Raw genomic sequence first — 56,027 nt, 5'->3', positions numbered from 1 at the left:
AGTAGGCGCTTGGAGCAAAGCTGACAGATTGCATTTCATTGTGCAGGGGTCTCATAGTAACTCTGTGTCAGGAGGCCGGGGATAATCTCCCGGCCGGCTCACTTGCAACATCACCATAGATGTGCTATTATATGGATGAGAGCTTCCCTGCAGCGTACGTGGGTTCTAAGGTGATTTGAGCCAACACCCGAACATTGGGAGCGGAACTCTCGCATACGTGTGAATGCCAGGCTTCGGCCAGGAATCCTGATATGCGAGGTCAGAGGGGTTCCCACCTGCGAAAGCAGGTTCAATGATCAAGGATCTACGGCTCTTGCGGGGAAGTTTTCTATTATACCTCTTCTTCCGGTCACAGAAGAGGAGACTCAAAGGAGCAGATCATGACCGCATCTCCCTTTGAAGTGGCAGTATGCACTGCCGCAGCACTGGTATTTTTCATAGTCATGTGCCTTATTCTCGCCTCGGTAAAGAAATTAAAGATAGTCGCCTTCATGCTGATCCTCCTTGCTCTCGTCGTTGAGTATTTTACCGTGATCTTCCTCTTCAACACGGAGCAGTGCGTGAACAACGAGAGGGTGCTGAGAATAGCGCTGGTGAAATATCACGAGGAAAAGGATGCCTTCCCTCCTCGCCTCGAAAGCCTCGTCCCGCGCTATATCAAAGCAATCCCCACATGCTCCGTCTCCGGAAAGAACGGTTACTCACCATCGTACAAGGTGCTTGAGAAGGGCAAGGAATGCACCTTCTGCTGCCCCGGGGACACCCATGCCTACCGGATAAGCCTGGGTAAAACCAAGAGCATCGTGCTCTATGAGAAAAAAGATTTCCCCTCCTTCGACTCCAGGAGAGATTACAAGGATCGCGTGAAATAGGTCACTGATGCACTTCCCCGCCAGCGATATCACCGTCTCTCCCTGGGGGCCTTTCCTCTACTCCTTCGCCATCTCCTTTTTCTCCTCTCTGGGAGGCCTGTCAGGCGCCCTCCTGCTGGTCCCCTACCAGCTTTCAGTGCTGGGCATCACGGGCTCTTCAGTGAGCGCCACCAACACAGTGCTCTCCCTCATTATTGCCTGGCTCTCCTTTTCCTACCTTCTTGCCATCTTCCGCGAGAGGAAAGTGAGAGCAAAATGTCTAAAACGTGATTATGATTCATCATGAGCAGTTCCTCACCCTTTCCATGGGGAGGGTCCGTTACAAAGAGTCGGGCACAGGTTTTCCCGTGATACTCCTCCACGGCAACGGGGGAGACCTTGAAAGCTGGGCCTCGACCATCGGCCCCATGGCGAGAAAATTCCGCGTCATTGCCCCTGACCTGCCCGGGTACGGCCGCTCCGAGAAGCCGTCATCTTTTTCAATAGAGATGCTGGTCGCCTCTGTGGCGGAGATCGCCAGGCACTTCTCCCTCACCAGGGTCCACCTGGTTGGCAACTCCCTCGGCGGCGTCGTAGCCATTGAGTGCGCCACCAGATTTCCTGAACTTGTGGAGAGGATAGTGCTTGTGGGGACTCCCTCGGTAGATAAAAATGAGCTGGAAAAGACTCTCAGCACGCTCACCACCTGGATCAAGGCCGATGGAACACCCCGTGTTTCCGTGGAAGATGCCCGCCTTGTCTTTCCGGGAGCTGATACGAAAATAACAGCCCTTATGAATGAAAGCCTCGCCCAGGCCGGCATTACATTCAGCACGGCCAATGAGGCACTCAGGAGCTATGACATGAAGGGCGCCCTTGCATCATTCAGCAAGCCCGCTCTCATTATCTGGGGCGACCAGGACCGTATCACCTCGATCAACCACGCCTGGATCCTCTCGCGGCTTATGGGCGGAGCCCCCGTATGGCTCATAAAGGGCGGCGGCCATTCTCCGCAGGTTGATAAACCTGGAGAATTCAACAGGATGCTTGGGGAATTTCTCTCGGGCCCGGGCAGGCCTGATGAGAAAACAAGAAAAATAAGGGGCAATGCAGGTAAATAACCCCGGCAGAGTAAATATAGCATATGAGCGGCATGCTTGGTGGCTTCGCTGAGGAGGTTCGGCATGGAACAGGCAATGATTGATGAAGGCCTTAAGAAGCTTTACGAGACCCATCCGGAATTGGACATGGAGCTTGCAGGCTACTTTGAAAAGGATTCATCAACTCTTGTCATTGAATGTTATGCCAATGACTCCCGGAAGATGCTGGATTCCCACCTGGATCTCTTCCATGACGTGCTTTACTACATCCCCGTCAAGACAAATGGAAACAGATATCGCTTTCTTCTCTTCACTTTTCAAGACAGGAATGATACCCAGGAAGATCCTGAGCACACCGTCGCCATTGAGACCTCACTTGAGCTTCTGCCGGACACGGGGGGTGTCACCGAGGCAGGATGGAATGCTTACACAGGCCAGCTTCTCTATACCATCGACGGCACTCCATGCCAGATGCCTTCACCTTCCGGCTTTCTTGATGAATAATACCGCATTGGGACAGAGCTGAATGGTGTACTATGGAGATTAAGTTTACCCGGATCGCGCTGCTGAACGGCAGCTACGAGAGTGCCAATGTCACCCTTGACTACGGGGAATTTTCATTCCGCTGGATAGACATCACCCATGCCTTTGCCGTGAAGGTGAAGACCTTCAGCAGGGAAGAGCCCCCCCTGCTTATTCTGAAGGTAAGGGGGATGGAGGGCTTCTACCATATTGACGGCACAAAGATCAATCCCCGCCTCTTCACCTTCACGGCAAAGGAGAGCCATGACAGCACTTCCAGGAAGAACTATGTCACTCCAAGGACTGTTGATATTTTCGAAAAGAGCTTCAAATGGATCGCCGAGGAGATCTGCTCGAGACTGGAGAGAGCTTATATTGACAGGCCTCTTGTCGAGTGCATACAAAGCAGCATAATCTTTCTCCCCGTCTTTTCCACGATCCAGGACGCGGGGGCTTACTGCGCCCAGATTGTCGAGGCAATGCCCGAAGGGAGCGCCAAAAAAGCGCCCTCAATCGAGGCGATCACCGAGGATCTCAGAAAGGTGCAAAAGCCCTCCACAGAGGAGGAGAAGTGGAAAGAGGGCGCCATAATAGAGGGAAAATACACCGTCCAGCAGATCATGAAAGGCGGGATGGGAATCGTCTATGTGGTCTTTGATCCCGAGGAGGTGGCCTTTTTCGCCCTCAAGACCTACCAGCAGCGTTACCTCTGGAATGAGCGGGTCATCAATCAGTTCATCAAGGAGGCGGCGATCTGGATCAACCTGGAACGCCATCCCCATATCGTGCAGGCAAAGCTGGTAAGGATCGTACAGGGGAAGCCCTGCATATTCCTTGAGTATGTGCAGGGCTCCAACCTTGAGGATGAGCTGAAAAAGGGCCCTCTCATCCTCAAGCAGGCCCTGAGCTTCGCCATGCAGTTCTGTGACGGAATGCATTACGCATTCCGTAAGCTGGGCCTTATCCACAGGGACATCAAGCCTTCAAACTGCCTCATAACCAGGGATGGGATTCTCAAGATCTCAGATTTCGGCCTGGGAAAAATATTTGATGACAATCCCGTAGAAGGCGAGCCGCTTGTCATCTCCCTCAAGGATGGTGGCAAGAAGGTAACAAGCTCTTCTACCTCGATGGCAGGGACTCTGCCTTTCATGGCGCCGGAGCTTTTCACTGATCTCAAGTCCTCGAGCGTAAAGACCGATATCTATGCCTTTGGCATAGTGCTCTACATGATGCTGACAGGCTTCAATCCCTTCTTCAACGAGGATCCCTCGGAGGTGGTGCAGAACCACCTCTTCAAGGAGCCTGAATCACCGGATTATTACAATACCGAGATCCCCCATTCCCTCGGCGAGATCCTGCTCACCTGCGTGAAAAAGAACCCCGAGGAGCGCTTTGACAGCTTTTTCACCATCAAGGAAAGGCTTGAAAAAGTGTATGAAGAGACTTTTGGCACCCCTTACGCGCTCGAGGAGACCGAGGACATTTTCTCCGAGGATGACTGGATCAATAAGGGTATTTCCCTCGCCTCACTTGGAAGGCACCGTGAGGCGGTGATCACCTTTGATCAGGCTATCATCATCAATGAGGAGTCAATAAAGGCCCTCATCATGAAAGGCCGCTCCCTCCTGGAGCTCAAGAAGTTTGAGGAAGCTCTCCAGTGCTTCAACGACGCCATGCAGAAAGATCCCGAAAACTGGGAGTCCTGGTATTACAAGGGCGAGGCCCTTCTTGCCCTTGAAGCCGTCGAGGAGGCATTTAACTGCTTTGACTTCGCCCTAGAGCTGAACCCTACAAGGGCAGAGGTTTTCACCAGCAAGGGAAAGGTCCTGGCCCGCATGGGCCACAGGAAAAGAGCCCTCGAGTGCTTCAACAGGGCCCTCGCGCTTTTCCCCGAGAATGAAGAGCTCCTTACGGAGAAAGGCAATGTCCTGCTGGAGTACCAGATGGTTCAGGAAGCCGATGAGTGCTTCTCCAAAGCCATCGAAATCAATCCCCGCTTTGTCAATGCGTGGATCGCAAGGGGAGAAGCCCTGTACCGTCTTGGATTTTACCAGGAGTCGATAAACCATTACCAGAAAGCCCTCACCCTCTCTCCCCAGGATCCTGAAACCAATGTGAAGATAGGGAACAACTACCGTGAGCTCAAGAATTATGACAAGGCCCGCGCCAGCTATTACAAGGCTCTCCAGCTCGACAGGAAATTCAGCGGCGGTTATCTCGGCAATGCGAGGCTCCTTGCCGAGATGACCCTCCGCGAGCGTGCACTTCAATGCCTGAAGCAGGCACTGAGCGAAGGCCTCAGCGATATCCCCATAATGCTGGAAATGGCAAGGATCCACCTGAGTATGGGGTATTTTAAAAAAGCGCTCTCGGTATGCTCCCAGATCCTTTCGCAGGATATTTCCAACAGGGATGCGGGCCTCATATCGGACTCAGCTTCCTACTGGAACGGGGAAAAGGAAAAAATCATCCAGGCAATCACAAGATACCGCCCCATTGAGGAAAAAAAGCTTTACGGCGATCCTCACACCCTGCTCGCTACTTTCTGCGATATCGATGACGCCATCACCCACCTCAAGGACAAGATAGCCATCAAGGCTGATGCAGATCTGTGGTATCTTCTCGCCCGCATCCAAAAAATGGCGGAAGCTTATGACGACACCTGCTTTTCCTGCGAGCAGGCCCTTCTCCTCAGGGATGACTTCCAGGAGGCCCGCAACTTCCTGGACGTGACGCAGAAAGAGAACGAGGCTGCAAAAAAAGCCCGCGAGGACAAAAAGGGGTTCCTGGGAGGGCTCTTCAAGAAAGAGGCGAAACCGCCGTCAACGGCCGGCGACTGGTTTGTGCGGGGCCTCAGAAAAATGAGGAGGGGCGATGAAAACCAGGCACTTGAGTCCTTTCAGCAGGCCCTCAAGTTTGACCCCTCCATGGCCTGCTGCTGGTTATGCATGGGAAAGCTGCTGAAAACCATGGGAAAGAATGAGAAAGCCGAGCAGTGCTTCAGCACCTTTGCCACCATGTCTCCCTATTCACCGGGCTACTATAAGTACAGGATTCTCAGCGCGCCTCAGGATATTGATCCGGGGACTCTTGAAGACTACTATCACCGGTGGATAGGCCTCCTTCCCCAGAACCCCTATTCATGGCTTGCATATTTCAGCTACCTTATAGAGAACCAGAAGGAGGAGGAGCTTTACCTGCTTACCATCGAACTCCTGGAGAATTTCATCAACAGGTGGACCCTCTCAAAAAAGAGCGCCCTTTACTGGAACCTCAGGGGGATCCTGGCCGTGTATCTGAAAAGGCACGAGAGGGCATCTAAATTTTTTGCAAGGAGCCTTCACTACAGCGCTTCAAACCCTTTTGCGGTGCTGGGGACGGCAAAATGTGACGAGCTCTCGGGAAAGACGCAGGAAGCCCTGCGCATTTACAAGAAGCTCTCGGAGATGGACAACGCCGCCGTAATCGGCCTTTACCTCTCGGCGAACCTTCAGATAGAGGCAAAAAATGAAAAGGAATCCACGAGGCTTATCGAGGAAGCCATCAAGCTCAAGCCGGCATCGTCCCTGCTCACCATCAAGAAGGCCCAGATTTTCGTGGAGTTCGGAAATTTCGGGAAATTCATCGGCTTTTATTCAAGCCTCTACCACCTCACTCACTACTCCGTGCTGCTCCACCAGCTGAGGGCACGATCGCTCGCAAGCTCTGGAAAGCTCCATGAGGCCCTTACCGTGATGAAGGACGGCCTTGCCTCTAAGGCCGACAACATCCACCTGCAGAAAGGCGCCGGCGCCCTTCACCTCACGGCACACCTTCCCGAAAAGGCCCTTGAATATTTTGAGAACATACTCTCCCTTGATCCCCTCAACGGTCCAGGCCTGATAGGGAAAGGAATATCCTGCTACATGATGCACCGTTACAACGAGGCCCTCTCCCAGTTCGAGAAGTTTCTTGTCCATTACCCCCTTGATCCCCAGATATGGCTCCTCCTCGGCGCCACATGCTTCCAGGTGAACGATTACGAAACCTCGGAGAGCTACTTCAGAAAAGCCCTCGATATCCAGAACCGCTTCACCAAGGGCTGGTCCAACCTGGGAATATTCTGCCTCAAGCGGGGGAAATTTGCCGAGGCCCTCCACTATGCAGAGAGGGCCCTGAGGATCGACACTGAAAACGGTTATGCCTGGATGTGCCGCGGCGCCGCGTACCGGAAGCGGGGAAACCTTGACGAGGCATACCGGAGCATCGTGAAGGCCCTTTATTACGTGCCCTTCGATTTCTATGGGTGGACCCAGCGGGGCCTCATAGAGTTTGAGCAGAAAAAGATCGCCGAGAGCTTCGAGAGCCTGTCCAAGGCCGGCGAGACCGGTGAGAAGAAGGGGTGGGCCTGGTATAACCTGGGAGTGCTGTCCCTTCACCTCAAAAAGGTCATGGGCACAGAAAGATATTTCAACAAGGCCCTCTCGCTTCAACCTGACCTGACCGACGCCATTATAGGAAGGGCGGTGCTCTTCAAGCTGCAGGGCGACAGGAACGCGTCGGAAAAAGCCCTTCAGGCACTCGAGGGAAAGAGCGGCGATATTTACCAGAAATGGAAGGACTGCCTCGAGGAGGAGACCGTTTCCCTTGCAGGACTCCCGCTTATGGACGAAAGCGAGATTCCATTTGATCTGCCCCTGAATTTCGGGCTTGAATTCACTGAGCCCCTCCATGTGCTCCACTACCAGAGGCTTGACGATAATTTTTAGCGGGTTATCTGATCTGGATCGTGAAGGTCTTCTGCTTTGCAGGAGGCTTATTCTTCTCCCAGGGCCTCACGTATTTAAGGGAAATTGACACCAGGCCTTTCCGCTGCGCCCTGAAGGTCCATGCCTCTGAGCCTCCTGCCCCCGGTTTGGGATCCCGGGGCTCAAGATACTCTGATTTCACGAAGGTAACCAGCTTTTCATCCAGCGGGCCGTCAAGCTCCCACTTGTAACCTGTCGTCTCGTTGGAAGGAACCGTGATGGTGAACTCTTTCCCGGCCTCGGCCTGGAGCGGCTTTTCGGAAGCCTCCACAAAGACCACGAAGGTGGCGGTGGAATCTTCCCCTGGTGTGTCCTGCCGGGCACGAACGTATTTTAAATGAATGGAGGTCTCTCCCCTGCCCACGGCGCGGAAAGTCCATATTTCCCGCCCTCCGGCTCCCTTCTCAGGGTGCGAGCTGACGAGCTTCACTATCTTCTCATTGAGAGGGCTCCACAGGAACCAGCGGAACCCCGCGGCTTCCTTCGATTCCAGTGTAATGCTGAACTCTTTTCCCTCTTCCACTGCAAGAGGCTTCCCCATGGGCTTTCCCCCCTCTCCTTCTGCTGCGGCAGGAAGGGCCTGCATCAGGACAAGAATGACTGCAGCCAGGAATGCCAGATAAAAGGCCCTGACCATAAAACCTCCTAGGTGATATAATGCTTCTCTTTGAAAACTTTCCATTCAAGGAGGTTTTCCACGTCGTTCACCCCTGCGGAATAGACATTCTCGGCATAATGGACCGTTACGAATCCCCTGCCCTTGTAAGTCTTTTCAAAGTACTGCTCGGCCTCGTCAAGGTCTTTTTCCCACCCTTCCTGACCTTCCTTCACCATCACGGGGTACCATGCAGTACCGTCTTTCATGCCGAGCCTTATTACATAAACCCATCCCTTTTGTGGTTTCACGCCAGGTTCACTCATATTCTCCCCTTTTATCTATAATAACACTATTCCCACTGAAGTTCATAGAGAGCTCGGGAGTTTCTGGAACCCCGATGGACTTGCCGCTCAATGGTTTCTGGCCAGGCGCTCTCTGCGTCAGGTGGAGCAGATCTGCCTGTGCTCCTCTGCAGCGACGGCCCTCTGCATCCCGCTCAGGGAGTCCAGCACGGATCTGGGAAGATCGGGATGGAGGTTCTTGTAGCCCGTGTTATGCCAGAGATCGGCCGCCAGGCTCGCTTTCAATGTCGTGAGCTGCACCTCGCAGGGTACGCCGTCCACGGTCACCGTGTAGGTGAGAACCCGGTAAGGGCTGTATTTCTTCTTGGGATTTGAATAGAAGCTGTCTTTCTCATGGATGTTCTCCTTGCCGAAACGCTCTTCAAGGCGCACCATGACCTGCTCGAGTTGCTGGGGGGTCCTCACGGTGATCCTCCCGCCCACGGCATCGGGCATATCGGCGAGGCAGTAATCCGGCCGCGGGGCCTTCCCGTCATTTCCCTCCCTCATGCGGTGGATCTTGTCCACTATGCCGTCCGCTCTCTTGGCCCTCGCGTTTATGTCGGGATAGCCTTGCTCCCTGGGCATTCCCTCAACGACAGCGTTGAGCTCCCTGACAAGGGCCGGCATGATATCCTTCCTCAGTCTGCCGGCATGCTCATCGAGAGCGCTGAACTGCTCAGGTGAAGGCTTGTCGCCCGTGGAGTAAAGGAGGCTGTCCCTGGCAAGAAGCTTCTCTTTGAGGAGCTCCGATTTCTTCTGGCCGCTTGCGGTGTCAATATTAAACTCGGCATCATTCGAGCGCATGAGGGGCCTTGAAGGATCAAAGTGCCTGTCCACTTCGGTCCTGAGCTCCTCGCTTGAGAGAGGCTTCTTGGATGCCATGTCCTTAAGCTCGGCGATGACCGCTTCTCTTCTCTCCGGATCCCGGAGTGATGCCACGATATTCATCGGGTGTGATGAATCGCCAAGATACTTCTCAATCGTGAGAGCAAGACCTGGCTGTGCGGCCAGTTCCTGGCTCAGCCTTGCAACGAGGGGCGCATCCTTGCTGCTCACATCGGAGAACTCGTCAAAAAGCGCTATCGAGGTGGGGTTGGCTGCACTTCCCGCTACCACCGCATTCTGCGTTGCAGGCAGGGAGAGCGATGAAAGGACTTCGTACGGAGAAGGGACAGGGGCACGGGGAGCCTCGGCCTTTACCTCCTTCGCGGCAGGTTTTTCCCGCTTCTCAGTCTTTTCCGCCTTTGCCGACGGAAGCTTGATATCGACGGAATCGCCGGGCGCCTGCGAAGTCTCCTCGTGGAGCGGCTCTATTGCAGGCAGTGTTTTCTGGGGTGAGATGCCCTGAAGAGGCGGGGCCCCCTGCAAAGGAGTAAAACCACTTATTATCGGCTTGCTGTCCATATAAGCATATCCTCCCTGGAACACCTTGGTCTGGAGATTCCCTCTCTATGATATATCATTGCGCCGGGGAAGTATATGTGCCCTGTGTTAAAAAAATGTTAATTTTCAGCAGACTTTTCATGGTCTGGCGCCGTATAGAGCGCTGTATAGCCTTCATTGTGCCAGGCCATCATGCCGCCTTCCAGCTTCCTCACCTTGTGGAACCCCGCTAGGGCAAGCATCTGCGCCGCCGTGTGGGCTCTTCCTCCCGAATGGCATATCGTCAGAATCTCCCTCTCTTTCGCATGGTCAAGCTCGCCGAGGCGCCTGGCCAGCGATCCTATGGGGATATGCACTATGCCGGTGAGGTGTCCCGTTCCGCCTGTAAGCTCCCGGGCTTCACGGACATCTAGAAGAAAGGGGGTCTCCCCTCTCTCAAGCTTCTCCTTGAGATCAGCGGCAGACAGGGTGAGCACTTCCTGCTCGTTGACATTTTTCTCCAGCGTGCCTTTCACCTCGCACGAGGGGAGATCGGCAGGAATCCATACCTTGCCGGGATCACGGGCGCATGTGGCGTTGGCGGCGAGAACCTCCTTCATCCAGTCGGCCGGGCCAAGCTTCAGGTCCTCGACAAAACTGATAAACTCCTCCCTTGTTCTTCTTTTGAAATGGGGATTGCGCTCCTTCTGCTCGTTGAGGGTCGAGGGCTTCCTGTTCCTGTATTCGTGGGCAGGATATACCACCAGGTGGCCCGGGAGAGCCCTGATTTTCTCCAGGCTGTCCCAGTGCCCCCCGGCGTCACCGCCGGGAAGGTCATCCCTTCCTGCGCCGCCGTCATCAAGGAAGAGCGTGTCGCCGGTAAAAATCCTGTCAGGAAAGACCAGGCAGATGGAATCCCTGGTATGACCCGGTGTATGGATCACCCTGGCGGTGAGGGCCCCCACCTTGAATTCAGAGCCGTCATGAAGGCGCATGGTTGCACAGGGTGCGGGCGACCTGCTGTGCATGAGGTACAGACAGCCTGTCCTGTCGGCAAGGACTGCGGCGCCGGAGATATGATCGGCATGGGTATGGGTGTCAATAACATGACTGAGGGCGAGCCCTTCTTTCTCAAGGAAGGCAAGGTATGAGTCAACACCATCCAGAACCGGGTCGATGAGTATAGCCTTCCTTGAGCCCTCTTCACCGACAAGGTAGGTCTGGCAGTAATGGCTGTTCAACTGGAGTGTTTTCATTGCGGTACACCTCTCACAAATTCTGGCTCCCGGACTCCCTGTCAATAGCTTCCCGCACCGTTGCAGTAAAAGCATTTCCCGTTTCCGTCGCAACCGTTGCAGACACCGTCATTGATGCTCTTGCCTGACCCCGCGGGGTAGCAGGACTGGCACTTGCCGGAACCGCCGCAGCGCGAGCATTTCGTGTCACCTCGGAGCTTCTCCTTTGCCAGGGATTTCTGCACATTGACGGTCCCTTTCTCCTTGTTATAGTCAAGGGTGACAGTCCATGTGCTCTTCCCCTCCTCGAGGGGAAAGTTGAGGGGAAGGAAAAGGGAGCCCCCTGACTCAACGGGAACAATGGCGGAAGCCGCGCTGTTGATAAAGACCGCGGGGGATTTTCCCTTCGCGGCAGCACCATTGAGAGAGAAGATCAGAGCCCCTGCAAGGACTGCGAGAAGAATCAGAATCAGGCCATACCTGTGGAACAATTTCACCATGACAATCACCTCCTCATTTCACCTATTCTCCCTTTCACCGCCTCTCCCTCCCTCCTCTTCAGCGCCAGTCGCCCAACAGGATGAAACCTGCCCAGTAAAAGGGGGAGGCCGTGTCTTTTTTGCCCATCAGTGATATCTTCGCCCTCCTGAGGGCCTCTGACCTGCCAAGGCCTTCCTTGAGGCCCGAATAGAACTCCCTGAACAGGAGAGCCGTTCCCTTGTCCTCTACCCGCCAGAGAGAAGCGATTACCGAGGGGCTTCCCGCGATGGCGAAGGCCGATGCAAGGCTTGCATATTCCCTCCCCGGGTTCTCATCCCCCAGGGCGCTCTCGCACGAACTGAGGACCACTATTGACGCCCCGGGAACCTGGAGCCCATATATGTCTCCGAGGTAGAGCTTTCCCTCGCCTCCTGAGAACTGGATATATGACTTATTGATATCATCTCTGTTGAGGCTGCTGTGAGTGGCAAGGTGTATAATCGAAGCCGAGGGTGCCTCCCTTGTGAAGCGCTCCTTTGTTGCCTCGCTGCCATGGTAGATCCTGGAAGAGCTGAAAATCTTTCCGATATCCTGCACCTCCTGGAGTGACGAGGGCACATCAGATCCAGCGGGAGCCCCAAAGGCGAGGAGGCTTGAAGGTGAAACAGATGCTCCTTTTGATGCGCCAAAAAGCTTTGTTATATCTGAAGAATAGAGGTATCCTACCGAAATTTCCTCGATGAGACTCGGTTTTCCCTCATCGCCAAGCACTTCAAAGGGAATGTACCATAGGAGGCCGCCGGGGATCACTTCAAGCTGTTTCTTCTTTGCTATCTCATCCTTCACAGGCGCAAGGAGATAACGGTAAAGGTGAGCACGGCTCTTCCCCGGGAAGGCACCGTGACGGCGCGAGAAGAGTTCCTCCCTGAACTGCCTCACGAGTGAATAAAGCTGCTCACGGGGCACTTCCACTTTTCTTATGGAAAAGCGGGCCCTGTCCACGAGGAAAATATAGAGGGCCTCCCTGGCCGGGTAATACTGGAGAAGGAGTGTATCCTGGGGAATGATGGGCTGCAGCGCCGCGAGATCGGCTCCCTGCATGGAGAGAAACTGCTCATAGTCAGGGTTTTTCTCCCTGATCTCGTTGATCACGGCAAAGAACTCCTGGCGGGTCTTCGCGAGAATTCCCGAGAGAAAATCAGTCCGTTTCTTATCATCTACATTTTCAAGATCACTCTGGATGGTCTTCATCGCGGAGCCCAGCGATTGCATCCTTTCCAGCAGTTTCTTGAGTTTTTCATCATTTTTAGAGAACTTCACAAGGTCAATATTACCGGCAACGTCAAAAGTTGCCGAGAGGTTAAAACAGCTTAATGCTTCATCATATTTGCCGTTCTTTATCAGAATCGCGAGAGTCCTCTCAAAAAGCTCCTTTACCTGGGCATCTCCCCTGCCTGCCTTCTGCCCTGTCAGGTCACGCCGGGTCATGTCAGAGAGTTCTTTTATCATCTCCCGGTAAAGGGCAAGCGCTTCACTCGCGCTCCCCTTTTTTTCGAGGAGACCGCCGAGCTTCAGCACCGTATCTCTCTCGTCGTAAATGCTCCCGATCGCTCTGAAGCCATCCATTGCCCGCCGGTAAAAGGCAATGGCCTCTTCATCCCTGCCAAGCGCCTCGGCATCTCTCCCCAGGTAAAAGCTGGCAAGCGCGGCAATCATCCTGCTCCCCGATTCTTTCAGCAAAGAGAGCGCTTCATTACTGCACCTGCTCGATTCCTGGTAATTCCCCATCTCGTGGTATTTATTGCTCATCCCCACCAGGATATGGGGGACAAGCCTTGGATTCTGCTGTTTCTTCGCCTCGTCGAGGGCTTCACGGTAATAATGGAGGGCTTTCTCCGGCCCCTCGATGTCCCGCGCCAGCGCGGCCATTGTGCAAAGAAAACTCATTTTCATGTCAGGCTGCAGGCCTGGTCCCTTGGAGCTTACCGCCTCTTTCAGGAGCCTCAGGGCTTCTCTCTTCTTCCCTTCTTCCATGTAGAGCTGGGACATGTAAATATAGCCCATCTGCTCCCACATGGGGGCGCCTCCCTGCATGAAGAGCTCCCTGGCTTTTCCATAATAGGTGATGGCTTCATCATTCCTCCCCCCTGAAAAATAGAAAAAACCGAGGAAAAGGTGGGCCATCCCTTCATCCAGCTTGCTTTTCTTCTCGTGGGCATAGGCAATCCAGTCCCTGTAGCCGCTGAGCACCTGCTCGCGAAGAAGAGGATCGGAAAAGATCTTTTTCATGAGCTCCCCGCTCACCGATTCCTTCATCGAGGTGAAGCGGGAATAACCTTTTATCCCCTGGGAGCTTCTGGACATGGACAGAGCGGTTGAGATGAGATAATATGAGACAGCTCTCTGGGGGGGCTTTGTGAGAGTCTTGATCTCACTGAGTGATGTCCTGATATCTTTCTCTGCCCGCTCCAGATCATAGGTGGCGATAGACACGATAATGGCGCCGAAACGGTTCTGAATCCTGTCAAAGGTATGGGTATCGCCTTCGTTGAAGGCAATGGCTTTGTCATAATACTCCAGGGCGTCCCGGTACATTGACTGCATGAGAAGGGTGTCACCTATCTTCGCACTTATCGCACCGGGGCTCTGGAAATGGAAAAACTCCCTGTCATCGCCCTCCGGCAGGGGAGGAAGCGATGTAGAAAGAGCAAGCGCCTCCCGGTAAAGCTTTATCGCTTGATTGTAACGTGCAAGGAAACTCAGGACGCCTGCCTCTGCCATGAGGCTCTTGAGAAGGCCTCTTTTATCGCCGCATGCCCTGTAGAGATCAACGCTCTCCTTATAAAGGGAGAGTGATGCAATTCTGTCATTCTTGAGGTAGGCAGTGAAATTCCCCTCGAGCTGCTTTTCCCAGGCCCTGTCCCGGGGATCTGTGCACCTGGCGGAGGCCTCTCTCATCTGAGCAAGCAGGGGCTCTAAACCGGATTTATCCTCCGTCGTGTAAATCTGTGAGATAAGAGCATAGCATGAGATGAGCGTGCCATAGTAATCGTGGGATGACTGGTAAAGCGAGAGGGCCTTTCTGCCGTAAAGTGTAGCCTTATCCCACCTGCTGAGGCCCTGGAAGAGATCGGCAAGCTGGAGGTTTACCTGGGCTGCCTTGCCTTTATTCCCGAGATTCTCAAACATGACCGCAGCAGAGAAGAAATCTACCATGGCCTCGTCGGTGCGGTTTTCCGCCCGGCTCACCTCGGCCTGTGCCTGGAGAAGCAGCGCCGCAAGATACGGCCTCCCTGACTCTCTGGCATCGTCCATTGCTGTGGTGCAGGCCTGATGAGCCTTTTCAAATTTTTTTTCAGCAGAGGCAAGCCGCGCGGCTCCCAATGCCGCCAGCAGAGAGCGCTCCCTGTCGCCGCAGGCCGCGGCTCGCTTCGACGCCTCTTCAAAGTTCTTCCCCGCCATGTCGTAAGCCTCGCGCGCGATTAAAAGCCTTCCTCTCAGGAGATAATAATCCGCCGCATTCTCAGGCGAGCTGTCTTTCAGCCCGGAGACCTCCTCAAGGACTTTCCAGGCCTCTGCGCGCCTGTCTTTTGAAAGATAATACCATGCGGTGAGGATACGGCCGGAAGCAATTCCCTCGCTGTTTCCCATGGCGGTGAAGATCCGCTCTGCGTCGGAGGCATCCCGGAAGAGGCTGTCATAAAGGCAGAGCTCGAAGGAAAGGCGGGCACGCCAGAGAAGCGCTTTCGCCTCTGCCGCTCTGTCCTTTTTTCCCCTGGCGATCCTGATCGCCCCATCAAGCTCTCTCCGGCATTCGGCGTACTGGCTCTTTTTAAGGCAGAGAATGCCCTTCTCAAGGCCCCCTGCCGGCTCTCCTGCCTGCAGAGGAGCCATTCCCGCCAAGATGAGAAAGAGAATTATTCCCTCAAGAAAGACTCTTTTCACCATTCTCACCTATCGTCTTCTCTCGAGCCTGCCAGGTGGCTGCTCTTCCCTTATTCTCAGTATTTCCCCTCACCGTTGCAGTAAAAGCATTTCCCCGTGCCGTCGCAGATGTAACATGGATTGCCAACGGCATTCTTCCCCGATCCCGCGGGGTAGCATGCCTGGCACTTCCCCGTGCCGTCACAGCGCTGGCATTTCGTATCGCCGCGGAGCTTCTCCTTGTAGAGGGTCTTCTGGATATTGAGGGTCCCCTTGGCCTTGTCATATTCCATGGTGACAGTCCATGTGCTCTTTCCCTCTTCAATGGGAAAACTGAGGGGCACGAGAAGAGTGCCGCCGCTCTCAAGGGGCGTTATCTCTGAAGGGGCATTGTTCACCGTTATCTTGAGCCCTCCCTCCTTCGCCCACATCGCCCCGAGGGAAAAAAGCAGAATTGCCGCCAGGCAAAACACTGCCGCCCTTGCGCCCCATGTCATGGTCTTTTTCATTGTGACACCGCCTTGTTTTTCTTGACTCTTCTCTATGAATATTCTTCCCCCCGGGGAAATGGACCTTTTCCCCATATCTTGACAGTTTTACAGTAATTTGCTATAATACTGTCAAGATGAACCTGCAAGATGGACACCTCACCATAGAAGAGCTTTCAAGGGAAGTGGAGAACCTGCTGAGGAAAAGGGGCATTGACAGGAGCCTCCCCGACAACCGTGTCTCCTCGGTGCCCGATACAAGGACCATCAGGTACTATACCACGCTGGGCCTTCTTGACAGGCCTTCCCAGTCGGGCCGCCACGCCCATTACGGGAAACGCCATGTGCTCCAGCTCATGGCAGTCAAGGCTCTCCAGGCCCTCGCACTTCCCCTCTCCCGGATACAGGAAAAACTCTACGGGCTGAGCAATGATGAGCTGGAGGCCATGCTCACCGCCGTCGAGGAGGCCCGGAAGGATGAAGGTCCTCGGCCGCTCCCCGTCATCTCGCTCCAGGAGATTATCCTTGAGCCCGGCTTCAAGATCGTGGCGGAAAAAGGGTGGGAGCCCCCGGGCGACCCCTCACTGCTGCTTCAAAGGTTCAAAGCGGCCCTTGCCGCATTAAAAAATGCTTCTTGCTGAAGCGAAAGGAGCCCATACCATGGCTGGAACGACAAAGACAGAACTCCCTCTTCTCGAGCTGAAAGGCGAGCCCCTCAAGAGGGCCCTCGGGATGCTCACCCTCAGCACTCCCGGCGGCAAAGTGGCGCTTCCCCTTGCCTCGGTGGATATCACCGCATGCGTCACCGAGCGTATCGCCGAGGTGACGGTGACAGAGGTATTCAGGAATACCTTCACTGAGCACCTGGAGGCGGTCTACATCTTTCCCCTCGCAGGGGGCGCCGCCGTCACTTCCTTCGAGATGAAGGTGAAGGACAGGGTGATAAAGGGAGTCGTGAAGGAGCGCGAGGAGGCCCGCCGGGATTACCAGAAGGCCCTCAGTGACGGCAAGAGGGCCGCTCTGCTGGAAAAGGAGCGCGATGATGTGTTCACCGTGCAGGTGGGAAACGTGCCTCCCGGAGAGGAGATTTCCGTCAAGATCACCTACTGTGAGGGGCTCCCTTACTTTGAGGACGGCTCGACGGAAATCAGGCTGCCTCTCGTGGTGGCGCCCCGCTATATCCCCGGGGCGCCCCTGGAAAGGGATCAGGTGGGCCGGGGTGTTGAAGATGACACCGACGTGGTGCCTGACGCCTCCCGCATTACCCCGCCGCGCCTTGTCCCCGGGATGGATCCCGCCGTGCGCCTCGGCATCAGGGTGGAGTTCCTGCCATCTTCACACAAGGGAGAACAAGGCTTTGCCGACCTGGTGTGCTCACAGCACGCCACCAGGACGTCAAACGATAACGGCACCATCACCGTGGAACTCGCCCGCGAGAGCGAGCGCCTCAACAGGGACTTCGTGCTTCGCTGGCGCCTCGCCGGCGAAAAAGTCACCACCAGGTTCATCACGGCCCTGAGCGCTCAGGGAGAACGGTACGGCATGATCTCACTGGTTCCTCCTCTCAGGGAAGGCTTCAGGGGCCTTGCCCGTGATGTCGTATTCATCCTTGACCGCTCCGGCTCGATGGAAGGCATCAAGATGGCCTCGGCAGCGAGGGCCTGCGCGCTCCTGCTGGCAACCCTCGAGCCCAGGGACCGCTTTGCCATCCTGGCCTTTGACGACAAGGTGGAATGGATGGAGCAGTCAGCCGAGGGCAAGGTGCACTGCTTCGTCCATGCCGACGAGGATGGACAGGAGAAGGGGAACAGGTTCCTGCGCGGCATTGACAGCCGCGGAGGAACAGAGATTGACCGGGCGGTAAACGATGCCCTCTCGAAGATTTCATCGCGGCAGGAATCGGCGGCCCTGCCCCTTATCGTGCTCCTTACCGACGGGCAGATCGGCGATGAGTCCCGGGTCCTCAAGACCATCCAGAAGTCTCTCGGCAGCACGCGGATCTTCACGGTGGGCATTGATACCGCTGTCAACGAAGGCTTCCTGAAGAGGCTTGCCGGCCTTGGAGGAGGCACCGCCGCCTTTGTGGCGCCGGGAGAGTCGCTCGAGAAAGCCCTCAGGACCATAGGACGCGAAATCGGCGCTCCCATAGTAACTGACATCTCGATAGCCGACGAAGGTGCCCAGGCCGACAGGGCGTCGCTGGCACCTTTCCCCGTTGCCGATCTCTTTGCGGGGAAGGCAACCTGCGTCTATTTCACCCACAAGGCAGTGGGAGCGCTGAAAGTAAAGGGGCGCCATATCGACGGCTCTTCCTTTGAGGAGACCATAACCCCCGAGGAACTGCCCCTCCATGCCCTCTCTTCCCTCTGGGCGCGATCCCGCATTGCCGACCTGGAAGACCGATTCAGGATAGAGCCCCAGAGGCAGCAGGAGATAAAGAGGGAAATTATCGCCATATCTACAGGCCACAGCATCCTCTCTCGCTTCACGGCATTCATCGTCGTCGATGAGAGCGAGATCGTCAACAAGGATGGCTCGCGGCGAACGGTGGTGCAGCCCGTGGAAATGCCGGACCAGTGGGACATGAAGCTCAAGCAGCAAAGCGCGCCAAGGGGAGCAGGTGCCCCTGCTCCGGGCTTCATGGCAAGTCTCTCAGCAGCGATGCCGATGATAACGGCAGCTGAGTGCTTCTCCCCAGCGATGGATGAGTGCTTTGAGGGTGCGATAGCCGCTGAAGGAATGCCCGGTCCTATGAAATCAATCTCAAGGATGGCGAAGACAATAGGAGATATCGCCGCAAAAGGCAAGTCCACGAGCCCTGTCAGGAATGAACTCGTGCCGAAGCCCGAGCCCATGGAGAAGAAACCGCAGATGCAAAGGCAGAAGGCCCCCTCCATCCCCTTCGGCCAGGCCCTCGAGGAGTACAGGAAATCGGTCGAGGAGGCCCTCCAAAAGCTTAAAAAAGGACAGCTCCCCGACGGCGAGCTCATGGAAAAGCCCCGCAAGGCTCTCCTGGAAATCCTTGGGGACTACGAGAGAGCCCATGAGCTTCCCGAGCTTATGAAGTTCCTGCGCACCGAGGCCGTGGAGCTCGTGGCCTCGCTTTCCGTGCCGGGTGTGAAGCCCCAGTCGCTTGCGGCCCTCTTTGAAAAGCATTACAAGGCTCTCGAGCTTATCCTGAAAAATATCGGCGCCAAAGGCACTGCACCACCTGATGCCGCAGGCGCCTTCTGGGAGGAAACCATATAGAGGCCCTCCCGGGAAAATCGAAAAGCCCCGGCCGTCGAGGCCAGGGCTTTTTTTATTCAAGCCATGATTGAGCCCTTATGAAGCCGCAGCCTCATTGCGACCGGCCTTCAGCTTCAATGCGTCGATAACCTGCCCGGAGTAAGTGATCCAGAGCCAGTAGAGAAAGGCCAGGAAGAATGCCGTCATTCCGTACTTGAAGAACTCTCCAAGGTGTGTGCGGACGGCGATGAGCACTATAAGCGAAAGAACCGCCATGGCACCCGCTTTCCTTGTGACACCGCGGTTCGCCAGGGCCACGCCCATGGCCAGCACCGCGCCGAAGGAAACCAGCAGAAGCGCCGAGTATATCCAGTTCTGGTAGCAGTATGCTATGACGGCAGGGCTCCTGTCAATGACCAGGAGCTTGTTGAAGCGGTAGAGCCTTCCCGCCTGGGGTATGCTTATCTTGACGGGGTTGACTCCTTTGGTGCTGCTCGACACTACCTGGTCGATCCTTGCCAGGGTGGCTCCCTCAAAGTCACGCTGCCTTGCAATTGAGGGCTTCATCTGTAACTTGTCTTTTCCCGCAACACTTATTTCTGATTCCTCCTTCATGCATTTCTTTTCCATGGCGGCTTCATTCTGCTGAAGGTCGCCAGGTGCGCTTACCCTCTCAGTGACCATACGGACGTCGGACTCGGTGACAAGCTGCATCGTTCCACCGAACCTGAGCACGCGCTGCTCCCTGGGAAGGTAGAGGGACCAGTAGAAATCCGATATGGGGATACTGCAGAGGGGGGGAAGCACCTTCTTGGCCGTGAATCCCCTGAACTCTCCCAGGTCAGTGAGGTAGGTGATCTCCACGATGAAAGCCTCAGCTGCGCCCTCCCCTTTTGACTTCAGGAGGGGGATCTTGACGGCATCGCCCTTGCCTTTTACAGGCTTCACCGGCAGGTTGTTTACGAAGGCGCCAAGGAGCCTGCTGCGGAGAGGAAGGGTGAGATCGAGGTACTGCTTCTCATTGTTCCTCATCTCGTAGGTCAGGGTGGTGATGCCAGTCCCTTCATCGTTTACCACGGTAATGGCCCTGGCAATGTCAATGGTGGTGGCAAGCACAGGCACCTCGTCCAGTTTCCTCGTTTCAAGGGAGATCTGGCAGGGAATGGCCTGGTATTTGAAAGCCAGCAGGATTGGCTTTGCCGCCTTATTTCTCACTTCGAGAGGGAGGTCCTTCTCGTCGATCCTCCCTGCGCCCTGGAGGCCCGCCATGGTGATCTCAATGTTATCCTCGGAGAGGCAGCCGAAAGTGCCCTTCTGGCGCTCCACGCCCAGGAGGCTGAGCTGCGGCAGGGGCCATGTGCTGTTAATCTTCCCGATTGGCTTTTCATATTCCACGGTGAGCGTGTATGAGCCCTCGACACCCGATGAGAGAAGGACGCTGATCACATCCTCATCTTTTCCCTCTTTCTTTTCCCAGTTAAGGAAATTCGCGCCGCTCACGTTCACTATGCCTGCACCCTTGGGGATTGCAAATGAGAACTGGCTCACCTTGTTATAAAGTATGGAGTAGTTGATGAAGCTCGTGGCGGTGATGGCGTCCTGTTTCACCGAGAGAATCGTGTCGATGACGGCATAGAGTTTCGGTCTCTCGTTTTTTGCGGCCTTTATCACCGACGGTATGACCGCTTTGGGAGTCCACGAGATAACGACATCATTTTCTGCCGAAGGGATCGTTGCCTCAACAACCGTTTTCCCGTTCTTCTCATATTGCGACTTGATTATAGCTGATGCTATCGACACCTGGGCCCTCGTCATGGGCACCACGGCATCGATATTGGACACCGTTGTCTGGGGGACCGCGAAAGCTATGGAAGTCGTGTTGCTATTTTTGGATGTGTTCACATAAAAGGCCACCTTGAGGCTGTGGGTGCCCTCGCCTTTTCCCATGAAGCAATAGTTTCCATCCTTTACAAAGAGGGGCAGCTCATTGCCGTCAAGCTGGACGCTGCTTATGGCCACGCTTTTTTTCACAAAAGGCACTTCAACCCATCCCGAGCCGTAGATGACCAGGGAGATATCTCCCTCCACACGGGCGTTCCACGGCGTTGCCGTGACGGCATAGCGGCCGCTTGTGAAGATATACCTGACCGGCAGGGTCTCGCCTGGTGCCTTCGGGGCTGTGGGAGCACCGCCCGGAGAAGGCGGCTTCTTGGTGAGGTTCAGAAAGGTCTGGAGAGGCAGGGTGACGGTTCCGCCAGAGACATTCTCCTCTCCCCAGGCTTGAGGGACTGATGCCGTCATTATCACGGCGGCCAGCAGGGCGATGATCATGGCAGTGATTTTCCTTATCATGGCTTATCCTCCCTTGAATTTTTCTGACTGCAGAGATAGGCGCATGAGCATGAAAAATATTGCATCAGGGCAGGGAATTCTGCATGGTCCGGAACTGCGAGGAATCATGGCATCTGCGGGCGAAGTCTTATACCTCAGCGACCGATCGGGGGGGATTTGCTCTGCCATGAGAAGAAGACGCCCGGGGATAGCCCTTCTCACCGCCCTTCTCATCCTTGTATTTCTCTTCCTGCTGGGCCTCACTTATAGATTCTACTGCGACCAGCACCTGATCTTCACAAGCGATGTGGCCCGCCGCAACCAGCTTTACTACCTTGCCGAGGCCGGCATTGAATACTGCATTTATGATCGGGTCAACTGGCCTTCAGGATCCCCCCCGGCAGGGACCTTCCCCCTTGAATTCCCCTCTGGTTATGTAGAAGTTGACGTGATAGACGCAGGCGGTAACCTGGCTCTCATCTCGAGGGGGATGCTGCGGCGGACCCTCAACGATTCTCTCTTTTCCAGAAATGGCGTGGTCACCATTAGGGCCACAATAAGCACATCAGGAGAGATACTGTCATGGCGCGTGGAATAATTAAGCGCTCCTCAGGGAGGGGATTCAGCCTTACCGAGGTGCTCATTGCCATGGTGATATTCACCATCGGCATTATCGCCATCATGTACCTCTTCCCGCTGGGGATGCAGGAGATAAGCCGCACGAAGGACCTCACCGCAGCTATCTTTCTCGGGCAGGCCAAGCTCGAGGAGGTCCTGTTGCTCCCCGCCCACGTGGCACCTGTCGAGGAAAGCTCCTTTACCGAATACCCTTCGCTTTTCTTCAGGGTCACGAAAACAGCCTTTCAGAACAAGCCTTCTCTTATCCAGATTTCCGTAGAGGTCTCAAAAATGAGGGATGGAGGATCGGTGACCATCATGCGCTACGATGCCTTGAAAGGGGCGGGAGGCAACATTGAGAACAACTTTTAGACGGCCCCGGGGAGTGAGCCTCGCAGAGGTGCTGATTGCCTGCCTGCTTCTTCTCCTTTTCATGGGCGCCTGCTACACCCTTGTCACCAGGGCCCTGCGCACTTTCAGGGGGAGCGATGAGCGCCTGTACCTCCTCACGCAGGTAAGGATTGTATCGTATGCCCTCACCAAGGATATAAGGGGGGGAGAGGAGATTGTCGTTCCGAGGCCCTCCCTTATATCCATGAATGAAACCCCGCTCACTACAAGCGTACTTACCCTCAGAATCGTTCAGAACGGCATGATATACGCGGTATCATACTCCCATGACATGGCAAGGCAGTCCGTCGTGAGATCGCTCTATGATTATTCAACATTCAATGCCGAGCTCCCCGAGACCTGGGTAGCGCTGGAAAGCAAGGATATTGGGAAAAAAATTGAGCTCCTCACCTTTACCTGGGAAGACAGGGTGCAGCCCCAGGATCCCTCCATCATAACCAATCCTGCCCTGAATCCCCTCTCGCCCCACACGGTTCGGTTCGCTATGAAATCTCTGGACGCCCCCGGCTACCAGGGCTCGGGTATGTATCTCTGGTCAAAAGTGCGCATGAGGCAGTAAGGCTACGGGTAAGTCTTCATCCATATGGGCGCCGTGAAGGCCGTATAGGTATTCGAGACGCCCACCCGCTTTTTCACCTCGTATAAATCCCTCGCATTTTGAAGGCCCGTGATATCGGGCCGATGGTAAACGGCCTTTCCGTATATACAGCGGTAGCGGGATATATCATCGAAGATGCGGAAAAAGGTCCTGTTCTTGACCTCCTTGTCCCTGTGGCGGTCGAAAAAATAATTTCTCATGGGCGAGTGGAGCCCCGTGCATGAGACCTCCTTTGCCGCGAGCTGCCCCGGGGCATATTCATAGACCACCACGAAAGAGGCGCCGTCCAGGTAGAGATTGTCCTTGGGAGTATTGGCACTGTAGTCTACGGTGAGCTCGGCTTTCACGGGCCCCTGCAGATCCCTGCTCTCTCCCATCGTGGCAATGACGGAGCCGGAGGAATAATCCTTGAGCTGGAGCTTCAGGGAGCTCTGCTGGCCGGAAACGATAAAAGAGCTTATGTAGACGCGCCTGGAAGTCCTCAAGTGCTCCAGGAGGGCTGCCAGGGCATCGATGGTCTCATAGAACTCTCGCCGCGGCGTGGGGATGGCGTCCATGTAATCCTTCTCAAGCCACATTCCCATATAGGCTGCTACATTCCCGGAAGTGCTCGCGGTGTGGAATCCAAATACGGGGAATACCCTCCACATCCCCGCAAGCACGTTCCTGTAGGTGCCCTCCGAGACTGAGAGCCTCCCGGTGCCGTCAATAGATGTGACATCACAGCCGGCCATCATATCCCTGAGGCCTGAGCTGGCGTCATATTTCTGCCTGAAATACTCCGCCGTGGCGCCGGCGGGCCATGGCATGGTAAAAAAGCAGAGACCGCCCTGCCCGCTGCTGCCTTTAAGCCAGGAATTGAAGCCATTGAGCGTTTTCACCTGCGGTGTCCAATAAGGATGGATCTCGTAGGGCAGCTTGTTCTTGAAGGACATGCCGTCTTTGTCGCTTGCCGCGAAAATGCCGTCCATGAGACCGACAAGAAATGCCATGGCAACGATATTGCTGGTGCCCGGATTACTCTGCAGGTAGCCGTCCAGCTTTTCTTTGAAATATGCCAGGTCATCGACTATGCCATGGTCAGCGTCATCAGGAGTTCCGCCGCCAAGGTGGTTTCCGTCTCCCACGGCGGCAAGATAAGCGTAAGGCTCTTCATTGGTCACGAAGGATTTCCCCATGAAGGGAGGCTGCTCGTTGTCTGTGCTCGAGCAGATTCCCTTGGTGCTGAGAACCGCCACGGAGGGCTCATCGGCGTTGCCCGTCCACGTGAAGCCGGGAAATAGAGCGAAGGTCTTATCACTCACATAGTAGGCCTCCCCCTTGGTAAGAAGCCACGTGCGCAGGTTATGACCCGATCCCATATCCGCGAATACAATCAGATTCAGCCCGAGGGCGCGAAGTGCCGTCGAAGTGCCGTCAATGGTGGCAGTGCCGCCGGAGATCTGTGTCTTTGCGGCGAAATTGCCCTTGTAGAGCACGGTGTCCGTATAAGGCCACTCACTCCATGTCGTGTCAGGGAATGCCGGGCTTGTGTATGAAAGAATAAAAAGGCAGAGGGAAATAATGAGAATTTTCCCTCTGCCCATAGCCTACCCTCCCGGTTTGGTCTTATGCTTATTATACCATGCCGCAGGCAGCCAAAGCCACCTTACTGGCTCTCCGCCACGGCATAGGTGAAATACGCCACGTCTTTCGCCAGTTCCCTCGTGATGCCCCTGAAGGCTATTGAGCCGAAGGAAGGATAGGCGCTGGTGATGGAGACGCTCTCCCCCGTGGCCATCAGCACCTTGCTCCTGTTGTAAAGCTTGACGGTGAGCCTGCACTTTGCGGGGCGCGTTCCTTTCCACTCCTTGAGGTTGAAGCAGTAAAGGGTATCCATGGTCTCAGAGGGGAAGCTGAACTCCAGCGTGTTCCCGCCATCAACGGGGTAAGGCCCCATGCGGAAATCGTAGAACTTGTCCTGGCCAGATGCCGCACCTGCGAGAAAAATCACCATAATGACCGACAGCAGTAAAAGAATCTTTTTCATGGAAACCTCCTTCTTTATAAACCCTGGGTATTATTCTCCCTGTCTTGCCCCTCTTTCCGCATGCTTGATAAAAAGCTCCTGGACTTTCCCGAGCTCCACCGGGGCCGCGCCGGGAAAAACCTGGTGAAAGCCGTCATCCTGCCCCTCCTCTGATTCCAGGAAGAGACTGTACCAGCGGGTTTCATAATCGGGGAGCTTCTGCTGCGCCGCCGAAAGAGTGCTTTGCTCCTTAATAAAGGAAGCCACGAGCTTTTTCTCCTCTTCAGTCTTCCCGGCGTAGACCGGCTCGCCCTTCCTGCTTAGGGCGGCATCATAGAGCTTTATGATGCCGTATTTCTCAGGGAGAGCTTTCAGGGCTTCCTTGATTTTGTCATTCTGCGCGGTGATGCTTTTCAGCTTCTCAGCGCTCCAGCGGGGCTCAAGCCTGAAAATGAAGCCACAGAGCGCTTTTTTCCCATATTTCCTGATGCGCGCCTCCCTTTCTTCCGGTTTTTCCGCAGGCGCATTGATCCTGTTTCCCGCAAGGACCCACACGGGGTCGCTCCGCTCTACCATAAGGCGGTCCTCGTCAATCCAGAGCTTCCAGCCCGCGGGGAGGGCAGCGGCTATGGCACTGAGGCAGGGATCATCCTGGTGCTTCACACTCACCAGGTCTTCATCCTCCCACTTCACATCGGTGATGCCATGCTGTGCCGCGTATGCCTGCGCCTCGGGAAGAGAGGAAAAGATCCTGGTGGTTTCATATTCGCAGAACTGCTTTTTCCCGTCAATCACTACCTCGATGACGCGCCGCTGGGCTTCACCGGGTGGAAGAAGCTCCAGGAGGCAGTATCTCCTTTCCTGGGCGGCAGCGCATTTCGCACAGCGCGCCGGGCCCCTCTTGCAGTGCGCAACGGCAGACTTTCTTATGATGAAGCGACGCTCGCTCCCTTCAACACTCCACGCGCCGGGTAATGAATGCAACAGCATAATGACCATGATCAAGGCTGCACCTCCAAAAAATGCTGCACGGCGGATAGATCTCATTTCCAATCCTGATCTCATTTCCAATCCTGATCTCATTTCCAATCCCCCTGCCCCCTTTCCAGTATTTCGACGGCCTCGAGAAGCTCCCTGAAATCCCTTACCACGAAATCCGGCTCCGTGCCCTCCCTCTCCTTGTCGCCATGGTCGGTCATGAAGAGCACTGTTTTCATCTCAGCCTGCCGTGCGCCGTAAATATCTCTGTATATGTCATTTCCCACGAACAGCGCCTCACCGCCCTTCACCTTGAGAGCCGACAGGGCATGCTGGAAAAGCCTCGGGTCCGGCTTTCGGTACCCGTAGTCGCCCGAGATGATCACCGGGGAAAAATAGCCGCCGATCCCTGCCAGCTCCATCTCGGGAACTGCGTAGGCGCTCTGTGCGTCGGTGACCACGGCGAGGGGATATCTCTCCTTCAGGCTTTCCAGCACCTCTTTCACCCCGGGGTAAAGCTCCAGGCGCTTACGGGAAATCCCCCTGTAGAGCTGAGCGAGGAAAAGAGCCATGTATTTATGCTCTCTGGCGGTGAGGCACTTGATGCGCTTAGTCTCATAGCGGCTGATGATTTCCCTGAATATGGCAACGGCGTCAAATTCAGGGTATTGCTCACCACCGGCATGCCGCTGCTCATCCATTATGGAGAAGTAGAGGGACCTGACCTCGTGCCTGTGGAGCCTGATGCCGTAATAGGAGAGAAAGTGGCCGATGGCCCTGTAGATCTCCTCCATGCCCTCATCGGTAAGGACGTCCACCAGGGTTCCATTGACGTCGAAGAGTATGGCCTTGAGAGTCATTCGCCGCTCCTGAGGGTGTGGAAGGCCTCCGCTATGAGCCGCAGGCGGTGCTCTTTCTCACACCAGTCATTCCTGGCGATCCTCAGAAGCGTCTCTGCCATGTAGAAAGGAATCCTCGCAGTGATTGAGAAAAAGGCCCTCACCCTGTCGGGGAAATGCGATGAATAAGCACCGAGAAGGTGGCCGATGAAAGGCTCGGCGCTCTGTCCCTCTCCCCTTGCCATGAGGAACATGTGCTTCAATTCGCCGGCAATCCTGCCGAGGTCATGGGCCCTGTCGGCGCGCTTCAGGCGCTCAAGATCGATGGCCGTTACCGAGATGCCGCCGCTGAATATGAAATTGGAGGGCGTGGCATCACCATGGATAAGGACCTGGCGGTCTTCCCACATCTCGGGGCGGTCATGCCACCTCCCGCAGAAGAACATGAAATCCTCCGCTTCTTCATACCCTATCAAGGATTTTTCTTGAAGCTGCTCCATAAGCTTCCCCATGTAGGAGCATTCCTGGCGGAAGTACACCGGGTGGCCGTTGGCAGTCCTGTTGTGAAGCGTGGCCAGGAAAAAGCCAAGGGCTGTGAGGCATTCATAAAGCCCGCCTTCGTCACCGTCATAAAGGGCCCTGTCGATAAAGGCTGAGAGGGGCTCGCCCTTGCAGAACTCCTCAAAAAGGACATTGTTGCAGGATGCGTTGAAAGCAAGGGGCCTCGCGACATAGTGAGGATAGTCATGGAGCCCATAGCTCCTGAGGAGGCTCAGGTTGTGGAACTCGTGGAGGGCACAGCGCCCTGCATGATCATTATACCCCTCGTGAGACCGTGAATAAAACTTGCCCACCACGGCAGGGCCGCCTTCGCATTCGTAAAGATAAACGTCCTTTGAGCTGTTGGCCTTGAAGACATGATATTCATTGCCTCCGGGAGCCACCCCGAGAAGAGGCATTACATCCTCGTCAAGACAGTAATAGAGGGGGTCAAGCCTTGAGAGCCTGCCGCAGTATTCGCCGTTCATAGCAATAACCTGTATCTGAATTTTCCTGGTTGCAGAATCAGTATCCCTATTATACCCGATCCTGCAAGTTCTTTCAATGCGCCGCAGGGGGGATTAAAAAGGCCGGGTCTCCCCGGCCTTGTGGCTGGCGTAAAAGACCCCGACTGCATATCACGGGAATATGCCGCGCTCCTTATATGTTTTCTCAAGCCTGCTCAGGGCCACCATGTATGCCGCTGTCCTCCAGTCCACCTTGTGATGGAGCGACGTTTCACGGACCCTCTGGTAGCTGCTCACCATCTTCTTGTGGAGCTTGTCGTCAACCTCTTCAAGCTCCCATATCTCGCTTCTCTTGTTCTGGAGCCACTCAAAGTAGCTTACGATCACTCCCCCGGCGTTGCAGAGAACATCTGGAATAAGATCGATCTTCTTCTGCCGGAGAATTTTATCACCGTCAATATCGGTGGGACCGTTGGCCCCTTCGGCGATGAGCTTTACATTCAGGAGAGGCGCGGTGTCCTTCGTTATCTGGTTCTCCAGGGCCGCAGGGATGAATATGTCGGCCTTTGTGGCAAGAAACTCCTTGTGGCTTATCTCACTGGCATGAGCGAATCCCTTGACGCCTCTTTTCTTCTTCACGTGATCCGCGAGGGCGAAAGGGTCAATCCCTTTGGGATTGGCGAGGGCGCCTGTATGGTCCTCGACGGTGATAAGCCTGCTCCCATGGGGATGGAGGAGCCTGGCAGCCCATGAGCCTACATTGCCAAAGCCCTGGACCATATAGGTGGCGCGCTTGAGATTAAATTTCCTGTCCTTGGCCCATTCTTCGATGGTATATACAACACCCTGGCCGGTGGCCTTGTCCCTTCCGAGGCTCCCGCCCGACTCGATGGGCTTCCCCGTCACGACGTGGACACAGCGCTGGCGCTCATGGGGAGGCATGGTCGAGAGGTAGGTGTCAAGAATCCATGCCATTATCTGGGCGTTGGTGTTCACGTCAGGAGCCGGGATATCGTACTCGGGGCCGATGTTCGCGCCGAGAGCAAAGGTGAAGCGCCTTGATATCCTCTCAATCTCATGGTCGGAATACTTCGCGGGATCAAGCTGGATGCCCCCCTTGGCACCGCCGTAAGGGATATTGGCAATGGCGGACTTCCAGGTCATCCAGGTGGCAAGGGCCCTCACCTCGTCAATATCGACGGCGGGATGAAAGCGGAGCCCTCCCTTGTAAGGGCCGAGGGCATTGTTATGCTGGACGCGGTAGCCTGTGAACATCTCTATCCTGCCGTCATCCATCTTCACAGGAAAGTTCACAATCACCTCATTGGTGGTCCTTGACAGTATGGCCCTGATGTCGGAATCGAGCTTCATCAGGTCAGCAGCATGGTTGAACTGCGTGATCACGTTCTGGTACACGCTCTGTCGTTCTTTGACTGATGACATGCAAATTCTCCTTTCCGGTCTGATGTTGCAGATGTTTCTTTTCCCCTGGAGTCCTCCTTCCCTCGTAAGAGTGCTATTTCCTGCCCTGAGGGACTGAGCTTTTCCCTGCGAGAGCCATCGCCAGGATCTCTGCGAGCTCACCGTCCTCGAGCTTCACAGAATTTCCCTGCATGCTGCTTGCCCCTTTTGCCTTCTCAACCACGAGGGGAATATCCTCCTCCTTCACTCCAAAAGCTGACAGCGGAGGCACCTCAAGTGCCGCGCACACTGTTTCCAGCCACTCTACGGCCTCCCTGGAGGCCGCCTTTTCATTGCCTGTGAGAAGACGCCCTATTTCATCAAATCGTGAAAGTGATTCCCTTCCTGACCCGCGCTTCCTGAGGGCTCTTATATTTGCTGCCGTCACATGGGGAAGGAGCGAGGCGCAGAGAGCGCCATGGCTCCCGTGGAACATCCCCCCGAGTGGGCCGGCAAAGCCATGGACCGCACCAAGCTTGGCATTTGAAAGGGCCATGCCACCGAAAAGGCTCACAAGCGACATATCCTCCCTGGCTGCCTCGTCTGTTCCGCATTCATAAGCGCGCCTGAGGGACCTCCCTGCCCTCGCGATGCCTTCACGGCAGATCGCATCGGTCATGGGATTTGCCTTGTGGGATACAAAAGGCTCAATGACCTGCGTGAGGGCATCAAGGCCCGAGCTTGCCGTCACCTCCTTCGGGAGGCCCACCGTGAGGAGAGGGTCCACAAGGGCGATACGGGGAAACATGAGAGCGCTCCTGAGACTCACCTTCACCCTGTGCTCCGGAGATTCCATAACGGCATTGCAGGTCACCTCGGCTCCTGTCCCCGCCGTGGTGGGAACGGCAATGACGGGAAAAGGCGGGTTCTCCAGAGGCATGCCTTTCCCTATCACTTCAAGAAAATCAAGGAGGTCACCGTCATTGGCGAGGAGGGCCCCTATGGCCTTGGCGGTGTCCATGGCGCTCCCTCCGCCTATCCCGATTACCATATCACACCGGAAAGCCCTGGCCTTCTCTGTGCCTTCCCTCACCATGGCCATGGTGGGCTCACTCTTCACTTCAAAGAGGCTCCAGCCTATCTGCTGGGATGAAAGGCTTTCCAGCAGGGGATCGCGCACCGCGGAAGGCATCCCTGAAGCCACGAAGGCACGGGATCCGAAGGAGGCTGAAAGCTTTGCGAGCTCGTCCTTCACCCCCTTCCCGAAGACTATCCTGGTGGCTGTGGCAAACTCAAACTTCATGGTAATCCCACCCGCCCTCTCCGGGGAACACGTTGTCATATTTCGAGCTCGCCCTCGGCCCGGCCATCATCGCCTCGACGGTGTCCTTCCACTTCCTGTAATGGGCTGTCTCCTTGTGCTTCGCCGGGTCGTCGGGAGTCCTGTACACCTCTATAAGGATGAACTTTGAAGGGTCGTCCTTCTGCTGGATGACGTCAAACCGGGCAATTCCCGGCTCCTTGATGCTCGCCCTGGCGTTCTCAAGAGAAGCCTCCCTGAATGACCCGATAGACTCTTCCTTCACATGGACATGCACAAGCACCACAAGCATAATCTTTCCTCCTTTTACTCTGTATGGGGAGTGCTGCGGTTTTCCAGGCGAGGGGATCACTTTTTCATGACTGAGGTGCCTGCAACCGCTCCTTGCACTCATTGAGGGTCTCATCGTATAATATACTTCATGGACCTCATGAATCCTGTGTGAAGGAGCGCCGCAAATGATCAATCCCTGTGAGTCCCGGGAAGACTATGAAAAGCTCGTCGCTTCGAGCAGAGCGAAGCCCGTGCTTCTCCTGAAGCACTCGACGCAGTGCCCCATCTCAGCCAAGGCCAACCGCGAGTTTGAAACCTTCGCTGCTGCCGCCGGGGGCGTGGAGTGCTGGAAAATCCCTGTCATCGAGGAGAGAGACCTTGCCCGGATCATAGCCGAAAAGACAGGCATTGCCCATCAGTCTCCCCAGGCCATCCTCTTCGTGAACGGCGCGCCGGTGTGGAACGCATCGCACTATTTCATCACCGCGGAGAGCCTCAGGAAAGCCTGCGCTTCGGCGCTGAAGCAATAGAAAAGGCCCCTTGCGGGGCTTGGCAGCATACTGCCGCAGAGAAGAGCACTCTTAAAGCACTTCAAAGGTGTTTTCGTCAAACTGCACGGGAAGACTGTTCAGTGCCTCCTTTTCATAGAGAGGGAGCGACAGCACCTCCTCGACGAGCTCGAAGCCGCTGCCGGGCAGGAGAAGGGGGATCACGTTGGGAAGGTTGTAGTAATCGCCGTCAAAGGTAATTACCGTGAAGTCCTTCCCCTCCATGTCCTTCTCAAAGCAAGTCACCCCGTGGTTATTGACCTTGACAAATATCACTTTCACAGTCTTCCTGTGGCGCGCTTCGTAACGCTCAAGCATGTCCTTGAACTTGGGAGGCACATTTTCCTCACCATCGGAAATGACAAGCACCTGATCGATATTCTTTTCCATGAGGCGGGAGAAAGGCGCCCCGATGCTCGTGGCGTTGTTGGCCCTGATGGGGGCGAAGGCCCGCTCCCAGGCGGTGAAATCGCCGGTTTTCGCCTGTATCTCGAAGGAGTTGCTGTCAAAGGCGTATACGTGAAGGTCCGCCGTGGCAATTGACGAGCACATGGTGGCCAGGAGCTTTCCTATCTCGATGCAGCACTCCATACTCCCCGACTTGTCTACGAAGATTGCCGTGGGAATGTTGATGGTGCCTCTGTTCTTGATGCGCTTTGCCGTGAGCTCAATGAGCTCTTTCGCAAGATTGGCGTCGGCATTTATCCTTGAGAGGGCCACCATGGACTTGAAGTCCGACACGCGGGACTCCTTGGCTCCATGGCGGAGCTTCTCCTCGATGACCGATCTTGTCTCGCCGCTCTGGAGGGCGCCCCTCTTCTCGAAGAACTTGAGGGAATTGATTACCTGCTGGGGCGTCATTACCGACGCAAGGGCGTAGAGGATGCCGGGCGTGAAATGCTTGATGGCACCAAGGCAGGCAGTGAAATGGATCCTGTGGGAAAGAATCATCCTCGCCTGCTCGTCGGGCCTGTCGGCATACTGCTTGAGCCTCTTGGCGACGAAGACCCTGCTGTCCTGGGGGGGGTCATTGCGGAAGAGCACCTTCTCCGCCCTCTCGCCGGGCTTGATATGGAGCGTGGCATAAAGATACTTGAGGACATCGCGCCTCCTGATGACGTGCTCATCGAACCAGAGGGGATTCTCTTCCCTTCTCCTGAGGTAGAAGGTGACGGCTGACCTGAGGGCCCTCGTGGTGAAATTGAGAATCTCCTTGCAGTAGCGGACTACCCGTGCCACCTGGTAGGGGCGGAGGTGCTGGAGGAGCACCGTGCCGTGGATCCTGTGCTCGGGAAAAGTGCTCGTGAGAAGGTGGGCCGCGAAGAGCTCGTGGTGATCGCGGATTGTGCCTTTCTCGAGGTACCACCGGGCGATGTGGGCGTAAAAGATGGGATCCTCCTCGAGGGCCCGGAGGTGAATCTTCCCGAAGGTTGCCAGGTCGCCATGGCTGGCCTTGAGGAAGCTGTCGATGAGCCTCGAGCGGATGCCGCATTCACCTGTGGACGAGGCATTGCTGCGGGAGCGGCTGAGGATATCGCGGTATTCAAGGATGGGCGCAAGGACGGCCTTATTTTTACCCATTCCTTTGCTGCGCTTTCTCTGCTGTCGTGTCGAGGGGGGGGTGATGTGCTGCACTTCCGCGGCTTCGGATTCGCCGCTCTTTCCCCCCAGGCGCTTTATCAGTTTTGCGAAGGCTTTCATAGTGATCCTCCTCTGCGGTAGTTTCTCTTTGTATCTCCAGTATACCAGCAGAGGGGAAAAAGGTCGGTGCTCCATGATACCGCCCCTGTGTGCCCCGGAGCACAGATGGGCCTGAATCGGAATGTGACAGTGATTATCGGCTCATCTTTTGCCAGTCGCTTGTTCCGTGCAAAAGCAAGCCAGAATCGTGAGGCCGGGGGGCCATTAACATATTACTAGCAATATGCTATAATATAATTAGATGATGACGGCAACAGGAAGGCACGGAAGAATAGATAAAGCCGGCTTTGCAGCAAGTCAGGCAATGAAAAATGGAGGATTGGACCATGAGGTACCCTGCACGAGTGACGATAGAGGAAAAGGGCTTTTCCGCTGATTTTATCAATTTCAGGAATCTCTCGGCCCGGGGCGACACCTTGGAAGAGCTTGAAAAGAACGCAAGCGAGATATTGTCTGCGACGATAAAACAGTTCATTGACCAGAACCGCAGAGTGCCTGTCTCCACAAGCGTGAAAGGTGATGACATTCTCTGGGTCCAGCCCCATATCCATATAATCCAGCGCATGGCCCACAAGAAATACTGCCAGTGCCCGGTGTGCAGGAACATGAGGGGAGAGCGCCCGAGCAAGAGAAAGATAGGGCTCTTTGTGAGCAATGAAATATTTGAAAGCATGCGCGACATTGCCAGAGAGAGAAGAATGAGCCAGAACAGACTCTGGGAACAGGCCGCGAAAAAGTTCCTGGCCGACTGCTGAAGGCTGGCGCAGTAGTGTTGATGGCCGGTTTGCTAGCAGTATTCGGTGATGGCGAGATCCTTCAGCGTGACAGTGTAATTCCTCATGGTTCCCTCTTCCAGGTAGGCCAGAATTACCTCTGTGGCCACCGACACCACAAGAAGTGAGAGGTTCCTCGAGAGGGGCCTCTCGCAGGGGTCCTCACCGCCTCCTTCCGGCACTCTATAGCGCTCATTCCATATGACCTCGCCGTAGCCGTCGTTGCTGATACCGGCATGGACACAGGGAATTGAAAGCCTCGCTGCGGTATCCTTCACTATTCCCCTCGCCATGCTGTTGTCGAAGGCATCGATGACAAGGCCGCAGTCTTTCAGGAGGTGGTCCGAGTTCCCCTCGACGAGGTCCTTGTTGAGGGAGGTGACTTCAGCTCTGCAGGCACGGGAGAGAAAAAACGCCAGGGCCTTCGCCTTGGGCTGGCCCACGTCAGCGGTACTGTATGGCTGGTTTGCAAGGTTTCTCTCCTCCACACGGTCCCTGTCCAGGACCGTGAACCTCTTTATACCCATCCGCGCGAGGTTCTCGGCAAGGTTCCCGCCAAGGGTACCGGCGCCGCAGATAAGAAGTCTCTTTTCAGCTTCCATGGCTTTCCTTTCGACCTCAACGAGGTCTGTCACCGATGGTTCCCCTCAACGCCACAAGCGAAGAAAGCGACGTGATGTCCTGGAGCCTGTCGCCTCCGGCCAGGCAGAACCCCGCCGAGAGGACTGACAGATTCCTGTCAAGGATCGTCGAATACCCCACGCCGTTCCTGGTCCATATCACCCTGTACCCGGCATCGACCTCGGTGCACTCCACGAGGTGCCCCTCGCCGAGGCGGAGAGCTTCCTCTATCCGCCTTATGTGAGCCTCTTTGTGTGATTTCTCCGTTATCTTATGGAGATCAAGAGCCCGTACATAGGCTTCAAGCTCCCTGGCGGTGAAAAAATCCAGGGAGAGCGTTTCTGCAGGCCTCTCGCCCACAAAGGCTTCACGGAGCTTCTCGCCTTTCTCTGGCGACACTTTCTCGTCGAGGTACACAAACAGATGAGAGAGACCGTCATGAGCCACCACGATTCTGTCAAACATGCGGCAGCCCTCGACGAGATGCACTGCGATAGCTCTTCCCCTGCCCATGTCGCAGGCCCACCAGGTCCCGCCCATATCGCGGTGAAAGAGCAACATGGAGACCCTGCGGCACGAGGCAAGGTAGTCCTGGCGCTCCCATTCCTCGGCCTCCCTCACGAACCCGGCCCTGCCGCCGGCTCTGACGGCAAAGACTCCCCAGCCCTCATGGGAGCGGGCAAGAGAAAGCTCTCTCACTGCGCCGGAGTGTCTCATCTGTACTTTTCTGCCGGCGATGACGGGGGCGACGAACTGCCGGCCCACCATGGTCTCCTCACGGGAGAGTATCTTCTCAAGCACCTCCATTGACATGACAGCACCTTCTAACCAAAAACCGCGGGGGGGCGGATGACAATCCCGTCAGGGTTCCTGTCTATCACGAGCTTGCTGAGCTCCTGGCGGGGCAGCTCGATGAAATCTGAAAGAATGCTCCTGATGGTATTGTCGGGCATGTCGCCATGAATGCCCCATTCGGCGGCGTCGAGCGTGGTGCTTTTTCCCTGGCAGCGCACATGAACCTTCATAATCACACCTCCCTTTCTCTCTCAAGTATATCCCGACCGGGCGGAGAAATCTGTGCCGCGAAGCACAGTGAAAGGGTGGCTCTCAGAGCGGGGCGCCCGACGGGGCATTACGGGCAAGGACTTTCTTTACGATTATCTTGAGGAGCTGCGTATCGACTGGGAGGGGAATGACCTCGTCAAAGGCGCCTTCCGTCGAGGGGAGCCTCAGAGTGGTGATAAGGATCCGCGGCAGGGCAGAAAGGAGAGGCTCTTTCCCACAGAGGCCGGCAAGGTCGGCTATTTCCCTGTCCTGGAGCTTCTGGTAAAGGATAAGGAGGGAATAGCTCTTCTTTCCGAGCATCTCAATAAGGTCTTTGCATGTCCTGGTAACCTCTATGGAATAGCCTTCCAGTGCAAGCATCTCCTTCACTGCCTCAATGCCGCTCTGGTCATCGCCTGCAATGATAATGGATTTCACGGCAGGCGCCTCTTCGACTGAGGCCATGCCCTCAGGAAGGCTGAAAAAATAAGCCGTGCCTTTCCCCGGGGTGCTTTCAAGCTTTATCGTGGAGCCATGGCCTGCAAGGATGTTCTTCACGATGAAGAGGCCCAGGCCTGTGCCCTGACGTTCACCCTTCACCTGGGAGAATTTCTGGAAAAGCTTGCCCTGCTCGGCCTGGGGAATTCCGCACCCTGTATCGGAGAGGGTGATATTGACGCGCCCCTTGTCACCGGCTGCATTGACGATGATTGTTCCCGCCGAAGGGGTGTACCTCAGTGCGTTGCTTATAAGGTTATAAAAGACCTCCCTTATCCTGGCGCGGTCGCCATGGAGCCACAGCTCCCCGGAGCACCTGAAATCAAGCGTCACATTTCCGATGACGGCGAGAGAGTGAAAAGTCTCCTCGAGCTCCCCCAGGAGGCCTTTCAGGGAAAAGTCCTCCATGTGGTAGGACATCTCTCCCGCCTGGAGCCTCGAGGCATTTACGATGTTGTTTATCATGGAGAGCAGCACTTCACACATGTTCCTGATCGTCTGCACGAAATCCAGCTTTCTCTGTGAGATCTCTCCGAAGCGCCTGTCGGCGATGAGCTGAAGAAATCCCATGATTGAAGTGAGAGGGCTCTTCATATCATGGGTGAGGGTGGAGATAAACTCTTCCCTCGCTTTCGCAAGCTCATCCTCGGCAAGCTTTCTTGCCGTAATATCCCTGAGCACGGCCATCAGGGGATACTCGCCGCCAAGGGAGATAGGACACGAGGAGAACTCGATATGCCTCTTGGCTCCGTCCTTGCCGGTAAGACCTATCTCCAGAAACGGCGGTTTTTCCCTGAGCTTGCTGCAGGATCCCAGGGCTTCCCCGGCTTTTTCCCTGTCCTCAGGCACTACAAGCTCCAGAAATCTCATACCCTTGAGCTCATCAGCCTGGTAAAGAGTGATTTCCCTCATTGCAGAGTTGGAAAAGGCAATGACCCCCTCCTTGATGAGCAGCACACCGTCATGGGCCTGCTCCACAAGCGTTGAGTACTGCGCCTCGGACTCCCTGAGGGCTTCCTCGGCCTTTTCCCTCCTGCTTCTCGCCACGGCAAGAAACCACGATATCAGGGCAATCACCACGAGCAGTGCCATGTCGAGCAGGGCCAGCTCCCTGAGGACAGACTGGGCAGACTCTTTTATGGAGGTTCTGGGAAGATAGGAGATCACTTTCCAGAAATATCCCTGCGAAGGCCGGGAAGCTGTCCCCTCTCCCGGCAGGCCTTGAATCTTCGCCGCAAACCTGCGGGCCTCATCGTCAAAATATATGGTCCTGAAAGAGAAAAGCCCCTGTGATGTCTCAAACTGTCCCCTGTCCTGGCCCGTAATACGCTTCCATTCCGTGGGAAAGCGCTCTCTCAGCATCTCGGTATCCTGGTACTCGCCATGGAACCTTCCGTCTCCCGGTATATCTTCCCGCATCACCACCATGCCTGCTGAATCAATAACCACATCAATGCCGGTGGAGTGAAAGGCGAAATTCCTGAGCTTGTCAGTGATGGTGGAGGCCAGGTAGCGTACAAAGAGCACGCCTTTCATAGTGCCTGCCTTGTCATAGAGAGGCTTTCCCAGGTGGAAAAAGAGGGTCTTTCCCGGCCCCGCACCCTCATCATTCACCAGCGTTGAGATAAAAAGCCCCTTCCTGTCAAGGCTCCTGGTCTTGATAAAATGCTGCTCCTGCCCGATATTTCTCAGTCTCTCATATGCGGTGGCGTAGGGCCCCCCCGGGCTGGAGCAGATATTGAAAATCTCCCTTCCGGTCTCGTCCAGAAAGGATATGCTGCCATAGGCAGTCTTTGTCCTCATCACCGAGAGGTATTCCTCCACCAGCACGTCGCGCCAGTCTTTCCGTCCCTGATGGTCGAAGACCCAGACCTCAAACTCCGAGGCAAAGACCATCAGATCAGAGAATGCATCTCTCAGGTCGGCGGTGATTGAGGCGGTGAGTAGCTCTGCATCGGCATTCTGGCTTATCATCGCTATCTGGGCGCGGGTTTTTGTCTCTATCTCGTAAACGCCCGCCGTAACTAGGAGGAGAACAAGAAGAGAGGGGATAAAGATGGCGAAAAAAATGAGGACCACAGGCCTGCTGCTCTTTTTCATAGAGAGACACCGCTCCAGGTATTTTTTCGAATAAGGCTTCCTCCTTATAGAATTCATCCATCAGAGGTGTTTCCCCCTCTTTTGCGAATCATGTACCTGCCCGACCCCAAAAAGAGACCCGGAACCGGGAACCCGGTTTCAGGGGGAATATGATGATTCATACTGTGGCAAGGTGAAATTCCAGTAAAATTCTTCATGGAGGCTCTTATGGAAATCGGCTTTGCGGGACTCGGAAAGATGGGATCCCCCATGGTGATAAGGCTCCTCAGGGGAGGCCACAGGGTCGTCGCTTACAACAGGAGCCCCGAAAAGCTGAAGGCCGTGGAGCAGGAGGGCGCTTCGCCTGCCCTCTCCCTGCAGGACCTGGCGGAAAGGCTGAATGCTCCCCGCATTATCTGGATAATGGTCCCTGCAGGGAGCGCCACCGGGGAGATGGTGGAATCCCTCGCATCCCTGCTGAAAAAGGGCGATATCCTCATCGACGGGGGAAACTCCTATTACGGCGACTCGGCGGGAAGAGCCGCAAAGCTCAGGGAAAAAGGGATATTTTTCCTTGACGCAGGGACAAGCGGTGGCATTTGGGGCCTGGAAAAGGGCTACTGCCTCATGGTGGGAGGCGACAGGGAAGCCTTCGATTATGCCGAGGATATCTTCAGGGCTCTTGCTCCCCCCGGCGGCTATGCCCACGTGGGGCCAAGCGGTGCGGGACACTTCGCCAAGATGGTCCATAACGGCATCGAATACGGCCTGATGCAGGCCTACGCCGAGGGCTTCGAGATCCTTGAATCCAAGAAGGAGTTCAGTTTTGATCTCCATGGCATGGCAGCCCTCTGGAACAGGGGAAGCGTCATCAAGTCGTGGCTGCTCGAGCTTTCCGAGAGGATTTTCGCTGCCGAGCCGCACCTGGAATCGGTGAGAGGCTACGTGGAGGACTCGGGCGAGGGGCGCTGGACCGTGGCGGAAGCCCTGCAGAACAACGTGCCGGCGCCGATTATCACCTATTCCCTCATCGCGCGCATCGCCTCCAGGCAGAGCGAGTCATTCAGCGCCAAGGTGCTTGCCGCGCTGAGAAACGAGTTCGGCGGCCATGGCATGAAAAAAAAGTGACGCCTGGAGGATAAGGGCTCCGCCGGGAAGAAATTTCCAGAGAGGCGGCCCCATAGCCCGGTAGATAGAGACGCGCAGAGGAAAAACATCAAACATGTAAGGAGGGAAATCCATGCCGAAAACCAGGATGCACGACCTTGCAAAGCTGGGGCAGAGCGTATGGCTTGACAACATCAACAGGAAGCTTCTCAGGAGCGGCAGGCTCAGGGAGCTTACCTTCATGGGGCTCCTGGGCCTCACGTCCAATCCCACCATCTTTGATAACGCCATAAGCAAGAGCGAGGACTACGACGACGAGATAAGGAGCCTGGCGGAAAAGGGCCTGCCCCTCTTCTCCATCTATGACGAGCTCACAGTGAGAGATATCCAGGAGGCGGCGGACCTGTTTCTCCCCATACACGAGACTACCAGGGGTCATGACGGATACGTGAGCCTTGAGATAAACCCGAAACTCGCCAGGAACGCCAGGGAGACCGTGGAAGAGGGCCTGAGGCTTCACCGGAAGGTCAACAGAGCCAACCTGATGCTGAAAGTCCCTGCCACCGATGAAGGATTTCCCGCCGTCGAGGAGATTCTCTCCCATGGTATCAACGTCAATGTGACGCTTATTTTCTCTCAGCGCCAGTACGAAAAAACTGCCAGGGCCTACATGAAAGGCCTTGAAAAGCTTGTAAAGGGAGGCGGCTCCCCGGCAGCAGTCCACTCGGTGGCAAGCGTCTTCGTGAGCAGGATAGATTCGGCAGTGGACAGGCTTCTGGATGAAAAGATCCAGGGCACTGAAGACCCCGCCGCAAAGGGAAGGCTTGAGGCTCTCAAGGGAAAGGCGGCCGTTGCCAATTCACTCCTCATCAGTGAAAAGCACCGCGAGCTTTTCGCCCTGCCGGAGTTTACTGCCCTCAAGGAAAAGGGCGCGAATTTCCAGAGGGTTCTCTGGGGCTCGACAAGCACCAAGAACCCCGCATACCGCGACGTGAAATACGTCGAGGAGCTCATCGTGAAAAACACGGTGAACACTATTCCTGAACAGACCCTCAACGCGTTCCTCGAGCACGGAGAAGTGAAAGACTCGCTGGCAGAGCGCACCGGGAAGCCTTCCGACCTCGTAGCGGAGCTTTCAAGGGAAGGCATATCCCTGGACGATGTCTGCGAGAAGCTCCTCCTTGAGGGACTCGTGTCCTTTGAAAAATCCTTTGACTCGCTTCTTGCGAGCCTTGAGGCCAAGTCAAGGAAACTTGCCGCGAAAGGATAAGGTAAAGCGATGAAAGCACAAAAAACAAGGGTAGCGGTAGGCTCCGATCACGCGGGCTACGAGCTCAAGGAGTTCGTGAAATCTCTTGTGACCTCCTTGGGCTATGCCGTTGATGATGAGGGAACTCATTCGACTGAGAGCGTCGATTACCCTGATGTTGCCGAAAAAGTTGCTCTCAGGGTCGCGGGTGGCAGGGCAAGCCTGGGGATTCTCTCCTGCGGCACGGGAATTGGGGCTTCGATTGCCGCCAACAAAGTGAAAGGCATAAGGGCGGCCCTGGTGAAAGACGAGGAGACGGCGCGCTTGAGCCGTGAGCACAATGACGCCAATGTGCTTGCCCTTGCCGGTCGCCCCTTTGACAGGGACCTGGTGGAAAAAATGGTGAGAGTATGGCTTGCCACACCTTTCGCGGGGGGGCGCCACCTCGCGCGGGTGAATAAAATTACCGCCATTGAGAATAGATATCTTCAATAAATAAAATGCAAAGGAGGAGCGTTCAATGAGAAAAACCCTCGTCCTCACCCTTCTGTTTTCGCTGCTTGCCGCTGCGGGAGCCTTTGCCCACTGCGAGATCCCCTGCGGCATCTATGATGATGAAAATACCTTCATCAAGATGGAGGAGCACCTCACCACCATTGAGAAGTCAATCAATGAAATCATCCGCCTCTCCGGGGAAAAAGATCTGAACTACAATCAGATGGTGCGCTGGATAATGAACAAAGAGCACCATGCCGATGAGTTCCAGCATTCGGTCTCGCAGTATTTTCTGACGCAGCGCGTCAAGCCCGCCGATGAAAGCGACAAGGAGAACCGCGCCCTTTACTTGAAGAAGATTGCCCTCCTCCATGAAATGCTTATTTACGGCGCGAAAGCAAAGCAGACCACGGACCTCAAGAACGTGGAGAAACTGCGGGATCTGCTCAGGCAGTTCAAAACCCTGTATATGAAAAAGCCTTAGCATGGAGGCATTATGGAGGAAAGCGGCCTTTATGTCTGCAATATTCCTGTAGAGAGCCTCAACATCAGCCCTTTCGTGATGGTCATCTTCGGCGGCACGGGGGACCTGAGCCAGAAGAAGCTCCTCCCCGCCCTCTTCCATACCTTTGTCGATCACCGCTTTCCCCATGACTCCATAATTCTAGGCGTGGGCACCAGGCCCAGGAGCATTGAGGAGTACAGGGAGTTCGCCATGGAGTCGGTAAGGAAGAACTGCAGGGAGAAGCCCGGCGAAGGATGCCTTGCCAGCTTTGCCTCCCACATCAGCTACCTCCCCATGGATGTCACCAGGGAAGAGCACTATGAGCTGCTCCATAACTTCCTGAAGGAACATGAGTCGGCAAAGAACGGCATCATCTATTACCTTGCCGTGCAGCCGGAGTTCTCGCCAGTCATTATTGAAAAACTCAACGCTGCAATGATTACAGCCCGCTTCCCTGCCGGGAAGGTCGTGATGGAAAAGCCCTTCGGCTGGGACAGGCCCTCGGCGGAGGAGCTTAACGGCATTGCCCTTGCCGCTTTCAGGGAGCAGAATATTTTCAGGATAGATCATTACCTTGCCAAGGACACAGTGCAGAACATCATGTTCTTCCGCTTTTCCAACAGCATCTTTGAGCCCCTCTGGAACAGGCTCTATATCGATCACGTCCAGATTACCGTGGCCGAAGAGATAGGGATTGGGGCCAGAGGCCGCTTTTATGAAAAAACGGGCGTCGTGCGTGACATAGTCCAGAACCACCTGCTGCAGCTCATCGCCCTCACCGCCATGGAGCCCCCCGCAGCCTTCGAAGCCGACCTCATCCGCAATGAGAGGGTAAAAGTCTTCAGGGCTCTCCGACCCATGAACGATGAGACAATAGACAGGCTTACCGTGAGAGGCCAGTATGGCCCCGGCCGGATCGGCGGCGAGGCAGTGAGAGGCTACAGGGAAGAGGAGCTCGTGGACAGGGGCTCGGCAACTCCCACGTTCTTTGCAGGAGTCTTTCATATCGACAACTGGCGATGGGCCGGGGTTCCTTTTTACGTGAGGGCCGGGAAGCGCCTCGCTTCAGGTATCACCAGGATCAGCATCCATTTCAAACAGCCGCCTCTCAAGCTTTTCAGCAGCACCTGCGACACTCTTGATCCCGACGTGCTCGTTCTCACCATACAGCCAGAAGAGCGCATATCAATCCACTTCGGAGTAAAATACCCGGGGAAAGCCAACACCATCTACCCTGTGACCATGGACTTCAACTACGACGAGGCATTTCATATCAGGCGCCACCCACCTTACGAAAAGATCCTTGTTGATCTCATGAAGGGCGACCTCACGCTCTTTGCAAGGCAGGACGAGATCGAGGCCGCATGGTCCGTCGTCGATCCGATCACAAAAAGATGGGACGAAGTGAAGCCGGGAGATTTCCCCGATTACGAGGCCGGCACATGGGGCCCCCCCGAGGCGGCGGAGCTTATCCAGAGGGACGGCCGCATGTGGCTGTGAGGTTCCTTCCGGGGATGCCAGGCGGCTTTTCAAGACTCCATGGTGTTCTTCCTGAGAAACTCGTCCCACTGGGTCTCCCTGGCCAGGTCCAGGGCGCCGTATCTTCCCATCGTGGCGCCGTCATCAGTGTATTTTTTGTCGGTGGGCGCGTAGATGGAGATGCCTTCAGCCTCCATCTTTCCCCTGGAGACCTTCATAAGGGTTATCTCCTCTTTCCCGTCAGGGGACTGGCTCACATCCAGGACCTCCTCCCGGGAGTAAGGGCTGGATACCTTTTCTATCACAGCCTCCTTCACCGATTTCATCACCATGCCTGCGGCTTCCTTGACTTTCGGATCGGCAATCTTGTCGCTTTTTGCAAGCTGTTCCGCCACGCTGTAAAGGTCCCTGAAGTGGGAGTAAAACTCGAGATAATAGACACGGCTGAAGTTCTGAGCCTTGTTGATTGCCTCCTTGATGGCGGCGGGGCTCGCATCGGTGGCAATAAGGGCCCTGGCAAGGCCGTCAATGGCGTCCTTGACCTCCCCCATTTTAGAAAGGTCGATGGCGGACTTGGTGACAAAGGCTGAGGGCCTGTCGGCGTAATAGGTCACCAGGTGGCGCGCCAGGTCCCTGGCGGTGAACTCCTCGCCCGAGGCCACCTTCTTCTGGAGAAATTCCACGTTGGGGCTGTATTCAAAGGAATCCGTCGTGCCTATCTCCTCTGAAGCCACCAGGTATTTCATGGAGTCCTTCACCTGGTGGGCCACCTCGCCGCTCCCCATGAGGCAGGCCACCATGTCCACCACATCCGGCTTCACGCCGGTCTGCTTTTCCAGCTCCTTGAAGGCCTGGGATATCTGCGGTGTCGTCATAATGTGGTGGCCTCCCGCCGAGGCGTCGTCGGTAAAGGCACCGAGCCATCCACCGCCGTGATCCATCAGCACCACGAGATAATGCTTCGCCGGGTACTTCTTGACGCCCCAGACGAGAAAATCGCTGAGCGTGGCGGGATTGCTCATGTCGGCGTCCTTCATGTCCGCCACAGCGGGAGAGTTGATCTGGCGTACCGCTCCGGGGTCGGCAGGGTCATCCTTCTTCACCTCGTACCTTCTCACACCCGCCCAGTCGCCGTCAATGCCAGTGGGCTCATAGGGGCGCCCCAGCTGTGCGTTGATCTCCTTAAGCCTGTCCTGGGAGATACGCCCGAGCTCAGCGAGGACATTCACTTCTCTGCTTGAGCCCGCCTTCTCCAGATCCAGCATGCTGAAAGTGGCATAAGGCTCAAGGTCGTTGTTCCCGTCTATGTAGCAGAGAACGGTCCACTCCTTCTTCTCTGGAGCCTGAGGCGGCTCAGGGGGACCCTCCTTGACGGCAGGCCTGCCTGATGAGGCCGTCGAGGAAATCTCGGCGGTATCGACAGGCTTTTGCTCGGCCTTGACAGCGGCAAGCCTCCGGGCCTCTTCTTCCCGCTCCCTGAGCTTCTCCAGGAATCGCTCTTTTCCCGCGGGGCGCATCAATCCTGTAGTGGGGATACTCTCCATCTCGCATCACCTCTTGTTGCTGTTGTGCCATGTCCTGCCGTCCGGCAGGGATGAGGCTCTTCTCCCTTTACTTTACCAGAAAAGCCGGGGCCTCACAAGGCGCCCCAGGATAACAATTTGTTAATTTTCGGCACCACCCTGCCTCACTTCCCGAGGCCCAGTACTGAGGCCTCCTTCATCATCACGGCGGGAAGCACGGTGCTCCAGAGCTGCACCGCGTTGGACTCATCCTGGCTTCCCTCCTCGGCACCGTAAGGCGACGGCACAAGGGACAGGCCCTTGACCCTGTAGGACCAGAGCTCCGAGCTGGCAAGCGCGCCTGCCTTTTCACGGAGAGCCCTTATGTCCCTGAGGACCGGCAACATCTCTTCCACGAGCCTCTCATTCCTCTTGAAATTCCTGTAGCGCTCTATCTGCACTGAGAGCCCCATTTCAAGCATCGAGAGCTGCCAGCTCCATACGACGGTGCCATGGTAGGCTTTCCTGCCGAGGGTGACCCAGTGGGCCTTATCAGGCGAGTATGCCGGATTTGCCACGAATATGCCTGCCTCGCTTCTCAGGCCCACAGGGTATGGGAGCCTTAGGATCCTGAGCATTGAGCGAATCTCCCCGGGATCGGGCTCGCCCAGGAAAAGCCAGAAGGAGAAGTCAGAGTTCATGACGGGGACGGCATTGCCTTTTTCATCAAGTGAGAGTGCATAAAACTCGATTCCCTTTGCAAGTGAGGCCGGTACGGAGCCTTTGTCCAGGAAATCCTGCAGGGTGATCCCCTCGCCGAGAGGCTGCCTCATCAACACGGCCCTCTCGGCCCTCTCAAGCGCGCCGTCCATGTAGGACCTGAGGCGCCTTCTCATCTCACCGGCTTCCAGTGACACAATAAAATGGCTCTTCGCTTCGTGCCAGGCTTCCACCAGCTGTTTTCTCCGGCGTGGCTCCCAGGAGAGAAACTCGGCAAGTGAGGAGCACTTCCGGGACCTCGCCATCGCCTGGAGGTCAGAGGGGGGATACAGGCCGGAGCCCGCCAGCGCATCGACGGAAGAGATGCACTGGGCCACCATCTCGATATTGACGCTCCCAGGATAAACGCCGCCTCCCAGGCCTTCCCGGGAGTCGCGCCAGTCGCCTACCTCTTCGCCGCGCCCTGTCCTTATAAGGTTCCTGTAATCGGCTTTGCCCCCGCTGAGGGGCAGGGCTTTCCCCAGTACGTAGTCCCAGTTTCTCGCCATCGAGACGATGTTCTTCTCGCCCCTTGCATTTTTCTCTTCCAGGAAGGCCCTTTTCACCTCCAGGGAAATGGAGCCGTCAAGAAGCCAGGCCTTCGCCATGAGAGGAAAGAGAAAGTCATCGTCGATCATCTTATAGTCATAATAGGCTTCCCTTTTCACAGGAGCCTCCCGGGAAGGCCGGGAAAGGGCTTCCTCTATGTACCTGAACTCGGCCCAGGAGCCTATGTCCTCCTCGTGGGCCACAGAGCCCTCGTCGGAGAGCCTGTCCAGAATGCTCTCCATCCCGAGGGAAAAGGCTTCAGCCGTGAGGGCCTCCCTCATGAGCAGCAGTGAGAGAATGGTATCTCTCCCGAAGTACGTAAGAAAACGCCAGGATCCCGCACAGTATTTCTCCCGGGACGAGAGAAAAAGAAGATTTCTGAGGGACTCATCGAAGGACTTCATTGCTGCCCCCTCTGTCCCTGCCAGCCTTTCCCTGAACGCGAGAAGCCCGGGAGAAAAGAGCGACTGGCGCTTGAAGGGGGCAAGAGGGGCAAAGGGCACCGAGGCGGTCACCTTGCAGGCAAGGGGCGAGCCGTCAGCTCTCTCCATGGAGATCTTTCCCGACGGGAGCTCCTTCACCGTCACCGGGCCTGCAAACTTGAGGAGCAGATGGTAAGAGCCGTTATCGAGTGTTTTCCTTTCAATGGAGAGAACAGTTCCATCGCGCGAATTTATTATCAGCACCTCCGGCTTGATCCAGTGGGGAGGCACGGCATGATCCTCGCCATAGCGCTCCTTTTTACTGTTGAAATCTTCAGACTGCGGGTCTCCATAATTCCTGACCTGCCTCACGCTGTCAAGAACCCAGTCTGACAGGACAGCCTTCCCCCTGCCGAAGCTTACGGAGAACGAGGCGGCTGTGCCGCCCTTTTTGTCTGTGGCGGGCTCAAGCCCCTCGACAAGGGAGATCTCAGGCCCCTCATGCTCTTCCCTGGAAAACCAGAGAGCTATGCCGGAATTTCCCGCGGGGAAATTGACGAGCACCCGGGGATTTGACCTGTCGGTGAGAACAAGGTGGCAGAGGGCCTCGTCTGAGACGAGGAAATAGTTTCTGTTGTGCCCCTCTGCAATAGAAAAGCTGCTCTTCTCCATGGCTATGGCATCCCCCCTGAATGCAGGGCACGCAAGAGTAAGAAGCGCCGTGATGATAAGCAGGTTTCTGCTCATTTTCCCGCCTTGGGGCTTTCCTTGATAAAGGCCTTTATTATCTTTTGAGCTTTGAGAGGCTTGTCTTCAGCGCCCGTGGGGGTATTTTCTATTTTCGTCACTGCCTCCATACCCTTGGTCACTTTGCCAAAGATGGTATATTTCATATTGAGATGCTTGGTGGTCTCCACGCCCGTGGTGATGAAAAACTGGCTGCCGTTTGAGTCGGGGCCGCTGTTCGCCATGGCGAGAAGGCCCACTTTATCAAATTTCACCTGGGTGCTCGCCTCGATCTTGAAGTCCTTACCCCAGATGGATGATCCTCCGGACCCGTCGCCATTGGGATCGCCCCCCTGGATCATGAAGCCCTTGATGACGCGGTGAAAAGTGAGGCCGTTGTAGTATCCCTTCTTGACAAGCCTCACGAAATTCTCGCAGGCCAGGGGTGCCACGTAGGGCATGAGCTTGAGCACAATGTCTCCCTGGCTTGTCCTGAGAACGACTGTCTTGTCCCACTGCTTCGCATCGGCTCCCCGTACCGGAGCGGTGAGCAACAGAAGCGCAACGACCGTTGACAGAATGGCGAATCGCATGGCAGATCTCCTTTCAGACTGGGCGAGGATTGAGTGTATATTCTAATTCAAAAAAAGGGGGGCTTTTACCTGCCTGAAGGCAGAAGGCACCGCGGCGGCTGGGAGCCCCCCGGAAAGCAGGAAATCCTTTCCTGTTTATGAATCTTTTTGTAGAGTCATTCATCTTACCTTACGGGCAGGCAGGTCATGGAAACAGAATCAGGGAGGAGCTGCCATGGTAAAAGACGTTGAAGAAAAAACCTTTCAGCAGGAGGTGCTGCTGGAAAGGCTCCCGGTCCTCGCCTACTTTCAGTCTGAGTGGTGCCCCTCATGCAGGTCCCTGGCCCCCCTTGTGGATAAGCTCTCGGCTTCAATGGAGGACCTGGTGAAAGTGGTAAAGATTGACGCCATAAAGGACCAGAAACTGGCCGTCGATCACGCTGTCCTCTCGACGCCCACCCTCATCATCTTCAAGGAGGGGAAAGAAGTGAAGAGAAATCTCGGGTTCCTCGGTGAAGGGCCTCTCAGGTCGTTTGTGGAGAAGCACCTGTGAACGAGTTTGTCGGACACCTTGGAAGCTATCTCACGAGCTCACCCCTGCTTGCCTTCGCTGCAGTATTCCTGGGAGGCATACTGACAAGCTTTGAACCCTGCATTTATACCATGCTCCCCATTACGGTCAGCTTCATCGGGAGCCAGGCCGGCGGGTCAAGGTTTAAAGGCTTCTTCCTCTCCTTCGTCTATGTGATGGGAATGGCCCTCATGTACTCTGCCCTCGGGGCCATTGCCGCCCTCACGGGAAGCCTCTTTGGCGAGATCAGCCAGAAGCCCGCGGTGAACCTCATAATGGGGAATGTCTGCATTATCCTGGGCCTCTCCATGTTTGACCTCTTTAGCATCAGGATGCCGTCATTCATCGCCAACCTCCAGTCAAAGAAGGTAGGGAGCGGCTATGTGGCCATTTTCTTCCTGGGGATCTTCTCGGGCCTTGTCGTCGGCCCCTGCACGGCGGCGGTGCTCGGCGTCACGCTTGCCTACGTGGCGTCAAAGCAGAACATGCTCTTCGGCATCTCGCTTCTCTTCACTTACTCCCTCGGCATGGGGTTGATCATCCTGGCAATAGGGACTTTTGCCGGTATCCTCATGTCCCTCCCCAAGGCAGGGCCGTGGATGGAGCGGGTGAGGCGCTTCATGGGAGCGGTGCTCATCGGCATCGGGGAGTATTTTATTTTCATCGCGGGGCAGAAATCAATCTGAAAGGAACCGGTTGTATGGAAAAAACAGTGATCACCATTCTCATCGCGCTGCTGATTGCCCTTGCCGCAGGCTGCGCAAAGGCTCCCGGGCCGGCAGGCGCTTCCTCGCCTACGACTTCCCCGTTCTCGCCGCCCACCCCGCGGGCTGTTCTGGAACCGAAAGGACAGGCTCCCGCAAAGGCCCCCGATTTTACGCTGCATGACCTGAAGGGCGACGCCATTACCCTGTCGGAAGTCTATGGAAAAAAAGCGGTCCTCCTCGTCTTCTGGGCTACATGGTGCCCCTCATGCCGTGAGGAGATCCCCGAGCTGAAGAAACTTGCCGAGTCCATGAAGGGCAAAAACTTCGAGATACTGGCGGTGAGTGTCAAGGAAAGCGCGAAGACCCTGCAGGCCTTCGCTGAGAAAGAGGCCATTCCCTACAGAGTCCTCAACGACTGGGACGGCCAGGTGGCAAAGCAGTATGGACTTGTGGGCGTCCCCACGAATTTCATCATAGACAGGAAGGGCGCGGTGCACTATTCAGGCCATGCCCTCCCCGATGACCCCCACGCACTGCTGGAGCCTCTGACGAAATAGGGGCCGGCGCGGAGACTAAAGGCACTTCTGCAGCCAGATAAATCCATATACCGTTGCAATGCCGCTCAGGATAAGGGCTGCCTTTGCCAATGAGGAAGATGGCTTCACAATTTCAAGATACTGGGTTCCCATGTTTTTCAATTCAATGAGTCTCCTCGCGGCAATTGAGCGGTTATAGGCAAGCAGACCTATGAGAATACCGAGAAATGCGAAAATCAGCACGGAATTGACGCTGTCACTCCTGGTCTCAGGCTTTACAATTCCCCCTAAAACCTTTGAAATCAGGATGATGAGGGGGAACAGGAACATGAATATGCTGAATATGGCAGTATTAAAAGCTTCCTTTGACATCAGCACTATCTTTTTCAGAGTTATTTCCGGGTTGGCCTCGCCGCATTGACTGCAGCTCTCATCATTGATATGGTAGGAAGCTTCGCATTTCCTGCAGACTACCAGTTCCTGTTTCTTTGCTCTTGGCGGGAGGACATTCCACCTTGTGGCCATAAGCGCGCCTGCTATCAATGCAAATATGATGATACTCCATGACCAGGCGCCCCAGCCGAACCTGTCAAGAAGCATGCCCATGCCGATACCTGCAATGGAGCCCACCAGGTACTGGGAGCCGTCCAGCAGCCCTGCGGCAGTGGCCGCAGCCTTTCTCCCCCCGAAATCCATGCTTGCAGTCCCTGCAATGAGTCCATGGCAGCCATTGAGAAAAAAATAGAAAAGCATCAGAATGATCGCGGCGAGCCATGGGCCTGGCTTGAGGAGCGCAAAGGCCAGGAGAAGAAAAGCCTGCACAAAATACGCTATCGCAGTGACGGGCCCCCTGCGGGACTGAAAATACCTGTCCGAGACGTTGCCCATCACAAAGGCTCCGAAAATGCCAATCATCACCTGCCCGGCGAAGGCAAGGATAAAAATCATTGAGTCAGACGAAACGCCGTGAACGTCTATGAAATATTTCGGTGCCCACTGTTCCAGTGAATGGCGGATAAGACCGGTTGCCATCATCGCGCCCGTGATAATGAGCATCGTAGGATTCAAGAGAATGGTTTTCAATATGGCTCCGAGGGAGGGAGACTCTTCCTTTTCCTCGACAACAAGTACTTCATCCTGGCGGGGAAATCCCAGCTCCTCGGGGGTATCTTTCACCACCAGGAGCGTGAGGAGGCCGATCAAACCAAGAACTATCGCGGGGACCACATGCACCCACTCCCAGCTGCTTGTTGCAAGAATTACACCGCCTACAGGCACCGCAAGTATTCTCCCGAACTGGATCATGGCACCGAAAAGACCGGCAAATATGCCTCTCTCGGAAATTGAAAACCATGATGCGTTCACCTTCACCACCGAGAGGGCTCCAAAGCTCTGGAAATACATGTTAAATGCCCATATCACGGAAAAATAGGTAAGAAGCCCGACCCAGGGGGCTTTATCCCAGCTGAAAATCCTGAAGCATACCCCGGCGGCGAACAGCAGGTTAAAAACCAGCGCCCCGATGCAGCCGATGAGAATGGCTTTTTTCCCCCCTATCTTGTCCGCAATCGGACCATTGAGGAAAACGCTCAGCCCATAGACCAGCAGGGACAGGGAGATAACACCGCCGATCTGCGCATTTGACCATCCAAATTCTTTGCAGAGTGCGGGGTTGGTCACCGTAAAATTATAGCGGCTCATATAAAAAGCCGCGTACATCATCCCAAGCGGGAGCCAGTTCACAAGTCGTCGGAGCTCAAACTTATATTCCGGACTTTTTTGCACAAGATCATTGGAGTGAACCATGTTTTTTCTCCATTCTCTCTGGTCTCGAGGGAATTCCATGGATTCTGTAAAATTCCCCGATTTTCCTTCACGTCAGAAAAGGTCTGAGCTTCATGCAAAACAGGCCTTCTCCGGCGGCGGCCTTTTCCCCGCAGGGGAAAGGGCCATGGTTATCGTGACGGGGCATCAGAAACCATGAGTTTCACCATTCTTTCGCGATTACCGCCAGGCCATGCCGGTTTGACAAGGACACCCTGATCATGCTATCATTTTAGAGGTTTTTGTTCATAGAACCCTCTATGCAGTACTTGAAAGGAGGTGGGTAATGACGGCAAAACTGTATTTTGCAGCATTTATGCTTGCCATCTTCGCCTGTAGTGTATTCACTGCCCCCGCATCAGCTCAGCAGTTCTCACAGGAGGACCAGAATCCCGCTGTTGTGGAAGCACAGGAAGAGAGCGCACCGCTTGTCATAGACGGCGACATGGAGCAGCTCATCATCAGAGGCATCGTGGAAGAGAAGGTTCCGGGCTCCCAGGGCAGCGGCAAGGACGTGTCATCGACGGGGAACTGGAATTACACCTCTGACGAGGCATACCTCAACTTCCCTTCTCTCTATATTACCGTGCTGAAAAAGGTGCCCCTCGAGACCGAGAAAAGCTCCGCGACTCCCGGCAGCGATCACCGCCGCCGTTCCCTCTCCTCCCGCTCAGGAACGGCAGAGCGGGCAGCCCGGTACGTGAGAAAAAAGGTCAGGGAAGATATCTCACCGATAATCCTCAGGCACGCAAAGCTTTACGGCGTAAATCCTTACATAATAAAGGCCATCATAGAGGTCGAGTCCAGCTTCAATCCCTCGGCAATCTCCTGCTCAGGGGCCTGCGGCCTCATGCAGCTCAAACCCTCAACAGCCTTCGACATGGGGATATTCAATTACTGGAACCCGGAAAAGAACATAGAGGCCGGCACCAAGTACATACGCCTGATGCTGGACAAGTTCGGGAACCTGAAGACGGCGCTTGCCGCTTACAACCAGGGTCCCGGCGCAGTCTCAAGGGCAGGGAATGTCCCGCCCAATAATACAGCAAGGCACTATATCTGGAAAGTCCTCAAAGCGCTGGAAAAATAGCGGCCTAGTATTTCTGACCGAGCTCCACACAGGGAAATTCACGGCGAGCCTCTTCAATGAGCTCGCCGTATCGCTTGTCATACCTCTTGGAGAAATGGATCGGGATGAGCTTTCCCACGCGGGCCTCGCGGGCCAGGATGCCTGCCTGCTTGGCCGTGAGATGGTAGTTTTCACGGGCCTTCTCTTTCTCTGCCGTAAGATAGGCAGCCTCGCAGTAAAAATCATCGGAGCCGCCCGCGAGGGCCACAATTCTCTTTACTGTCTCTTTATTGAATATGGTGTCAACCACATAGGAGATCTTCCTTCCCCTCTTCTCCTCGAGGACGGTGTCGATGAGAGCTTTTGCAGGATAGGTGCGGCCTTCCACGGTGAGCGAGCGGTCACCATAATCACCGCCTTCGGCCAGCTCCTTCAGCTCGCCTACCCAGGGGCCCGGCGCAAGGCCAAGCTTCTCCAGTGCTTCGTTTTTTGCCCTTAATGAATCCTTTTCCTTCACTGAGAAAGCAAGCGAAGGGATCCTGTGATCAAGAACCGCTGCGCTTACCGTGTAAAGTGGGTGCTCCTTCAGCAGGCCTCCGATGAAGGGCCTCGACGACATTGCTGAGAGCCTGTAGGCTTCGCGCCCCTTCAGCTCCGCTTCCGCCATAGAGCCGTCCTGGACCTCGCAGGCAACAAAGTCCAGCTCCAGGTTCCCGCAGAGATTCCATGAATAGCCTCCAAGCTTGCAGGCAGCCTGCTGGACAAAATTGAGGGGGCCGTAAAGCTCCATCCTCTTCTGCTGCTCCAGGCTCAGGCGCAGGATGTGATCAAAGCCCATGAAATGATCAAAATGGGTGTGGGAGATGAAGATTGAGGTAATCCTCTGGATATCCCTCATCTTAAGGGGAAAGAGGTATCCGCAGTCGAAAAGAAGCGCTTCCCTGTGCCCGTCAAACTGCACGAAAAGCAGCGGATCCTGATACTCCTCATTCACAAGATAGGCCCTGATTCCCACGACGCCTCCTTCAGACTGCAGGCTGCCCTTGCCCTCTCAGGGATTTTGTGTATAATAACCATGAAGTCTAGTCAATCGCCGATGCCTGTTGCCTGTGAAAAAAAACTTCCTGTCAAATCTTGGGGCTTCTTTCAGAACTGTCTTTGCACTGCTCAGAGAGACAGCCCTTCAGTACTCCAAGGATGGATGTGCCTTCATGGCGGCAGGTATTGCTTTTTATCTTTTTCTCTGCATTATTCCTCTTTTTATCATCTTCACCTACGCGATGAGCATATTCATCAGCCCCGCCCTGGTGATCAAGCAGTCCTCGGTGCTCTCAAGCGAGCTGAGCCCCTATTTCAATTCACTCATTCAGGAGAGCATCTTGAGAATGCAGCGCTACGGCATGAAATTCAGCTTCGTGGGCTTTATCCTCCTCGCCTGGTCCGCACGGCAGGTTTTCCTTGCCATGGAACATAGTCTCAACAAGGCATGGAATATCGAAGAGACGCGCAGCTACTTACAGAGAAACCTCATGGCACTCCTGCTCATTCCCCTGGTGGGAGCCGTGTTCTCCCTTTCGGTGCTTTACAATATCTTTGTCAAGATTGTGCCGTCCTGGGGCTTTCTCTCTTTTCTGCAGCCGGTGCCTCACAGTCTCATCACAAGGTTTTTTTTCATCCCTTTTTCCGTGTGCCTTGCTTTTTCGCTCCTTTTCATGATCCTGCCGAACAGGAAGGTTTCCTTTCTCTCCACAATCCCCGGGGCGCTCCTGGCCACCGCGGCCTGGAAAGCCTCGGAAATGCTTTACTTTCTTTTCCTGAGGCATATGGCGCATTTCAGCATCGTGTACGGCTCAATGGCCGGTGTCATCGGTCTTCTATTCTGGCTCCTCGTCTGTTCAAATGTTTATCTTGTCGGCGGGGAATTTACCTCGGTCTACGTGGGCCATCTGGAACAGAAAAGCCTCAGAGAGGGACGTGATAAGTCTCCAACATGCCTGCTATCTCAATGATTCCTACCGTCGGGCCCCCTCCGTCGCGGGGGCATGTGGCGCTTCCCGGGTTGAAATAAAGGACTCCCCCCCGGTTTTCCTCGACCGCACAATGGGAATGGCCGAACACTACCACATGTACGCCGTCAAACTCCCTGCCCAGTTCGGAAAGATAATGAAGATCACGGCGCCATCCATGGATAAGGCCGATGCGGAATCCCCTTATCTCAATAAGCCTTTTCTCAGGCACTCTCCCGTGCAGATCCCACTCATCGCAATTGCCTGTGACCGCATAGGTGGGCCTGAAGCCTTCGAGCAGGCTGAGCACTGCCCCATGGACCATATCTCCCGCGTGGAGGATGGCGTCAACATCGTGGAAAACTTTGAAAAGCCTCCTGTCGAACTGATCTGGTGACTGCCAGTGAGTATCGGAGAGAACTCCGAGCTTCATTCCATCACGCTCCGTGAATTTTCCGGGTTCTTTTTATCGGGCCTGCCTGCTGCGGTCTTCTTGCGCAGGCGACTGCCCACCTTTAAATTATCATTCCCTGAGAGAATCTCCTTTCGTCACGAAGAGCGATATTTACAAAATTGTTACTTTTGTTTACATAATGTTATCTTTTGTCGTTATATTTTAATTTACTTTGCCACCGATTCATGTGATATTCATGGTAGGTCATATTTCCCGCAGGAACGGACGGCAGATTGATGGGCATTTTCTCTTCCCTCAGCAGCAGGTTCAGGGCTTTCTTCAAGGAGGAGCGTCGCAGCACCAGGGTTTCTCACACCGATACAGAGCGGCGGGGAACACTGCGCTGCCATGATGGCCAGACTACCTTTTTCTATACCCTTTTCGGCAGATGCCTGCAGGCAACGGTAGTGGACATCAGCATGGGAGGGGTAAAACTCGCGATGGACAATGAGCTTCCCCCTGAGACGGAAGGGGAGATTCTTTTTTTATTCAACGGGACGCCGCTCCTTCTCCCCCTCAAGGTATCGTGGTCACGAAAGTCATCGAAATCATACGAATATGGAGCGCGCTTCACTGCGCCCACATGCCGAAATGTGTGCCTTATGAAACGCTATATATACAGTCTTCTGGCACAGAACACGGTGTCACCCCGCTTCTCCCTGCTGTGTTCATAAAATCTGTGAAGTCACCATGAAAAGCACGATCTAGTCCTCAAGGACTAGTCCAAAAGTCTTAGTTTTTTCCCGGGATCCTTTCTTGTAAAGAAAAATTCCTTCTTTTTGTTGATTGCAAATTCCCTACAAATAGATTATCATTTTGTTGTAAGTAATGTTGCTTATTTCGCAGCCTGGAAGCAGCAATGAACGAAACACCAGCTCTCACCTCGAAAGAGGGGTGAATGCAGGCAAGAGCGGCAGTCAAGACCCTGAAACATACGTATAACTGATATACTATTAAAGCAGCAACAAAGCGTGTTCACTCCTAAAAGTAAGCTGGAGAAGGATGGTTCCCCCACCCCCCCCTTCTCCGGCTTATACTTTTAGGGGCCACTGGCCGGAGAGGGAAGTGGAGGAAATTTCCCTTTTTCCGTCGAACGAACGTTATTGAGACACGTCAAGGAGAGATGAAATCAGGAGGCGACAGGGCCGGCTGCTTTTACTGTAAGGCATGAAGGCCGCGAGAGCCTATGAATTCACCGGATGAGAAGCAAGGAAAGGAACCGGTGCGGAAGGTTCCTGAGCAGCACGAGGGAATGCGGGGACCCTCCGAGATAGATATTCTCAAAAACACCCTGAAGAACCTCGAGATTTCTCTGAAAGGCCAGCCAAAAGAGGAACTCAGGCAAGGTGCGCCGCCAGTCCCCATGCCTGATGACCCCCCCGTCACCCAGTATTTAAGACCGCAGCAGGACTATGGCATGCAGCCTCTGAAGGAAAAGAGCCCTCCTGAGTTCCATGCGCCGGAACCTGCCCCGATGCCGCCGCCCAGGCCTCTTTCCAGGGAAGATGAGTTCCATGCGCCGGA

The 56,027-nt window shown here is 55.2% G+C and carries 51 protein-coding genes and 1 other RNA gene; 25 read left to right on the top strand and 27 right to left on the bottom strand.

Annotated features, from left to right (window positions below; all coding sequences use genetic code 11):
- Nucleotides 1-141: 141 nt before the first annotated feature.
- The 6 genes from ssrS (at nucleotide 142) to RDV48_17240 (ending at nucleotide 7,224) form a co-directional block, all read left to right on the top strand.
- Nucleotides 142-326, top strand: a non-coding RNA gene (gene ssrS, locus RDV48_17265) — 6S RNA.
- A gap of 54 nt (nucleotides 327-380) precedes the next feature.
- On the top strand, nucleotides 381-872 hold the full coding sequence (locus RDV48_17260; protein ID MDQ7824555.1) for a hypothetical protein: 492 nt from the start codon (nucleotides 381-383) through the stop codon (nucleotides 870-872).
- Between the two features lie 7 nt (nucleotides 873-879).
- Nucleotides 880-1,158, top strand: a complete 279-nt coding sequence (locus tag RDV48_17255) for a hypothetical protein (GenBank protein MDQ7824554.1) — start codon at nucleotides 880-882, stop codon at nucleotides 1,156-1,158.
- Entirely contained in the window at nucleotides 1,145-1,972 is an 828-nt protein-coding gene (locus RDV48_17250) for an alpha/beta fold hydrolase (protein MDQ7824553.1), read from the top strand. Before RDV48_17255 ends, RDV48_17250 begins: the two co-directional genes overlap by 14 nt.
- 63 nt (nucleotides 1,973-2,035) lie before the next feature.
- Nucleotides 2,036-2,455 (top strand): hypothetical protein, encoded by a 420-nt coding sequence (locus tag RDV48_17245; protein MDQ7824552.1) that lies wholly within the window; start codon nucleotides 2,036-2,038, stop codon nucleotides 2,453-2,455.
- A 32-nt stretch (nucleotides 2,456-2,487) separates the two neighbouring features.
- A complete protein-coding gene (locus tag RDV48_17240) occupies nucleotides 2,488-7,224 on the top strand; it encodes a tetratricopeptide repeat protein (protein MDQ7824551.1) in 4,737 nt (1,578 codons plus the stop codon).
- A gap of 4 nt (nucleotides 7,225-7,228) precedes the next feature.
- Here RDV48_17240 and RDV48_17235 read toward each other — a convergent pair whose 3' ends face one another.
- The 7 genes from RDV48_17235 to RDV48_17205 all read right to left on the bottom strand — a co-directional run bounded on the left by RDV48_17235 (nucleotide 7,229) and on the right by RDV48_17205 (nucleotide 15,715).
- Nucleotides 7,229-7,900, bottom strand: a complete 672-nt coding sequence (locus RDV48_17235) for a protease inhibitor I42 family protein (protein MDQ7824550.1) — start codon at nucleotides 7,898-7,900, stop codon at nucleotides 7,229-7,231.
- An 8-nt stretch (nucleotides 7,901-7,908) separates the two neighbouring features.
- Nucleotides 7,909-8,184: a hypothetical protein gene (locus RDV48_17230; GenBank protein ID MDQ7824549.1), complete on the bottom strand. Its 276-nt coding sequence runs from the start codon at nucleotides 8,182-8,184 to the stop codon at nucleotides 7,909-7,911.
- Nucleotides 8,185-8,301: 117 nt separating this feature from the next.
- Nucleotides 8,302-9,609, bottom strand: a complete 1,308-nt coding sequence (locus tag RDV48_17225) for a hypothetical protein (protein MDQ7824548.1) — start codon at nucleotides 9,607-9,609, stop codon at nucleotides 8,302-8,304.
- Nucleotides 9,610-9,707: 98 nt separating this feature from the next.
- Complete coding sequence (locus tag RDV48_17220; protein ID MDQ7824547.1) at nucleotides 9,708-10,823, bottom strand: MBL fold metallo-hydrolase; 1,116 nt, start codon at nucleotides 10,821-10,823, stop codon at nucleotides 9,708-9,710.
- A 41-nt stretch (nucleotides 10,824-10,864) separates the two neighbouring features.
- Nucleotides 10,865-11,302 carry a hypothetical protein gene (locus RDV48_17215; GenBank protein ID MDQ7824546.1) on the bottom strand — a complete coding sequence of 146 codons (438 nt, stop codon included), beginning with the start codon at nucleotides 11,300-11,302 and terminating at the stop codon, nucleotides 10,865-10,867.
- Nucleotides 11,303-11,360: 58 nt separating this feature from the next.
- The gene (locus RDV48_17210) at nucleotides 11,361-15,230 is read right to left on the bottom strand and encodes a CHAT domain-containing tetratricopeptide repeat protein (GenBank protein ID MDQ7824545.1); all 3,870 of its coding nucleotides are present in this window, start codon (nucleotides 15,228-15,230) and stop codon (nucleotides 11,361-11,363) included.
- A 53-nt stretch (nucleotides 15,231-15,283) separates the two neighbouring features.
- Nucleotides 15,284-15,715: a hypothetical protein gene (locus RDV48_17205; GenBank protein MDQ7824544.1), complete on the bottom strand. Its 432-nt coding sequence runs from the start codon at nucleotides 15,713-15,715 to the stop codon at nucleotides 15,284-15,286.
- A 116-nt stretch (nucleotides 15,716-15,831) separates the two neighbouring features.
- On the opposite strand from RDV48_17205, the gene RDV48_17200 reads away from it, so the two are divergent.
- The gene (locus tag RDV48_17200; protein MDQ7824543.1) at nucleotides 15,832-16,335 is read left to right on the top strand and encodes a MerR family transcriptional regulator; all 504 of its coding nucleotides are present in this window, start codon (nucleotides 15,832-15,834) and stop codon (nucleotides 16,333-16,335) included.
- Between the two features lie 19 nt (nucleotides 16,336-16,354).
- A complete protein-coding gene (locus tag RDV48_17195; GenBank protein MDQ7824542.1) occupies nucleotides 16,355-18,943 on the top strand; it encodes a VIT domain-containing protein in 2,589 nt (862 codons plus the stop codon).
- Nucleotides 18,944-19,018: 75 nt separating this feature from the next.
- Here RDV48_17195 and RDV48_17190 read toward each other — a convergent pair whose 3' ends face one another.
- The gene (locus RDV48_17190; protein ID MDQ7824541.1) at nucleotides 19,019-21,274 is read right to left on the bottom strand and encodes a hypothetical protein; all 2,256 of its coding nucleotides are present in this window, start codon (nucleotides 21,272-21,274) and stop codon (nucleotides 19,019-19,021) included.
- 166 nt (nucleotides 21,275-21,440) lie between these two features.
- Here RDV48_17190 and RDV48_17185 point away from each other — a divergent pair, with 166 nt between their 5' ends.
- From RDV48_17185 to RDV48_17175, 3 genes are read left to right on the top strand one after another with little or no spacing between them, the layout of a single operon-like run.
- Complete coding sequence (locus RDV48_17185; GenBank protein MDQ7824540.1) at nucleotides 21,441-21,851, top strand: hypothetical protein; 411 nt, start codon at nucleotides 21,441-21,443, stop codon at nucleotides 21,849-21,851.
- On the top strand, nucleotides 21,836-22,243 hold the full coding sequence (locus RDV48_17180) for a prepilin-type N-terminal cleavage/methylation domain-containing protein (GenBank protein ID MDQ7824539.1): 408 nt from the start codon (nucleotides 21,836-21,838) through the stop codon (nucleotides 22,241-22,243). Before RDV48_17185 ends, RDV48_17180 begins: the two co-directional genes overlap by 16 nt.
- On the top strand, nucleotides 22,227-22,841 hold the full coding sequence (locus RDV48_17175) for a hypothetical protein (GenBank protein MDQ7824538.1): 615 nt from the start codon (nucleotides 22,227-22,229) through the stop codon (nucleotides 22,839-22,841). Before RDV48_17180 ends, RDV48_17175 begins: the two co-directional genes overlap by 17 nt.
- 2 nt (nucleotides 22,842-22,843) lie before the next feature.
- Here the strand turns inward: RDV48_17175 and RDV48_17170 are convergent, their stop codons facing one another.
- The 8 genes from RDV48_17170 to RDV48_17135 all read right to left on the bottom strand — a co-directional run bounded on the left by RDV48_17170 (nucleotide 22,844) and on the right by RDV48_17135 (nucleotide 30,726).
- Entirely contained in the window at nucleotides 22,844-24,466 is a 1,623-nt protein-coding gene (locus tag RDV48_17170) for a hypothetical protein (protein MDQ7824537.1), read from the bottom strand.
- 62 nt (nucleotides 24,467-24,528) lie between these two features.
- Nucleotides 24,529-24,909, bottom strand: coding sequence for a hypothetical protein (locus RDV48_17165; protein MDQ7824536.1), 381 nt, complete (start codon nucleotides 24,907-24,909; stop codon nucleotides 24,529-24,531).
- Between the two features lie 30 nt (nucleotides 24,910-24,939).
- Nucleotides 24,940-25,887 (bottom strand): hypothetical protein, encoded by a 948-nt coding sequence (locus RDV48_17160; GenBank protein MDQ7824535.1) that lies wholly within the window; start codon nucleotides 25,885-25,887, stop codon nucleotides 24,940-24,942.
- Between the two features lie 80 nt (nucleotides 25,888-25,967).
- Nucleotides 25,968-26,726, bottom strand: coding sequence for an HAD family hydrolase (locus RDV48_17155; protein MDQ7824534.1), 759 nt, complete (start codon nucleotides 26,724-26,726; stop codon nucleotides 25,968-25,970).
- Nucleotides 26,723-27,733, bottom strand: coding sequence for a phosphotransferase (locus RDV48_17150; protein ID MDQ7824533.1), 1,011 nt, complete (start codon nucleotides 27,731-27,733; stop codon nucleotides 26,723-26,725). The genes RDV48_17155 and RDV48_17150 overlap by 4 nt, the downstream gene beginning before the upstream one ends.
- Before the next feature lie 150 nt (nucleotides 27,734-27,883).
- A complete protein-coding gene (locus tag RDV48_17145; GenBank protein MDQ7824532.1) occupies nucleotides 27,884-29,155 on the bottom strand; it encodes a Glu/Leu/Phe/Val dehydrogenase in 1,272 nt (423 codons plus the stop codon).
- 73 nt (nucleotides 29,156-29,228) lie between these two features.
- Complete coding sequence (locus RDV48_17140; protein ID MDQ7824531.1) at nucleotides 29,229-30,416, bottom strand: iron-containing alcohol dehydrogenase; 1,188 nt, start codon at nucleotides 30,414-30,416, stop codon at nucleotides 29,229-29,231.
- Nucleotides 30,406-30,726, bottom strand: a complete 321-nt coding sequence (locus RDV48_17135; protein MDQ7824530.1) for an antibiotic biosynthesis monooxygenase — start codon at nucleotides 30,724-30,726, stop codon at nucleotides 30,406-30,408. Before RDV48_17135 ends, RDV48_17140 begins: the two co-directional genes overlap by 11 nt.
- 166 nt (nucleotides 30,727-30,892) lie before the next feature.
- On the opposite strand from RDV48_17135, the gene ytxJ reads away from it, so the two are divergent.
- Entirely contained in the window at nucleotides 30,893-31,237 is a 345-nt protein-coding gene (gene ytxJ / locus RDV48_17130) for a bacillithiol system redox-active protein YtxJ (GenBank protein MDQ7824529.1), read from the top strand.
- 51 nt (nucleotides 31,238-31,288) lie between these two features.
- On the opposite strand, the gene RDV48_17125 is transcribed toward ytxJ, so the two are convergent.
- On the bottom strand, nucleotides 31,289-32,956 hold the full coding sequence (locus tag RDV48_17125; protein ID MDQ7824528.1) for a hypothetical protein: 1,668 nt from the start codon (nucleotides 32,954-32,956) through the stop codon (nucleotides 31,289-31,291).
- A 326-nt stretch (nucleotides 32,957-33,282) separates the two neighbouring features.
- On the opposite strand from RDV48_17125, the gene RDV48_17120 reads away from it, so the two are divergent.
- A complete protein-coding gene (locus tag RDV48_17120; protein ID MDQ7824527.1) occupies nucleotides 33,283-33,711 on the top strand; it encodes a type II toxin-antitoxin system HicB family antitoxin in 429 nt (142 codons plus the stop codon).
- Between the two features lie 32 nt (nucleotides 33,712-33,743).
- On the opposite strand, the gene RDV48_17115 is transcribed toward RDV48_17120, so the two are convergent.
- From RDV48_17115 to RDV48_17100, 4 genes are all read right to left on the bottom strand, one after another.
- Nucleotides 33,744-34,364 carry a ThiF family adenylyltransferase gene (locus RDV48_17115; GenBank protein MDQ7824526.1) on the bottom strand — a complete coding sequence of 207 codons (621 nt, stop codon included), beginning with the start codon at nucleotides 34,362-34,364 and terminating at the stop codon, nucleotides 33,744-33,746.
- Entirely contained in the window at nucleotides 34,348-35,163 is an 816-nt protein-coding gene (locus RDV48_17110; protein ID MDQ7824525.1) for a hypothetical protein, read from the bottom strand. Before RDV48_17110 ends, RDV48_17115 begins: the two co-directional genes overlap by 17 nt.
- Before the next feature lie 11 nt (nucleotides 35,164-35,174).
- Nucleotides 35,175-35,375 carry a hypothetical protein gene (locus RDV48_17105; GenBank protein MDQ7824524.1) on the bottom strand — a complete coding sequence of 67 codons (201 nt, stop codon included), beginning with the start codon at nucleotides 35,373-35,375 and terminating at the stop codon, nucleotides 35,175-35,177.
- Nucleotides 35,376-35,457: 82 nt separating this feature from the next.
- A complete protein-coding gene (locus RDV48_17100; protein ID MDQ7824523.1) occupies nucleotides 35,458-37,992 on the bottom strand; it encodes an ATP-binding protein in 2,535 nt (844 codons plus the stop codon).
- Between the two features lie 207 nt (nucleotides 37,993-38,199).
- Here RDV48_17100 and gnd point away from each other — a divergent pair, with 207 nt between their 5' ends.
- The 5 genes from gnd to zwf all read left to right on the top strand — a co-directional run bounded on the left by gnd (nucleotide 38,200) and on the right by zwf (nucleotide 42,827).
- Nucleotides 38,200-39,099 (top strand): decarboxylating 6-phosphogluconate dehydrogenase, encoded by a 900-nt coding sequence (gene gnd / locus RDV48_17095; protein ID MDQ7824522.1) that lies wholly within the window; start codon nucleotides 38,200-38,202, stop codon nucleotides 39,097-39,099.
- 112 nt (nucleotides 39,100-39,211) lie between these two features.
- Nucleotides 39,212-40,348, top strand: a complete 1,137-nt coding sequence (tal, locus tag RDV48_17090) for a transaldolase (GenBank protein MDQ7824521.1) — start codon at nucleotides 39,212-39,214, stop codon at nucleotides 40,346-40,348.
- Nucleotides 40,349-40,357: 9 nt separating this feature from the next.
- Nucleotides 40,358-40,822: a ribose 5-phosphate isomerase B gene (gene rpiB / locus RDV48_17085; protein MDQ7824520.1), complete on the top strand. Its 465-nt coding sequence runs from the start codon at nucleotides 40,358-40,360 to the stop codon at nucleotides 40,820-40,822.
- Nucleotides 40,823-40,847: 25 nt separating this feature from the next.
- Nucleotides 40,848-41,306, top strand: a complete 459-nt coding sequence (locus RDV48_17080; GenBank protein ID MDQ7824519.1) for a superoxide dismutase [Ni] — start codon at nucleotides 40,848-40,850, stop codon at nucleotides 41,304-41,306.
- A 12-nt stretch (nucleotides 41,307-41,318) separates the two neighbouring features.
- On the top strand, nucleotides 41,319-42,827 hold the full coding sequence (gene zwf, locus RDV48_17075) for a glucose-6-phosphate dehydrogenase (GenBank protein ID MDQ7824518.1): 1,509 nt from the start codon (nucleotides 41,319-41,321) through the stop codon (nucleotides 42,825-42,827).
- Between the two features lie 29 nt (nucleotides 42,828-42,856).
- Here the strand turns inward: zwf and RDV48_17070 are convergent, their stop codons facing one another.
- The 3 genes from RDV48_17070 to RDV48_17060 form a co-directional block, all read right to left on the bottom strand.
- A complete protein-coding gene (locus RDV48_17070) occupies nucleotides 42,857-44,350 on the bottom strand; it encodes a clostripain-related cysteine peptidase (protein MDQ7824517.1) in 1,494 nt (497 codons plus the stop codon).
- A gap of 143 nt (nucleotides 44,351-44,493) precedes the next feature.
- Nucleotides 44,494-46,785, bottom strand: a complete 2,292-nt coding sequence (locus tag RDV48_17065) for a hypothetical protein (GenBank protein MDQ7824516.1) — start codon at nucleotides 46,783-46,785, stop codon at nucleotides 44,494-44,496.
- The gene (locus tag RDV48_17060) at nucleotides 46,782-47,357 is read right to left on the bottom strand and encodes a peptidylprolyl isomerase (protein ID MDQ7824515.1); all 576 of its coding nucleotides are present in this window, start codon (nucleotides 47,355-47,357) and stop codon (nucleotides 46,782-46,784) included. Before RDV48_17060 ends, RDV48_17065 begins: the two co-directional genes overlap by 4 nt.
- A gap of 214 nt (nucleotides 47,358-47,571) precedes the next feature.
- Between RDV48_17060 and RDV48_17055 the strand changes: the two genes are divergently transcribed.
- The 3 genes from RDV48_17055 to RDV48_17045 are packed head-to-tail and all read left to right on the top strand — an operon-like array spanning nucleotide 47,572 to nucleotide 49,171.
- Entirely contained in the window at nucleotides 47,572-47,889 is a 318-nt protein-coding gene (locus RDV48_17055; protein MDQ7824514.1) for a thioredoxin domain-containing protein, read from the top strand.
- Nucleotides 47,886-48,593, top strand: coding sequence for a cytochrome c biogenesis protein CcdA (locus tag RDV48_17050; protein MDQ7824513.1), 708 nt, complete (start codon nucleotides 47,886-47,888; stop codon nucleotides 48,591-48,593). Before RDV48_17055 ends, RDV48_17050 begins: the two co-directional genes overlap by 4 nt.
- 14 nt (nucleotides 48,594-48,607) lie before the next feature.
- Entirely contained in the window at nucleotides 48,608-49,171 is a 564-nt protein-coding gene (locus tag RDV48_17045; GenBank protein ID MDQ7824512.1) for a TlpA disulfide reductase family protein, read from the top strand.
- A gap of 15 nt (nucleotides 49,172-49,186) precedes the next feature.
- On the opposite strand, the gene RDV48_17040 is transcribed toward RDV48_17045, so the two are convergent.
- Nucleotides 49,187-50,956 carry an MFS transporter gene (locus tag RDV48_17040; GenBank protein MDQ7824511.1) on the bottom strand — a complete coding sequence of 590 codons (1,770 nt, stop codon included), beginning with the start codon at nucleotides 50,954-50,956 and terminating at the stop codon, nucleotides 49,187-49,189.
- 304 nt (nucleotides 50,957-51,260) lie between these two features.
- On the opposite strand from RDV48_17040, the gene RDV48_17035 reads away from it, so the two are divergent.
- Nucleotides 51,261-52,064, top strand: coding sequence for a lytic transglycosylase domain-containing protein (locus tag RDV48_17035; protein MDQ7824510.1), 804 nt, complete (start codon nucleotides 51,261-51,263; stop codon nucleotides 52,062-52,064).
- A gap of 4 nt (nucleotides 52,065-52,068) precedes the next feature.
- Here the strand turns inward: RDV48_17035 and RDV48_17030 are convergent, their stop codons facing one another.
- Nucleotides 52,069-53,058, bottom strand: a complete 990-nt coding sequence (locus RDV48_17030) for a ribonuclease Z (GenBank protein MDQ7824509.1) — start codon at nucleotides 53,056-53,058, stop codon at nucleotides 52,069-52,071.
- A 94-nt stretch (nucleotides 53,059-53,152) separates the two neighbouring features.
- Between RDV48_17030 and RDV48_17025 the strand changes: the two genes are divergently transcribed.
- Nucleotides 53,153-54,052, top strand: coding sequence for a YihY/virulence factor BrkB family protein (locus RDV48_17025; protein ID MDQ7824508.1), 900 nt, complete (start codon nucleotides 53,153-53,155; stop codon nucleotides 54,050-54,052).
- On the opposite strand, the gene RDV48_17020 is transcribed toward RDV48_17025, so the two are convergent.
- Nucleotides 54,006-54,482, bottom strand: coding sequence for a metallophosphoesterase family protein (locus tag RDV48_17020; GenBank protein MDQ7824507.1), 477 nt, complete (start codon nucleotides 54,480-54,482; stop codon nucleotides 54,006-54,008). The two genes, RDV48_17025 and RDV48_17020, sit on opposite strands and share 47 nt — an antisense overlap.
- 257 nt (nucleotides 54,483-54,739) lie before the next feature.
- Here RDV48_17020 and RDV48_17015 point away from each other — a divergent pair, with 257 nt between their 5' ends.
- Together RDV48_17015 and RDV48_17010 are read left to right on the top strand one after the other, a co-directional pair.
- Nucleotides 54,740-55,177, top strand: coding sequence for a PilZ domain-containing protein (locus RDV48_17015; protein MDQ7824506.1), 438 nt, complete (start codon nucleotides 54,740-54,742; stop codon nucleotides 55,175-55,177).
- A gap of 548 nt (nucleotides 55,178-55,725) precedes the next feature.
- Nucleotides 55,726-56,027, top strand: a 302-nt coding sequence (locus tag RDV48_17010; protein ID MDQ7824505.1) for a hypothetical protein, incomplete at its 3' end; no start/stop codon positions are given.

Source organism: Candidatus Eremiobacterota bacterium, assembly GCA_031082125.1.
In the GTDB taxonomy this organism is placed as follows: Bacteria; Vulcanimicrobiota; CADAWZ01; order CADAWZ01; family Ess09-12; genus Ess09-12.
Note: the sequence above shows the minus strand (reverse complement) of the source record. Positions and strands in the feature narration are given on the sequence as shown.

What these genes read in the sequence shown, in the direction of transcription:
- RDV48_17260 (MDQ7824555.1), top strand. Translation starts at nt 381, where the DNA reads ATGACCGCATCTCCCTTTGAAGTGGCAGTATGCACTGCCGCAGCACTG.
- RDV48_17255 (MDQ7824554.1), top strand. Translation starts at nt 880, where the DNA reads ATGCACTTCCCCGCCAGCGATATCACCGTCTCTCCCTGGGGGCCTTTC.
- RDV48_17250 (MDQ7824553.1), top strand. Translation starts at nt 1,145, where the DNA reads ATGATTCATCATGAGCAGTTCCTCACCCTTTCCATGGGGAGGGTCCGT.
- RDV48_17245 (MDQ7824552.1), top strand. Translation starts at nt 2,036, where the DNA reads ATGGAACAGGCAATGATTGATGAAGGCCTTAAGAAGCTTTACGAGACC.
- RDV48_17240 (MDQ7824551.1), top strand. Translation starts at nt 2,488, where the DNA reads ATGGAGATTAAGTTTACCCGGATCGCGCTGCTGAACGGCAGCTACGAG.
- RDV48_17235 (MDQ7824550.1), bottom strand. Translation starts at nt 7,900, where the DNA reads ATGGTCAGGGCCTTTTATCTGGCATTCCTGGCTGCAGTCATTCTTGTC.
- RDV48_17230 (MDQ7824549.1), bottom strand. Translation starts at nt 8,184, where the DNA reads ATGAGTGAACCTGGCGTGAAACCACAAAAGGGATGGGTTTATGTAATA.
- RDV48_17225 (MDQ7824548.1), bottom strand. Translation starts at nt 9,609, where the DNA reads ATGGACAGCAAGCCGATAATAAGTGGTTTTACTCCTTTGCAGGGGGCC.
- RDV48_17220 (MDQ7824547.1), bottom strand. Translation starts at nt 10,823, where the DNA reads ATGAAAACACTCCAGTTGAACAGCCATTACTGCCAGACCTACCTTGTC.
- RDV48_17215 (MDQ7824546.1), bottom strand. Translation starts at nt 11,302, where the DNA reads ATGGTGAAATTGTTCCACAGGTATGGCCTGATTCTGATTCTTCTCGCA.
- RDV48_17210 (MDQ7824545.1), bottom strand. Translation starts at nt 15,230, where the DNA reads ATGGTGAAAAGAGTCTTTCTTGAGGGAATAATTCTCTTTCTCATCTTG.
- RDV48_17205 (MDQ7824544.1), bottom strand. Translation starts at nt 15,715, where the DNA reads ATGAAAAAGACCATGACATGGGGCGCAAGGGCGGCAGTGTTTTGCCTG.
- RDV48_17200 (MDQ7824543.1), top strand. Translation starts at nt 15,832, where the DNA reads ATGAACCTGCAAGATGGACACCTCACCATAGAAGAGCTTTCAAGGGAA.
- RDV48_17195 (MDQ7824542.1), top strand. Translation starts at nt 16,355, where the DNA reads ATGGCTGGAACGACAAAGACAGAACTCCCTCTTCTCGAGCTGAAAGGC.
- RDV48_17190 (MDQ7824541.1), bottom strand. Translation starts at nt 21,274, where the DNA reads ATGATAAGGAAAATCACTGCCATGATCATCGCCCTGCTGGCCGCCGTG.
- RDV48_17185 (MDQ7824540.1), top strand. Translation starts at nt 21,441, where the DNA reads ATGAGAAGAAGACGCCCGGGGATAGCCCTTCTCACCGCCCTTCTCATC.
- RDV48_17180 (MDQ7824539.1), top strand. Translation starts at nt 21,836, where the DNA reads ATGGCGCGTGGAATAATTAAGCGCTCCTCAGGGAGGGGATTCAGCCTT.
- RDV48_17170 (MDQ7824537.1), bottom strand. Translation starts at nt 24,466, where the DNA reads ATGGGCAGAGGGAAAATTCTCATTATTTCCCTCTGCCTTTTTATTCTT.
- RDV48_17165 (MDQ7824536.1), bottom strand. Translation starts at nt 24,909, where the DNA reads ATGAAAAAGATTCTTTTACTGCTGTCGGTCATTATGGTGATTTTTCTC.
- RDV48_17160 (MDQ7824535.1), bottom strand. Translation starts at nt 25,887, where the DNA reads ATGGTCATTATGCTGTTGCATTCATTACCCGGCGCGTGGAGTGTTGAA.
- RDV48_17155 (MDQ7824534.1), bottom strand. Translation starts at nt 26,726, where the DNA reads ATGACTCTCAAGGCCATACTCTTCGACGTCAATGGAACCCTGGTGGAC.
- RDV48_17150 (MDQ7824533.1), bottom strand. Translation starts at nt 27,733, where the DNA reads ATGAACGGCGAATACTGCGGCAGGCTCTCAAGGCTTGACCCCCTCTAT.
- RDV48_17145 (MDQ7824532.1), bottom strand. Translation starts at nt 29,155, where the DNA reads ATGTCATCAGTCAAAGAACGACAGAGCGTGTACCAGAACGTGATCACG.
- RDV48_17140 (MDQ7824531.1), bottom strand. Translation starts at nt 30,416, where the DNA reads ATGAAGTTTGAGTTTGCCACAGCCACCAGGATAGTCTTCGGGAAGGGG.
- RDV48_17135 (MDQ7824530.1), bottom strand. Translation starts at nt 30,726, where the DNA reads ATGCTTGTGGTGCTTGTGCATGTCCATGTGAAGGAAGAGTCTATCGGG.
- ytxJ (MDQ7824529.1), top strand. Translation starts at nt 30,893, where the DNA reads ATGATCAATCCCTGTGAGTCCCGGGAAGACTATGAAAAGCTCGTCGCT.
- RDV48_17125 (MDQ7824528.1), bottom strand. Translation starts at nt 32,956, where the DNA reads ATGAAAGCCTTCGCAAAACTGATAAAGCGCCTGGGGGGAAAGAGCGGC.
- RDV48_17120 (MDQ7824527.1), top strand. Translation starts at nt 33,283, where the DNA reads ATGAGGTACCCTGCACGAGTGACGATAGAGGAAAAGGGCTTTTCCGCT.
- RDV48_17110 (MDQ7824525.1), bottom strand. Translation starts at nt 35,163, where the DNA reads ATGTCAATGGAGGTGCTTGAGAAGATACTCTCCCGTGAGGAGACCATG.
- RDV48_17105 (MDQ7824524.1), bottom strand. Translation starts at nt 35,375, where the DNA reads ATGAAGGTTCATGTGCGCTGCCAGGGAAAAAGCACCACGCTCGACGCC.
- RDV48_17100 (MDQ7824523.1), bottom strand. Translation starts at nt 37,992, where the DNA reads ATGAAAAAGAGCAGCAGGCCTGTGGTCCTCATTTTTTTCGCCATCTTT.
- gnd (MDQ7824522.1), top strand. Translation starts at nt 38,200, where the DNA reads ATGGAAATCGGCTTTGCGGGACTCGGAAAGATGGGATCCCCCATGGTG.
- tal (MDQ7824521.1), top strand. Translation starts at nt 39,212, where the DNA reads ATGCCGAAAACCAGGATGCACGACCTTGCAAAGCTGGGGCAGAGCGTA.
- rpiB (MDQ7824520.1), top strand. Translation starts at nt 40,358, where the DNA reads ATGAAAGCACAAAAAACAAGGGTAGCGGTAGGCTCCGATCACGCGGGC.
- RDV48_17080 (MDQ7824519.1), top strand. Translation starts at nt 40,848, where the DNA reads ATGAGAAAAACCCTCGTCCTCACCCTTCTGTTTTCGCTGCTTGCCGCT.
- zwf (MDQ7824518.1), top strand. Translation starts at nt 41,319, where the DNA reads ATGGAGGAAAGCGGCCTTTATGTCTGCAATATTCCTGTAGAGAGCCTC.
- RDV48_17070 (MDQ7824517.1), bottom strand. Translation starts at nt 44,350, where the DNA reads ATGGAGAGTATCCCCACTACAGGATTGATGCGCCCCGCGGGAAAAGAG.
- RDV48_17065 (MDQ7824516.1), bottom strand. Translation starts at nt 46,785, where the DNA reads ATGAGCAGAAACCTGCTTATCATCACGGCGCTTCTTACTCTTGCGTGC.
- RDV48_17060 (MDQ7824515.1), bottom strand. Translation starts at nt 47,357, where the DNA reads ATGCGATTCGCCATTCTGTCAACGGTCGTTGCGCTTCTGTTGCTCACC.
- RDV48_17055 (MDQ7824514.1), top strand. Translation starts at nt 47,572, where the DNA reads ATGGTAAAAGACGTTGAAGAAAAAACCTTTCAGCAGGAGGTGCTGCTG.
- RDV48_17045 (MDQ7824512.1), top strand. Translation starts at nt 48,608, where the DNA reads ATGGAAAAAACAGTGATCACCATTCTCATCGCGCTGCTGATTGCCCTT.
- RDV48_17040 (MDQ7824511.1), bottom strand. Translation starts at nt 50,956, where the DNA reads ATGGTTCACTCCAATGATCTTGTGCAAAAAAGTCCGGAATATAAGTTT.
- RDV48_17035 (MDQ7824510.1), top strand. Translation starts at nt 51,261, where the DNA reads ATGACGGCAAAACTGTATTTTGCAGCATTTATGCTTGCCATCTTCGCC.
- RDV48_17020 (MDQ7824507.1), bottom strand. Translation starts at nt 54,482, where the DNA reads ATGAAGCTCGGAGTTCTCTCCGATACTCACTGGCAGTCACCAGATCAG.
- RDV48_17015 (MDQ7824506.1), top strand. Translation starts at nt 54,740, where the DNA reads ATGGGCATTTTCTCTTCCCTCAGCAGCAGGTTCAGGGCTTTCTTCAAG.